The sequence below is a fragment of the Pueribacillus sp. YX66 genome (genome assembly GCF_041725775.1).
Lineage (GTDB): Bacteria > Bacillota > Bacilli > Bacillales > UBA6769 > Pueribacillus.
Genome location: NZ_JBEUEL010000006.1, coordinates 57672 through 115342, shown reverse-complemented (window position 1 = coordinate 115342; position 57671 = coordinate 57672). Strand labels below are relative to the sequence as shown.

Here is a 57671-nt window from a genome sequence, read left to right as displayed (position 1 = left end):
ACCAAGCGATGAACTTGGAAATAATGGAGATTCTTACCTTGACCTTATTACAGGTGATCTATATAAACGAGATTCGAATTCTTGGAATAAAATTGGAAATTTGAAAGGTGCAGATGGTGCACCAGGAGAACCTGGAACAAAGTGGTATACGGGCGATGGTAAACCAAATACTACGCTCGGCAACATCGGTGATTTATATTTAAATAACGAAAATGGTGACGTCTATGAGAAAACTGCTGATGGATGGAAAAAAATCGCGAATTTAGAAGGACCGACGGGACCAGCGGGACCTCCTGGAGACAGTGGTTCTAAAGGAGACAGTAATCATAATCAAAATAACGGCGATAGTGTAAATAAAAAAGGAGATCATAACAACAATGGTAAGAAAGGTGCGGGTGGAAAACTTCCTAAAACAGCAACACACCTTCCAACTTTGCTTCTTTTCGGTGCACTTCTCACAACAGTTGGTGGTATCTTATTCTTAAGACGTCGAAAAGCAATTGAATAAATCTTAAAGGTTGAAAGCACACGTCATAGCGTGTGCTTTCTTCTGTTTAAATAGATGAAGGAATTGCTATGTCATCGTTTTGTTTAAAAGCTAGCATAACTTTTCATTAGCTTGGGGAATGCTAAATGTTGAACGAGGGAGTGAATGATAATGAAAAAGAAAAAATATTACGTCGGAGTTGCTTCAGGGCAAATTACTCAACAACCAGAAACGACACAATGGGAATATGAAATAGAAGCTTCAGATGAAGAAATTACACGTCTCCGTGATTTGTTTGACAGAGCGAATCGACAAAACTTCGATGTTGCTTATGTAGCGTTACATCCAATAGAAGGCCCAAAAGAAGAACATGATTTAAAAAATTACGATCATACATTGCAGGAAATTTATCGCATGATTTATGAGTTAGGAAACGAAGAAGCGAAACAGCATATCGATCAAAATCATGTCATCCAAGAATTAGGAAAAGATTATATGTGATAGGTGGTTGAAATTATGTATCCGATTTTAATTACACTAGTCATTGGTCTCTTACTTTTTGGTTTAATTTTTTCATTATTTAAAGCAAGTCGCCAAGCACAAGTTTCAAAAAGCGAACAATCCGGAAATGCAATTGGTAAAGTATTTTGGATCTATGTATTTTGGGCTTTACTTGCATTTGGTGGAGCGTTATTGTATGGAATTTATAGATTATAACAGAATTTTTTGGATGTTTTTCACATTGACAAGCCAAAAAAATCCCTATATAATTTATTTTGAAAATTCAAAGTGACGACCTTTCGTCCAAAAACATACTGACCGGTAAGTAGAGCATCGAAATACTTACCAAAACAAAGGGGGAAAAGAACCATGGATTTACGTTTAACTGATGAGCAGCGGATGGTCCAAAAGACAATACGTCAATTCGTAGAAAAGGAACTCATGCCATTAGAAAATGAAGTGTTAAGAAATGATATTGAAGGGAAGCCAAGTCTTCCTCCAGAAAAGCTAAAAGAACTTCAATTAAAGGCGAAAGAGGCTGGTTTCTGGGGAATTAATACGCCTGCTGAATATGGCGGAGCTGACTTAGGCCAAGTAATGATGGCTCTCGTACTTATGGAAACTGCGAAAACGTTCGTACCTTTCCAATTCGGTGGAACAGCAGATAATATTCTTTATTATGCAAATGAAGAGCAAAAAGAAAAATACTTAATCCCAACAATTAACGGTGAGAAGAAATCTTGTTTTGCGATGACTGAGCCAGGCGCTGGTTCTGACACTCGCAATATTAAAATGACAGCAGTAAGAGACGGTGACGAGTGGATTCTTAACGGTGAGAAAACGTTTATTACTGGTGGTAATGAAGCAGACTTTGTTATGGTGATTGCTGTAACCGATAAAGAACTCGGTCCTAAAGGAGTGACTTGCTTCCTCGTTGACCGTGATATGGGATGGACTTCAGAGTATATTCATACGATGGGTGACTGGGGCCCTGCATCACTATTCTTTGATAATGTTCGTGTCCCACATGAGAACATTCTTGGTGAAGTAAACGGTGGATATAAACTTGGTCTTGAGTGGATCGGTAATGCCCGTTGGATTGTAGGTGCTCGTGCTGTTGGTATGGCTGAGCGTGCGCTTCAAATGGCAATTGACTATTCAAAAGAGCGGGAAACTTTTGGAAAGCCAATTGCTGATCGTCAAGCAATCCAATGGATGATTGCAGACTCGGCTGTAGAAATTGAGGCGGCAAAATGGCTTGTGTTAAACGCAGCTCACACACTTGATCGCGGAGAAGATAACCGTCATCTTGCTTCAATGGCTAAGCTTTATGGTGCAAACATGGGTAACCGTGTCATTGACCGCGTCCTTCAAATTCATGGAGGTATGGGGTACACGAAAGAATTCCCATTCGAAAAATGGTATCGTGAAGCACGCCTCTGGAGAATTTATGATGGGACTGACGAAATTCAGCGCATGATTATTTCACGTAACCTTCTAAAAGGTAACGTTAAAATAGGGGATTTTATTTAAATTTTATATTAAAGATATCAGGACGCATGCGAATGCGTCCTCTTCCAATTTTAAGAACATCTGAGGGGGCTAATATGACATATGATCAGTTAGTTCCTGTCAGCTGGGCGTGCGGCATACAGCGCAATGCGTTCATTGAGTTATCTCGAGGAAGTTGGACCGTCGAAGAACGCCAAATTCCGGGTCCGCATGAGGACATTCTGACTTGAATAAGGATGAGAAGCTGACGATGCTCGTGTTTTATCATGTTGGTGGCTGGGGCATTGGAAATCTAGATATTCTCACGATAACGTTTGTCGTACACTTCCGAATGGAGTTGGAATGCATCGTTGTTTCCGCTGATTATCGCCTTACGCTGGAACGTAGGTTCCCGTTTGCTGTTGAAGATGCTTTGGAAGCATTTGAATGGGTTACCAAAAATGTGGAAGCGCTTGGCGGAAACGATGAGAACTGTCGGTGGAGATAGTGCGGGAGGTAATCTAGCGGCTGAATTGCATAAAAACGAGCACCTCACATTGTTTTTCAACTGCTTATCTATCCTTTAACTGGAGTCGGTCCGACTACATCTTATGAAGAAAATGGCGAAGGATATTTTTTAACGAAAGATTTAATGGCATAGTTTGGAAAACATTATTTAAAAACTCCAGAGGATGCAAAGCATCTGTATCTCAGTCCGTATTTGTACAAAGAGACAAAAGGTTTACCACCAGCTTTTAATCATGACTGCAGAATACGATCCGCTTCACGACGATGGAAAAGCGTATATTGATAAGTTAACGGTAGCGTGAGTAGACGTTGAATATGTTAATTATGCTAGTAATGATTCACGGATTTATGACAATGAGACATTTCATCGATTAAGATGCAACAGATGCTTTTAAAAAAGCTTTTGACTCGTGAAAAGCTCGCTGATTGAGCGAGGTTTTCGCTAACGGTAATTAATAAATTGAACGTCAATAGGTAAGTCAACCTCACGAACAATTGCGATGACTTTTTGTAAATCATCTTTGCTTCTTCCAGTGACACGAAGCTGGTCGTCTTGGATTTGTGTTTTTACTTTTAACTTTGTGTCTTTAATCATTTTATTTAACTTTTTAGCATTTTCTTTATCAATACCTTGGACGATTTTTGCTCGTTGTCTCACTGTTCCACCTGAAGCGGGTTCGACTTTACTATATTCCAAGTTTTTAATCGGTACGTTGCGACGTATTAGTTTGCTAAGTAGAACATCTTTTAGTTGTTTTAATTTAAATTCATCATCAGAAACGATGATAATTTTATCGTCTTCAAGAGTAAGATTGCTTTTACTTCCTCTAAAATCATATCGATTTGCGATTTCTTTTTCGGCTATATGTATCGCATTCGTTACTTCTGTTAAGTCTACTTTTGATACAATGTCGAACGAACTTTCCTTTGCCATCATATGACCTCCTTTCATAGTGTATTAAGTGTAACAAACTATCGATTACATAAAAAGGCTTCGGAACTATTTCCAAGGAAATGATTGGAGCAAATTATAAAGTTATAAATAGGACACCTCCTATTAAGGAGGCATCGAATGTTTTATTTTATTCCATTTTTTCGTCTTTGTAGCTCAGCTATGATTTCAGGATACATTTTTTCTACTTTAAAGAAAAAGAGTAACGTGACTAAAGATAGACCAAACACGATAGGAAGATGGATATTAATATATTTAATCATAGTAATAGCTAATTCATTTTGTTCTGATGCTTGCCCGACATATCCTCCATAGCTTAATAGCCACCCAATAATTGCTAAGCCTAATCCTGTACCAACTTTTCCTCCGAAACTAGCTCCGCTATTTAACAATCCTTCAGTTCGGACACCTGTCTTATATTCACCATATTCAACTGTGTCGTTAAGCATTGCTACCATAAGCCCGAGACTTGGCATTGCTCCTAAACCTGCTAGTGAAGATCCAATTAGAAATGTTGGTAAATCATACATGTCTATCATTTTAATGCATTGACCAATAAGTGCAACAAACCATCCAAAGATCATGACGTTTTTCTTTCCAAATCGTTTCACAAGAGGTCCCATAAAGAACAAACCTAGAACCATAGGACCAGTTAAAGCGAGGCCGATAAATGGAAATAAGTCTTCATTTCCTAATACCCAACGTGCATAATAAAGTCCTCCGCCTTGAACGAGGGAAAGAATAATATAAAATAATACAGAAACGATTGTGATTAAAAACCAATATTGGTTTTTTGCTAAAGCAAGTAAACCTCGTTTTAACGGGATATTATTTTCTTCTCCGAGCGGGGAAGTAATTCGTTCTTTTACGGTTCGAAATGTGATAAGCAAAGGAATAACAGTGACGATGGCATAGGCATTCGCTAACGTAGTCCAACCGAAGTTCGCGGCAACTGGTTGTGTTAATGTCATGACGATGAGCGTTCCAAACATAAACCAAATCGCCGAGTTCAGATTGCTTAACGAGCGACTATGTTGTTCTTGCGTCATTAGCGCTAAAAGTGTTTTATAAGGAATGGCAACCATCGTATATAACAAGATAAAAGCTAAATATGTAACATAAGCGTACATAAGCTTACCTGAATTACTAATATCAGGAACAGTAAATAATGACAAAATGGCTAACCCAAGGGGTAGTGACATCCATAAAATCCATGGACGGGCTTTCCCGTATTTTGTTTTTGTTTTGTCCACGACCGTACCCATTCCTAAATCAGTAATACCATCAAAAAGTCTAGCAATGAGCATGAGTGTTCCAACTGCGCCTGCAGTAATCCCTGCAGAATCGGTGTAATAGTACGTTAAGAAGGAACTCGTTAAAGTAAAAGATGAATTAAGTCCTAAACTACCCACTCCGTAGCCCCATATTTCTTTTTTTGATGGTTTTTCAAGTTCATGTCTTGCTTTTTCTTGAGTGTGTTTTGGTACTTTTACTACCGACACTTTCATCTCCCCCTTCGCTTCAAAATTTGAAAAAACAACAATGTAAGGGCTTACATTTTTTAGGAGGATTAGGAATCATTTAATTTTTTAAAATTTTCTAACCCTTTTTTAAATAGTATCACAAAGATAGATGAAATGACATTTATTTTTAAAAGAATAAAAGGAATCCAACATTGAGCTTGATAGGAAGAATAAAGCTCAATGTTTGCATTTAAGATCGAGAGAATTCTTCTTCACAAATACGATTGTAAAAAATAAAACCGATATAAAGGAATTCGAATTGCATGATAGCAACCATACTATACCGCCTATCCCATTATCATAATACATCATAATGAATCAATGACTCCTAAAAAGTATTAACATTTAGGATACGATGAAATGTTTACATACTAGACCCTTTTTTCATCATTTAACCCTATATATACGGTGAAGGGAGGTGGGAAGATGGCAACTCAAGAAGTAAAAAGTTCTCAGCTTCGTCTCGTTTTAATCATCGGTTCAGATGATGATGGCAATCCTATTTTTCGCAACAAAATCTTTAACAACGTAAAGCCAATAGCAACAGCAGACAACTTATTTGCCATTGCTACGGCTTTTGCCACGCTACAAGAGCACAGCCTGTATGAAGTCGTTCGAAATGATTTGTCAACGTTAGCTGAAGAATAAGGACTTGTTTGAACATTGATCAATTAAGGAGAGGAGGAGTGTGAACATGGCGAAACAAATTGAAATGCAATTTCTGAATGAGGAAAATCGAACAGTAACGATTTCGCTTGAGGACCCCGTTGAACCTGTCAACCCTGAAGATGTTAATGCTGCGATGGATACAGTCCTTTCAGAAAATGCGTTTACGTCAAGCGGTGGAAACTTAGTAAGTAAAAAAGGGGCGCGCATCGTTGAACGTACAGTAACTGAAATTCAATTGGATTAACGTAAAGTAAAGGGGCGTAGATGCCCCTTTTTTACAAGGAGGATCGAAAGGTGGAAACTTGGCTCTCTCTTATCAGTGATGTTGGCTTTCCAGCTATCATTACATTATATTTGCTTCATCGTATCGAAAAGAAGCTTGATAAATTAAATGATAGCATTACAGAGTTGCCGCAAAAAATGAGAGAATTCGAATTGACACGGAAAAAACCTGGATAGTGGTAAGCCAGGTTTTTTCTATATGCTCATGTGACACCAAGTGATCATTATATATAAGCCGCTTCAGTTAAGAATGTTTTATAAAACGTAAGTTTTTTCTTAAAGAACTGAATATGCTTAAATAAGAGTAATATGAAGGATTGGAGGAGTACATATGAAAGCGGTCATACATAAAGGAATGAAAGGTCTTGCTGGTGTCCAAGTTGCTGATTTCGAAGAATCAACACCGTCAGTATTTGAAGTGAAGGTTCGTTTGAAAGTCGCCGGATTGAACCATCGTGACTTATTTATTCCATTTCGACATGGCGAACATGATCCACCCGTCATTCTCGGGTCAGATGGCGCAGGTGTCGTCGAGCAGATCGGGGAAGGTGTAACGAATGTACAAGTTGGTGATGAAGTCATCATTATTCCAAGTTTAGGTTGGGAAAAAAATAGTCCGGCACCACCAAAAGAATTTGAAATCGTCGGTTTTCCTGATCATGGAACATTTGCGGAGTCGATAGTTATTCCTGCCAAAAATGCCGTGAAAAAGCCAGAATCACTTAGATGGGAAGAAGCGGGCGTGTTGCCACTAGCGGCATTAACGGCGTATCGTGCGTTATTTACGAGAGGTAAACTTGAAGCTGGTCAGCATTTGCTTTTGCCAGGTATCGGAAGCGGCGTAGCTACATTTCTTTTGCTAATGGCGAAGGCAGCAGGTGCAAGTGTAACGGTGACGTCTCGAAGTGAGACCAAACGTAAGCGGGCATTAAAACTTGGTGCTGATGCTGCGATTGATTCGAATGGCGACTGGGATGACCAAATGAATGGGGAAAAAGCAGATATCGTTATTGACAGCGTCGGTCGTGCGACTTTTCATAAATCATTAAAACAAGTAAAGCTAGGCGGAACGATCGTCGTCTTCGGAGCGTCTGCTGGCGATGAAATAACTCTTGATCTTCGCTCCTTTTTTTACGGGCAATACAATCTATTAGGATCAACGATGGGAAGCAGTGAAGAATTTCTCGAAATGCTTGAATTTATTAATAAACATAAAATAAAACCAGTGATTGATAAAGTGTTTCTTCTTACGGATGCTCTTGATGCACTGCAACGTCTTGATGATGCAGATCAATTTGGCAAAATTGCTTTAAAAATTGAGTAAGTTATGAGCTCGTCTTTTTGAGGCGAGCTCTTTATAGTTATAAACATAATGAAAGCACTCGTTTTTTATTATTTTATTTTTAGAGCCATCTGGATTGATTTTAATCGATATCCTTCGAAATTTTCTTCAAACTCTTTAATCACTTTAAACCTTTTTTTATAAAATCTTTGACCAATTTGTTGTCTCGCTCAACGTTTACAACGATTTCGCGTATGCCTTTTTAACGCGTAAACCCTTCCTTTAACAGGGCAGTGCCTATCCCATTTCCTTGGTATGCATCGTCAACATAATCGCATATAATTCAGCACTTTTATCTTTTTTCACATGAGAAAAATTTGCAAATCCGACAATCGTCGATACGTTGCTAATGGCGACAAAAATAACGATTGAGTACGCCTTTTCTCAAGCATGATAGGATGATAAGCTCGATCTAGAAACTTATTTTTTACCGCAATAGGGATTATCCCTTTATATGTCGCATGCCAGCTTTTTATCACCAATGCTTGAACTTGTTTGCAATCTTGTTTAAGCATTTCACGAATCATCCAACTCATTTGCAATCGTTCCTTATACAGGTTTTTCTAAACATAATGAAAACGCAAATTTGCTTCCGAAAAATTGTTTTTCTCGAAAGCCGGCTTTACTTGCTAATTTCAAAACTGTTTCTCGCTTCTGAAATTGTGGATCGAGAATAACTTCCGTTACACATAATATGCCGCCAGGTTTCAAAGCTTGATAGATTTCGTGTAATGCAGATTGTTTATTCGGGATTTCGCCGAGGACGTTCACTAACGCTATCCGATCTGCTTCATTTGGTTTAAAGTTTGCTTCATCTATGCTCATTCGGATAAACTCAATATTTTGCAAGTTTTTTGCTGACGCTTTCTTTTTTGCACGTTCTAACATCTTGCTTTGGATATCGACTGCAATCACTTTTCCATGAGACCCCACAGCTTCTGCAAGAGGGATTGTTACTCGGCCTGGTCCACAACCGATATCCATTACCGTCATGCCTGCTTGAATGTTCAGTTGTTCAACAATGGTCGACGATCGGTTATTTTTTGTAAACGGATTTTCAATTTCGACGAACCACCGAAGCCAGAAAGGACATGGAATTGCTCGTTTTTGTGACGTCCAAATGAAAATACTTATTAAGCTAGCGATAATTACGATAATACAACCAATGATTACTTTCATTGTCTGTTCATTCTCCTTTCATCATGCTATTTTTAACGATAAACGAAACAAATTGAAAAGAAAATAACTAAGTTGAAAGCATCCGTTTTTGTTGTTGAAAATATGATAAAATTAAAATGAAAAAGGAGGGGGAACGATGTCTTATGAATTTAAGTTACCAGACATTGGTGAAGGTTTACACGAAGCAGAAATCATAAAGTGGTTTGTTTCGGTAGGCGATAAAGTGAAACAAGATGAGTTAATAGCAGAAATTCAAACCGATAAGGCTGTCGTTGAAATGACAACGCCTGTCGCTGGAAAAATTATAGCATTAGCTGGCGAAGAAGGGGACGTCGTAAAAGTTGGTGAGATGTTGATTACGCTTGAACGAGAAACAAATTTCAGTCAGAACGTACATACAAAAAAATCGGAGCAAACACAACTGAACAATGAAAAAAGAAGTCCAAAACGAGTGATCGCAGCACCTGTCGTTCGTAAACGTGCCCGTGAACTCGGCATCGACATTACAAAAATATTAGGTTCAGCAAAAGGCGGTAGAATCACGATTGAAGATCTTGAAGAATTTATTCGTGAAAAAGATAAAAAAGAAACCTTAGGTCTTTCAATTGGCAGTCATTTGGAAGCGTTTACTTCAAAAGAAGATGAACGAATTCCGTTAAAAGGTTTGCGTAAACGCATTGCTGAAAAAATGGTGCAATCAAAATATACGGCCCCTCACGTATCAGGACTTGATGAATTTGATGTGACAAAACTTGTTCTTTTACGAAAGCAGTTGCTTGAACAGCTAGATTCAAACATTAAGCTTACGTATTTACCGTTTATAATTAAAGCGGTTACAAAAGCGTTAAAAGAACATCCATATTTTAACGCAACACTTAATGAAGAGAACAATGAAATTATATTGAAAAAGAGATATAACATCGGAATTGCGATAGCTACGAAGCAAGGGTTAGTCGTGCCTGTCATTAAACATGCTGATCAAAAGTCCATTGTTGAGATTGCAGTGGAACTTGAAGAGTTATCTCGTAAAGCTCACGAACAGAAACTCACGTTATCCGATATGCAAGACGGAACTTTTACGATAACGAGTACAGGGATGAGAGGCGGCTGGTTTGCGACGCCGATTATTAATTATCCAGAAGTCGCCATCTTCGGTGTTCATGCCATAAAAAGACGTCCCGTTGTTGTTGATGACGAAATTGTTATTCGTGACATGATGGGTGTATCCATTACGTTTGACCATCGTGTCATCGATGGTGAACCGTCAGGTCGTTTTATGGAATCGATTGCAAAAGTACTTGAAAATCCAGAATTGCTAATGCTTGATGTGAAATAAAGGAGGGTTCAACGATGTATGATGAAAACGATTTAAAACATGAGTTCGTTCAATTGCTTACGGAAGATGGAACAGTAAAAGAAACTGCCGAACTCCCAAACTTAACAGATGAACAACTCGTCGATATGTATGAATGGATGGTAAAAATGCGCTTGTTTGATGAAAAAATGCTCCGAATGCAAAGACAAGGCCGTATTGGTACGTATGCGCCATTTAGCGGACAAGAAGCAGCGCAAATCGGAAGTGCCTATGCTCTTCGAAAACACGATTGGATTTTCCCAAGTTATCGAGAGATGGCAGCTTGCATGGTGCATGGCTATCCGATGAAGCAAGCGATTTTATATATGAAAGGTCATTTACAAGGAGGGCATACACCGGAAGGTTTAAACATTTTTCCAGTACAAATCATTATTGCAGGACAAACGCTTCACGCTGCTGGATGTGCCATGGCAGCAAAGCTAAAAGGCGAAGATGACATTTCGGTCTCTTACTTTGGTGATGGTGCGACATCGCAAGGGGACTTTCATGAAGCGTTGAACATTGCTGCTGTGAATAAAGCACCTGTTATTTTTTTCTGTCAAAATAACCATTGGGCGATTAGCGTTCCGCTCCATTTGCAAACGGCAAGTCAAACGATTGCTCAAAAGGCAGTCGCTTATGGAATGAAAGGTGTTCAAGTAGATGGAAATGACATACTTGCTGTCTACAATGTGATGCAAGAAGCCGTTAAGCGCGCACGTAATGGAGAAGGTCCAATGTTAATTGAAGCTGTTACGTATCGACAAGGTCCACATACAACAGCAGACGACCCGACAAAATATCGCGATGTGAAAGAAGTGAAAGATTGGGTAGAAAACAATGATCCACTTAGACGCTTTCATACGTTTTTACAGGAAAAAGGTTTAATGACGGAAGTGAAACTTGAACAATTAAGAGAACGTTTTAATGAGGAAATTGAACAAGCTGTCGAAGAAGCCGAAGCATTTAAACCATCAACGACTGACGAAGCGTTTGATTATGTCTATGATAAGCCCCATAAGCTACTCATCGAACAAAAACAGGAAGTTCAGCGTATGCTTGCTGCAAAAGGGGGAAATTAATATGGCACAATTAACGATGGTTGAAGCGATTACGGAAGCGATGCGATTAGAAATGGAGAACGACGAGCGAATTATCGTTCTCGGAGAAGACGTTGGAAAAAATGGTGGCGTGTTCCGAGCAACCGATGGGCTGCAAGCTCAATTTGGGGCGAATCGTGTGATGGATACTCCGCTTGCTGAATCGGCAATTATCGGGACTTCGATTGGAATGGCAGTCAATGGTTTGCGTCCGATTGCAGAAATTCAATTTCTCGGCTTCGTTTATGAAACGATGGATCAGATTGCTGCCCAAGCCGCTCGTTTACGTTTTCGTTCGGCTGGTAGATTTACAGCCCCGATTGTCATACGAAGCCCGTACGGTGGGGGTGTGAAAACACCTGAACTTCATTCTGATAGTTTGGAAGCCCTGTTCGTGCATACTCCCGGTTTGAAAGTCGTCATGCCTTCAAATCCTTACGATGCAAAAGGTTTGCTTATATCAGCGATCCGTGAAGAAGACCCTGTTTTATTTTTGGAACCGATGAAACTATATCGAGCATTTAAAATGGAAGTCCCTGAGGAAGTATACGAAGTTCCAATTGGAAAAGCAAATGTCGTGAAAGAAGGAGTGGATGTCACGATCGTGGCATGGGGCCCTCCGGTACTGCTCGCTAAACTAGTAGCGGAAGAAGCAGAGAAAAAAGGCATATCTGTTGAAGTGATTGATTTACGTACGGTACAACCGATCGATATCGATACGATTATTGCATCTGTTGAGAAAACAAGCCGTTTAATTGTCGCTCATGAAGCGGTAAAAAGTGCTGGTGTTGGTGGTGAGATTGCTGCACTTGTTAGTGAATATGGTTTGTTTTCGCTTGCTGCACCAATTATGCGAGTGACAGGTTATGATACCCCTTATCCAGTTCCAATGATTGAAGACGATTGGTTACCTACAGCACCAAGGTTGATCGCTGCAATTGAACACGTCATGCAATATTAAAGAGAAGGAGTGCTCCGAGGTGTTACTTGATGAACTGAAAACGCTCGTCACAGATGAAAATAGAGTGACGATGAATGAGACGATTCGGGAGCAACATAGTAAGGGCCTATCTTATTATGCACCATCAATGCCTGATGTTGTCGTTTATCCTGTATCGAGAGAAGAAGTTTGCAAGATTGTGCAGTATGCAAACGAGCGTAAAATTTCTGTCGTTCCGTTTGGCGTTGGCAGTAGTCTTGAAGGTCAAATTATTCCGACATATGGTGGAATTAGTTTAGACTTTTCAATGATGAATCGAATGATTTCTATTGAACCTGATAATTTTCTTGCTGTAGTTGAGCCGGGTGTAACGAGGAATCAACTGAATAATGAACTGAAAAAACACGGCTTGTTTTTTCCAGTTGATCCAGGGGCTGATGCGACAATTGGAGGAATGGTAGCAACAAATGCCAGCGGAACAAACGCGGTTCGGTATGGTGTGATGCGCGATTATGTACTCGGACTTGAAGTCGTGCAAGCAAATGGGAATATCATGAATACAGGTGGGAAAGTAGTAAAGTCGTCTGCAGGTTATGGATTAACAAGTTTGTTTGTTGGTTCGGAAGGAACACTAGGTGTATTTACGGAAGTGACAGTGAAGCTCGCTAGTATTCCTGAAACAAATATCGCTGGGAAAGCGATTTTTACTTCGATCGAGGCGGCAGGTCAAACAGCAGTTGATCTTTTAAAATCTGGAGTGTCCCTAGGAAAAGTTGAGCTTGTTGATGAAGAGACAATCGCAGCAATCAATGATTATAAAAATATGGATTACCCAGTTGCCCCAACATTGTTTCTTGAATTTAGCGGTAGTAAAGCAGCGGTCCAAGAATCAGTTGCCATTGCAAAAGATGTCATTGCGAGTGAACAGTGCCTATCTTTTCAGTTTGAGACGGATTCGGTTGAAAAAGCGAAACTCTGGGAAGCAAGGCACCACGCAGCATTTGCGATCATTGCACGCTATCCAAATAAAGGTCTCATGTCTGCTGATGTCTGTGTTCCGATTTCACATTTGACAGATGCGCTCGTAGAAACGAGGCGCATCATTAAGAAACATCATATGGAAGCTGCGATCTTTGGTCATGTTGGAGATGGAAATTATCATGCTGCTTTACCAGTTGATCAATCTGATCCGAAAGATATTATGCGTGTTGAAGCTGTAAATGAACAAATTATCAAATATGCTCTTTCAAAAGGCGGTACATGTACAGGAGAGCATGGCATTGGACTTGGAAAAAAACAATATTTAAAACAAGAGCATGAAAGTGCTCTCCCAATAATGAAAGCAATTAAAAACACATTTGATCCGAAGAATATTTTAAATCCGGGTAAAATATTTAAGGATTAGCTTGTAGAGTTGAAATTCTCTACAAGCTTTTTATTTGCGTTCTTTTATCGCTCGGAAGTTAATTTTTTCATCGTTCCAATACGAATGTGCGAAGGCAAGTGCTGGAAAAATATCAAATTCGTTAGCGATTTTAATTAATGTGGGAACTTTCGTATAATCGTCTAAATGGATTCGGTCATCTAACTCAGGACTGACACGTAAATAGCGTTCATGCAGTAAATGTCTAGCTACATACATTTCGGATGCGACATCTCCATCTGTTAACACGCTAAAGAGAGGTAACTTTGGATTCGTATGTCCAGGGAGAAGAGAGTACATCCATTGCATAAGGCCCCATTTATTCGTGTTTTGTTTCACTTTTAACGGATTCCAGCCAGTGCCAAAAGACATGTGTACAACATCGTTTAAGTTTGCATGTGCAGCATGTTCGCCAAGAGCAAAACTAATTGCTACCATGTCTGGATTATTCGCAACGACACCACCATCAATGTATCGTTTGTGTGAAGGAAAATATATCGGAGCAGCACTACTTGCAAGTGCAACGTCAACGACAAGCTTCTCAGCAGTTTCAGATGAAGGAAAATTATTGAAAAAGACAGGTTCCCACATTTTTGTTTCTTTTGAGTACAAGCGAAACGCTGGAATGACGACACGGTAAGGTAAATCTTTTAAACGCAGCGTCGGTGAAAAAGTTTCGCATAAAAGTTTTTTTAATTTTAAATTGTTATATTTAGGTCTAAAAAAGTACGTTGTTCTCGGTCTGCAGAAAATTTTTTTAATGTTTTCATATGAAAACAATGTAACGATTTCATCTGTTTTCATCCCGCTAGCGAGTGCTAGCGCGATAAATGAACCAACTGATGTACCGACAAATAAATTCGTGTTTTCAATCATTTTTGGACATTGCTTGGCCATTCGTGACAACAAAATGGCAGGTAAAACCCCACGAACACCGCCACCGTCAAAACTTAAAATTCGGTAATAGTTTTTCCGAAAATATTTTGGTTGTAAAGCCATTGCATAATCTCCAATCTAAAACCTTCTTACCGTAATTTATGAAAGTTTGCAGAATCTGTGCGATTTTTGCGAATGACGAATGAGTGTGAACATGATAAAATGTTAAAATTGAGCAATGTTTATTACTGTGTTTTGAAGGAGATCTAAAATGAAGAAAATCGTGTTAACTGGAGGCGGAACAGCGGGACACGTCACGCCGAACTTGGCGCTCATTCCAAAATTAAAAGAGATGAATTGGGATATCCATTATATCGGTTCAAAAGCTGGCATAGAAAAAGTTTTAATTGAGGAAGCGAACATTCCCTATTACCCAATTTCAAGTGGAAAACTTCGCCGGTATTTCGATATAAAAAATTTTCAAGATCCGTTTAAAGTGTTAAAAGGAATCGCGGATGCTTATTTAATTTTAAAAAAATTAAAGCCAGATGTTATTTTTTCGAAAGGTGGTTTCGTATCCGTTCCTGTTGTGATTGCGGGGAAGTTAAACAAAATTCCTGTGTTTATTCATGAATCAGATTACTCGCCTGGACTTGCAAACAAAATTGCAGTGAGATTTGCAACAAAAATGTTTGTGACATTTGAAGAAGCGAAAGCTTATTTACCGAAAGAAAAAGTGGTGGTAACCGGTTCACCAATTCGTGAAGAGTTGTTAAATGGCAGCCGAAAGCGAGGCTTAACGTATCTTAATTTCACTGAAACTAAGCCAGTGATTACGATTATGGGAGGTAGTCTTGGCTCCGTTAAGCTCAATACGATTATTCGTGAAAATTTAGACACATTGCTGAAAAACTATCAAATCGTACACCTTTGCGGTAAAGGAAACTTTGACGAAACACTGATGAATAAATGTGGGTACAAGCAATTTGAATACATTAGCAGGGAGCTTCCGGATATTGCTGCTGCGACTGATTTAGTTGTATCAAGAGCAGGCTCGAATTCGATTTTTGAATGGCTAGAATTAAAAAAGCCGATGTTGCTTATCCCGTTATCAAAAGCAGCAAGTCGTGGAGATCAAATTTTAAATGCAAATTCGTTTGAAAAGCAAGGGTTTGCTACGGTTCTTGAAGAAGAAGAACTGACGAATGCATCGTTTTTGCAAAGCATTGATGAACTAAATCGAAACAAACAAAAGTACATTGATACGATGAGGACAAATGCCCCGAGCAATGGACTTAAGACAATCCTTGATGAGCTAGAACGTGCAAATGATTAAGAGAGTTAAAAGCAGATGCATCGTTTTTACCCGAAAACATACACTAACGAACGATGTCGCAAATCGACAGATAACGTCTAACACCATCCGATTATATTTTGAGTGTTAGGAAGGAATTAACGTGAAAAAAATAATGACACCATTCATGTTTATGTTTTTAATCGGAGCGTTAGCTGCATGTGGTGGCGATACAGATACTCAAGGTGGGGACAACGCAGGGAAAGAAAACGAACAAGCGGCTAAAAACAAACAAGAATTTAATCAAAAAATTGTTGATAATGACAATGTGAAACAACACTGATTCATGTCGAAAGAAAAACAGATGACATTTTCGGTGACTCTGTAGAAATAACGTTTGAAGTGGAAAACAAACGTGAAGATACAATTGAAGTCCAAGCTAGAGAAGTATTAGCAGATGGCAAAATGATCGATGAAGGAATGATTACAATGAGCCAGGAAGTGGCTTCTGGAAAAAAAGCCGTCGCTACATTGACCGTTCAAAACTATGAAGAAGATGGAGAACTTCCACCGATGGAAGAAAATATTGAAATGCTTCTTCACATTTTTTCATGGGATGACATGGATTTCACGGAAGATCACGAAGTAATGATCGATTTAAAATAACTTGGCCAAAAAAAAGCTTATTCCTGCAAGTACATATCGCGGGAATAAGCTTTTTTTGTTTACAATGAAGCGCCCTGCTTCATTAGGGCATTTCTATCTTCTTCTGCAATGCAATCATACTTGACCTTACGATACATGATAGGAGGAAATAATGGCGCTGAACACTTTGTTCAATGCATTTGCTCATTCGTTGCAATGCTTCCATAACGTCAAATATGTGCAAACGTTTTTTCAAAGTCGAGTAATTGAAATGTGAGGCGCAATGCGGTAATGCGGTGCCTTCCATTGCTTCGAACAAATAACAGAGATGTGTTTTGAACGTATATATCGTATAGTGCTCCTTTTCCCGACACACTTCATCAATTCCGATAAGTCGTATTTCACAATCGATACTGACGCTAAAGACAAGGGGATATTCCGCTCATTCATACGACCATTATAATCAAGCCACTCATGTTTAAATTCTGTTTCTAATAAAAAACTTGACTCATGAAATATTAATCTCTGCTTTCTATTTCGAACTATTATGCTCATGTTTATTGTAGAGAAAATGATATTGAAAACAGCAATTGTACGGGTACAGACTTAGTTCTTTTCCAAGACATTCATTTTTTAGTTGTAATGCTGTTTCAAATGGTGTATAGTACATTACAACAGTGATGTACTAGAGGGAGGTATTTTTGATCATACATACAGATGGAACGAAACCGATTTATGTACAGATCGCAGATTGGATCGAAAACGAGATTTTAAGCGGAAAGTTTGCTGCGAATCAAAAAGTGTGCTCACAATACCAACTTGCAGAAATGTTTAATATTAATCCAGCTACTGCTGCGAAGGGTTTAAATCTGCTTGCTAACGAACAAGTTTTATATAAAAAACGAGGGCTTGGAATGTTTGTTGCAGACGGAGCTAAAAAAATGATCTTGAAAAAACGGAAAAATGAAACGCTGAAAAATATGGTGCTTGAGCTTGTGCTTGAAGCCGAACGGCTTAATGTAGACGAAGAAGAATTGCTACGAATGATACACGAAGCGAGGTATGGCAAAAAGGGGGAAGTGAAATGACGGTTGTCATTCAGTGTCATAGATTATCAAAATCATATGGAAAAATGCAGGCGTTACGCAACTTATCATTTACGATTGAAGACAAAAAAATAACAGGACTTATCGGACGAAATGGTGCTGGAAAGACAACATTGCAGAAAATTATCGCTGGCTTTTATCGAAAAACATCAGGCGAGATAACAGTTTTTGGAAAAGAACCATTTAATAGTTTATTTGTTTCAGCAAACAGCATATTCGTTAGTGATGAAATGAGTTTTCCAATCTCGTTAACTTTACAAGAAATCCTTGAGGAAGCGGGTCAATTTTATGCAAATTGGGATGGTTCCTTAGCTAAGAAACTGTTAGATTATTTTTCTTTAAATCCAAAAAATCATTATTACAACCTATCAAAAGGAATGAAAAGTACATTTAATATGATTGTAGGATTGACGTCACGATGTGAATTAACCATTTTTGACGAGCCGACGTTAGGTATGGATGCAGCGGTACGCGCTGCTGTTTACAGAGCTCTTCTAAAAGATTACCTTGTGCATCCACGTAGCATCATTATTTCGAGCCATTATTTAAATGAAATCGAACATTTACTTGAAGATGTTTTGGTGTTAAAAGATGGAGAGGCATTACTGCATCTGCCTATGTCTGAGTTGAAAGAATGGGCAATCGGGGTCCAAGGAGAGACGTCACTTGTGAAAGAGTGGATAAAAACTCGAGAATTGATTCATACAGAACAGCTCGGAACAGGTCGATTGTATGCAGTTGTGAAAAATCAAGAAGTTACTGATTCAGATGCGTATTGTGCAAGACTTGAAGGGCTTAAGGTGTTTAAAGTGTCGCCTAGCGATCTATGTATATATTTAACAAACAAACATCAAGGAGGGATTGATGATGTCTTTCGCAACGACGAATTTAACTAAACTTGTTAAACAGCAAACAGTATTTAAACTTAAAGCTTTTTCTAGCGTGTTTACGACGTTGATTCTACTGCAAATTATTGCAATTCTTTTTTCATTTAATGGGTTTGAAATGCACGGAAGTGGAACAAATAATATTTTTCTATATATTAGTTACTATTCAGCGAATGTTGTCATTATCTTTACGATGTTATGGGCATTTATTACAGCGATTCTCATTACGACAAAAGCTTATCGAAAAGATGATTTTACATTTGTAACGAATCGATTGAGTAGCAACCTTTCTAATATAGTTTTCCTTTTCGTTGCGAGTGTTTTTGGGGGGATTACTGCATTACTGTCTCGATACGTTTTGCGAGTTATTATGTTTTACCAAGTTGAAATTACACCGTTCAAAACAGAGTATTTTATTGAAACAACGTCAGAACTATTAGCCGGAGGGCTAGCGACGACACTGTATGTGTTGCTTTTTATCGCACTCGGTTATGTTACCGGTACGCTCGTCCAAGTGAACAAAATGTTTATCGCTTTGTTACCGGCGGGATATGTTGGTTTGCTTATTTTAGGGGCAAAAATGCGGAATGATGTCGGAAACGAAGTTATTGAGTTTTTTGGTGAAGAATCATCACTTGCACTTTTTACAGTTAAAATCCTTATAACGACAATACTCTTCTTCGGAAGTGCGATAGTGTTGTCTAATCGATTGGAGGTGAAATAGTGATGGGCATAATAGTTCTCATCATTTTGGTTGGGCTAGGAGCGCATTACGTATCGAAAAAATGGATGAACAAAAAACTTACGAAATTTATTATTATTGGATACGTCTTGATTCTTTTCTTTTCATTTAGCATTTATGAGCTTAGCTTAAGCAAAAAGCTGACATTGATTGAACAGAGTAGTATCGCAAATGCTGAAAAAGAAATGGAACTGTTCTTTCTAGCCCTTAATGAAGGAAGATTAGAAGAAATTGATCCGATTCATATTTTTGAAGAAATTGAAGTAAACTATTCTTTCGATCAGTTAATGATTGAGATGGCCCGTCAAGTTGACGATGGAGTTTCAATCGTTGTTGAAAGAAAAATCGATAACGATCATAAAATTGAAATGATTTATTTTCGGACAAAACCGAATGTTCAAGGGATTGATATTATGAAAGATATGAAACCAATCGATTTGAAGTGGACGAATGAGACACTCATTTTGACTCCTCCGAAGAGCATGGAGTTTAACTTCGCATTATTTAAAAAGGAATTCCCTATTTCTCAGTTTAATAGAAATGTGGATCAATTTCATGTTGAACCGACATATATGATGAGCAATGAAGTACTCTATTTACGCGTCCCTAAAGATTTAGAAATTGTGGAAGGTCACGAGATTTATATAAACTATGTTGGAGAGGAGTAACATGATGTTGGATAAGCTTTTTATTTATTAACTCTATCTAGTTTTATGCTATAAAATTTTGCTACCTGTTCTGTTGTTGTGACGGATAGGACTTCGATCACTTTTTGTTGTTCTTCTTAAACCTTGACGGATTCGATTTACTTCTTTCCATGTTGCTTCCACAAGTTGTTATGCTGTATAGGTTTTTAGAATTTAGTTATGATAAAAACAGATTAGCACTTATTTTTTGGCATATTCAATGGACAAACATGATATAATAAAATGATAATTTTGGCATATAGTTGTTAAGGGGAATGTAGACATGGAGTGGAGAAATTTATATCGAGGATTATTAATGGGGATAACCGATTTAATTCCCGGTGTCAGCGGTGGAACGGTAGCATTTTTACTCGGCATTTACGATCGATTGTTACATGCGATTAGCGGCTTTTTTAGCCGAAACTGGAAGAAACATATCGGGTTTTTGTTTCCGCTCGTGATCGGAATTGGGGCGGCACTGTTATTGTTTAGTTCTTTAATTGATTATTTGCTAGATAACCATTTTGAACCGACGCAATTCTTTTTCATGGGATTAATTATCGGAGTCATTCCATTTATTATGAAGCAAGCAGATATAAAGAGAAATTTCCGGTTAAACCATTTTATAACGATGCTTATTTTTGCTGTCTTACTGGCATCTCTCGATTTTGTTAAACCTGACACTGCTAGTGTACCGATTACAATGTTAAGTTTACCGACGGTGATGGGTCTCTTTTTTTCTGGGTGGGCGGCAAGTATGGCGATGTTGTTGCCTGGGATAAGCGGCTCATTTATTTTGTTAATTCTCGGTGTGCATACGACGGCAATTAACGCGTTATCAACGCTTAATCTACCTATTATCGCAGTCATTGGATCTGGTGTCGTTGTTGGCTTTATTGTAAGCAGCAAAGGGATTCGCTACATCCTTGATCGTTATCCTGCGATGACCTATGCGATGATTATTGGGTTAATTTTAGGCTCGATTTTTGTTGTTTTTCCAGGAATGCCTGGAGGTAATAACATTGTTATTAGTGTAGCAATGTTTATTATTGGACTGTTATTTTCCTTTTTGTTTAGTAAAATAGGCGAATAAATTATTAGAATTACGGGTGCGTTCGTTAGAACGCACTCATCAAGTTCTTTTCATACGATTTCATTTTAATCACATAGAAATCTTTATAAGGATTTTCTAGTTCTTTTTCTTATCTTAATTCCTATCATTAAAGATATCATTCCGATTCCCATCGTACCAAAAGGATAGAGTATGGGATAAAAAAGAGAAGGATAGAAAGATAGTGAGTTTGATTTATAACCTAAAGTATACGGTGAAACAGTTTCCTTCGTTACTAAATCTTTTCGATAAGCAGGGCTATGAAGAGTATCTCTTGTGAATATGTCAGTTTTCACCAAACCCTCTTTATTTATAGAAATTACCTTCCATTTAAAATCTTTGTTATCTAAATAATTCGGTCTTATCTCTAAATGAATTGGTTCTGCATAATTAACCCCTTGAATTATTATATGAACTTGAGCTTTTTCTCTAAAATCATGCTTTTCGGTTCCTGTGAGTGTGAATGTATATCTGTATCGTAAAATGAAATAATACAAGAAAGTTGGTTTTCAGCTGAAGGTTTGACCTCATTCATAAACTCACTATACTCTGAAATTTCCGTTCACATAGATTTCGGTTTCATCGTACCGCTTTGAAGATATTGAAGTTGATTAAAAGGCTCTGTGGTCATATCTACAGGATGATGTCCCTTTGCGTATAAAATGAGGTGTCTTAAATTGAGAAAAGGAATAATAGCATTGAGCATTAGTTTATTGCTTATTTTAGTGTCTGCACCACCATTATATTTAATGGCTCAAGAAGTAAAAATTTAAACGTGGATTCGTAACAGCTTTAGTTGGAAGCAATGGAGCAGGGAAAAGCACGTTGCTTAAAATATTAATGAATTTAGTGAAGCAAGACAAAGGTACAGTGACATTATTGGGGCAGCGAGTTGACGATACAGAAGATTGGAAAACAAACGTTGCTTATATGCCACAAACGTATCCAGGGTCATTGCCATTTACAGGAAAAGAGTTAAAAAATTTAATTGCACGATGGTATCCAAACTGGGATGAACGATGGTTTCAGTACATGTTAGAACAATTTCAAATTCCGTTTGAAAAGAAATTTGAAAAATTATCGCAAGGTGTCCAACAAAAGTTAAAATTTGCGCTCACACTCGCAAGAAATCCGCAGTTACTGATACTTGATGAGCCGACGTCACACGTTGATATTCCAGCTAAAAAGCTAATGATTGACCTGCTCATTGACTGGCTGGAACAAGAGGATTCTCGAACGATTTTACTTGCTACACACCAAGTCGAAGATATTCGTAAGCTTGCCGACTATATTGTCATTATGGATGATGGTAAAAGTCTAGGGAAATATGAAAAAGATGAATTGATAGAACAGTATAAACGTTATTGGATTGAAGGTAATCTACCAACAGCAACCGTGCCAGGTGAAATTGAACGAGAAAATGGTGCGCTCGTTACGAAATGTTCCGCTCAGACAGAGGAATTTTTACAAAAACGAGGCATAACGTGGTCTTCTTCTGTTTCATTGGAACTTGATGAGGTGATCTCGATCAAGCTAATGAAAGACAAAGAGGTTGTCTAATAAGTATCTAAAATTGAAAAGCCGAAAGAAACATCTTACTTTTCCCCACTTAATTCTAGAAAATCGTCAGAAAAGACGACACTCCAGCGAGAATAGCATTTGTGGAACGCAGACTAACTACGCCACATTCTGTGGCAACGTCTGCGCTAGTACATCCTGTACGTCGAAAGCCCCCACAGAGAAGCGAGGTCGGTGACAACCGTTACGTCCTGTAACGTCACCGACACTTGTACTTACTGTACGGCGGAGGCTGAGTTAATGCTCGCGGAAAGGGAGCCATTCAGGCGATTTTCGGGCTTTTAGGACAGCTCCTTTCACTTTATAAGGAGTAGACTTGTCGTCTATTCGTTGCAAATTATCACTGCTTTGAAACACCTTCGCTCTCATCTCCGACTTTACTTATGTTTTGAAATAGCCATCCGCATCTGTACCTCGAGCGTGAACATTACGTAGATTGAAATGGGAAGTATTTTCATAAAATCATTATTTTTAAGGAAAGTTGGACCGCGATTCTCAATCGTACGTAAGCTTTGGATACTCATTATCAAATGTCTTTGCCCCATCGATAATGTGAATCTTTGCATATTTTATTTTGTCTATGCGCTAGCTCAAGTTTTGTTAAATATACTCTCTCGACTGTAAAAACTTTTAGCGTTCTATTTGAATAGGCCATATAAATACTTGTTTACGTTCTGTAAAGTGAGTCCTTGGTTTATCTTGAAAAATGGAGCGCGGCAAAAAGCGAGCGAGTGAATTGTCACGAATTGATACTTTTGCTTCGTTTACTCGCCATTGCTCGTGATGAATGTCGCCTCGAAACAACCATTTTCTTTTTACGGTCCAGAAGCAATAACGCTCTAATAACCAATAATCGGGACTGCCGGGAGAAGTTATGAACAAATCTGACGCTGAAGAATAAGAACAATCAAACTTTTCGTTTTGACCTTTTAATGAAAAATGAAAGACTTCGTCTTGTTGAAGAGCGATTTTTTTATAGTAGTAAGGAAACAGCAATAACTATGGTGCGAGCGCGTTCAGCCATTTGTTTACGCTAAGACTAAAAAAATATACGCCACGGTTTCCTTTGTATGTGACGTATGTGCGAATGTTGATTTCGTTAAATGTATGGAGATAAGGGATCTTCGGCAAACCTCGAAATCTCATATTCGTCACTTTAAATAGAATGAAACTGATCCAAGCATTGTTTTCATACGTATCAACCGTAAGTGGTTTTGGAACAAATGGTTCTAGTAATAAGCGAGAAACAGGCCAATGAAGCATCAATAGATGGTTCCACTCTTGTGTCATCACCCATGGTAACATTGGCAGTGGAAATGGACGTCGGTGAACTTCTGAAAACGCTCGATGCATGATTGTCACACCTCGTTTGTTACTTTATAATTAGTAATCCCTAATGACCTTGAGATATTCAAATCAAAAATTCTTCTTTATTGGTTAGTGAACGAACAGGATGTTATTCTTTTTAGTGGATTTGGTGTATTCTAAGAGATAGAAAACGTAATTTGGGGAGGTTAGAACGTTGAAAGTATGTGTGATCGGAGCGAATGGACAAATTGGAAAGCAACTCGTACAGCTTTTACGTGAAAGTGAAAAACATGACGTCCGTGCGATGGTACGAAGCGATGAACAAGCACAAGCCCTACGGGAAAATGGGATTGATGCTGTCGTAGCGAATTTGGAAGGTACAGTTGCTGAAATCGCTGAAGCCGTAAACGGTTGTGACGCCATCGTATTTACTGCAGGTTCTGGAGGACATACAGGTGCTGATAAAACATTGCTTGTAGACTTAGATGGTGCAGTAAAATCAATGGAAGCAGCGGATATAGCAGGCGTCAATCGTTATGTTATGGTAAGCGCTCTTCAAGCGCACAACCGGGAAAATTGGAATGAGAAAATTCGCCATTATTACGTCGCTAAGCATTATGCTGACAAGGTTTTAATGGATAGTAACTTAACATATACAATTATTCGGCCTGGCGGACTTACGAACGAAAAGGGAACTGAAAAAGTAACAATCGCAGAAAACTTACCGAGAGCAACCGTTACAAGAGAAGATGTCGCTAAAACAGTGTTTGCAAGCTTAGATTTGAAAAATACATTCAACCGCTCGTTTGATTTAATTCAAGGAGAAGACGAGATTAAAGTAGCGTTGAAGCAGTTCTAACTTTTTTAAGGTTTCAAAAGGGGGTGGCACACACTTCCACTTTTTTGAGGGGGGGAAATCATGTCGTTGACAGTGTTTGAATCACTGACCGTCATGATCGCGTTGTTTGTTTGTTAAGGGGTAACACTTCTGTCTAAAAAGCCGCCCTTGTGGCAAGTAGGCTTTGGCGGCTTTATCTGTCTTTGCACTGAGTCCCCTGTCATGCACGCTCGTTTTGATGTTCCAGAATCGTCAAAATGTCTTAACTTCTGTAAAAGGGTCCAACGCTCTGTAGGAATGGCTGGCAGTTACACATCTTGTGTTTTACACGATGTGCACGTGCTTAGTAGAAGAAGTATAAGAACGTTAAATTAAACACAATTTTCTATTATTTAAACAAGTCTAGATACTCTCCGTATCCTTCTTTTTTTAAATCTTCTTTAGGGATAAACTTTAACGCAGCGGAATTGATACAATAGCGTAATCCTCCTTTGTCAGGGGGACCGTCTGGAAAGACGTGACCGAGATGCGAATCCGCGGTTTCACTTCTCACTTCAATGCGGCGCATGCCATGACTTAAATCTTCTTTTTCATAAATTTCTTCTTTTTTCAATGGCTTTGTAAAGCTTGGCCAGCCACAACCAGCATCGTACTGGTCTCGTGATGAGAAAAGTGGTTCACCCGATACGATGTCAACGTAAATTCCTTCACGTGTATTGTCCCAATATTCGTTTCGAAATGGGGGTTCCGTTGCGTCATTTTGTGTCACCTCATATTGCAGCGGTGTAAGACGTTTTTTTAATTCTTCTTTATTAAATTTTTTGTTCATTTTGTTCACTCCCTTTATTATTTTAGGTCCACAGGATGTAGGTCATGCAGACGTTGCCACACGATGTGGCGCTCTTAGTCAGCGTTCAGCGTTCTTCTAATTCAAAAGCTTGTGCAAGCAGTTCGAATGAGCGAATGCGATGTTCATATTGATGGGCATTCGTAACGACTATGACTTCATCTGTATCATACGCTTTAGCGAGTTGTTCAATTCTAGCTTTCACTGTCTTTGGACTGCCAACGATCATTCGTTTGCGGTTTTCTTCAATAAATTTACGCTCATATCGTGTATAGTTGTATGATTGTGCCATTTCAATTGTCGGTAATCCGGGCGAACGTTGGCCTGTCACAGCAAAAAGCAATGAAAGGTCTAAGCTTGATGCGATTAAATCAGCTTCTTCGTCGGTATCGGCACAAAATACAAAAATGGCGACACTTGTTTTCGGCTCGTCATATAAGATTGACGGTTGAAAATGCTTTTTGTACAGTTGCACACTCTGTTCACCGCCGTCCCCATTAATAAAATGGGCAAATGAAAAAGGAGTTCCTTTTTTTGCTGCTATTGACGCACTTCCATTCGTCGAACCGAGTAGCCATATGTTTGGAACTGTGTCGATAAGTGGTGTTGCTTTTAAGCCCGGAAAACGATGATCTTTCGGAACGGTGTCTGTAAGATATGCAGTTAAGTCATCAATTTGTTGTTCATAATCTGCACGTTGTAATTTTCCTTCTTGAAGAGCCATCGTTGCTCGCGGCATTCCGCCAGGGGCACGACCGATTCCAAGGTCGATTCGATTCGGATAGAGTGCTTCTAGCATACGGAAGTTTTCAGCAACTTTGTATGCACTGTAATGAGGAAGCATTACGCCACCAGAACCAATGCGAATCGTTTTCGTTTTCGCTGCCAAATGAGTGATTAGCACTTCAGGTGTTGACCCTGCTAACGCACGAGTATCATGATGTTCTGAAACCCAAAATCTCGTATAGCCTAATTTCTCAGCTTCTTGGGCTAGTTTAACTGTAAACTCGATTGCTTCTCTAGAATTTGACCCCGTTGGAACAGGTGATTGATCAAGGATGCTTAGCTTAATCATACTAATTTCCTCCTAGCGTGTAGAGGTGTTTCTATTTTCACTCTAACCATACTATACTTTTTTTATTTTTTTTTTGAAAGCGGATTGCTTTTACGGTTAACGAATTGAATCATTTGCTCGATACAAATGCAGACGAGTGTTCCCCGAGAATGAGACCGTTGTTCGCAAGTAGCATGATGGAACTTGGTAAATGAATCATTGCTTCAGACGGTACGAACAAACTGCTAATTCCAATCATAAGTGAAAGCGAAATAGTAAACAGCTGTAGCTCTGTTAATTGAAGTGAAGCATATTCTTTGATGCCGAGTGATGCAAGACTAGCGATCGTAATAAACATGACTGCATAGCCAACAGGTGAAGGGATGTTAGCAAAAATGGATGTGACCGCAGGAAAAAAACTAATTACAACAATGGTGACATTTGTAATGATAAACGGAAGTTTTTCGTTCGTTTTCGTTGTTAGTAAGAATCCAGCAGTTGCTAATAAAGGAACTGGCGCAACACCTGCAAAAATACCACTAATACTTTGGTTTACACCGGCAATGATACTCGGGCGATTATCATTTATTTTTTCATTTTTATAACTCGTTCAACGACATTTACGCTTGCGATCTATTCGTTATGAGAAGCAGTGTTAATATAACTGCGGTAACAACAGCCCCAGATGTAAATTCAGGCATACCAAAAGCAAATGGTTCAAGGAATGAAATACTGTTCTCTTGTTTTTTAAAAGGTTTCGTTAATCCTAAGCCAGAAAAGATTAGCCAGTCGATAAGTAAGCTTAACAAAATCAAATAACTGCGATTAAAGGTATTGTGTGCACGTGAAAAGAATTAAGATTGTTAGTTCCACTTTATTCGACAAGTATCGAACTCCAAGCATGCCTTCCACAAAAGAGCTGCCTAACTGGGCGACGAGTAAAATAAGAATTGTTCCTGTGACGAGTGGTGTGAAAAATTTTTAACCGATTGAACGAGCCGAAATAATCCGATCACGAGAAAGAATAACCCACACAATAACATTGTTGCCTCAAGCTAACGAAGTGCGTTTTCAGCTGTTAACGCACTAGAAGTGACTATTTCTAGGCGTAGACAACGAACGTCCCCCACCATAAACTAGCAGGACCTTCTACAATCGATAAGCGGTGTCTGAAGATCACTTGTACTAAAGCGGCACAGCTCATAATAAAAATGTCGCGATGTTAGTAGGTGACATACCAAATGCATCGCCGATACCAATGGGTGCGACAATTGACCGATTAACATGAAGGCGATCCGTTGCAAGGAAGATAGAGCCTAATCGGATCCCCTTCTTAGCAATTTTTACTAGTTTAACATATTCATTGGTTGATTTTTATATTTACAAATTATAACAATGATTACCGGAATTGTGGTATAATTTTGACAAAAGTGAAAGGTGGAGGAAAATGAGTAAACAATATACTGTTTTAGAAGGAGCGGAACCTTTTTATTTTGAAGGCAATCAAATTGGCGTTCTCGTCATACATGGATTTACCGGGACAACGCAAAGTATGCGTTATCTAGGCGATCAATATGCAAAAGCGGGCTTTACGGTTTGTGGTCCGAGATTGAAAGGACATGGCACCCATTATGAAGAGATGGAACAGACTACGTATGAAGATTGGGTTGCTTCTGTTGAGGAAGGTTTCAACTGGCTTAAGGAACGTTGCGACCAGATCGTTGTGACTGGTTTGTCTATGGGCGGTACATTGACGCTATATATGGCTCAGAAATATCCTGAGATTAAAGCGATCATCCCGATAAACGCAACAATCAATATCGATCAGTATGAGCAAATCTTGAGTTTAACAGAGCCGCGATTTATCGACGGGATTGGTTCTGATATTAAAGCAGACAACGTAAAAGAGCTGGCGTATGAAAAAACACCCGTTCGATCATTGCATGAATTGTTTAAATTAAAAAAAGTAACGATGAACAAGTTGGAGCAAATTCATTGCCCCGCTTTAATATGTGTTTCACGTGTTGATCATGTCGTTCCCCCGAAAGATTCTGATTACATATTCCAGCATCTTTCATCAAATGAAAAGAAAAAACTTGTATTAGAAAATAGTTATCACGTAGCAACACTTGACAATGATAAAGACTTGATTTTCAAAGAAAGTTTTACTTTTCTTAAGAAACAACTCATTATACAATGAATGTAAGATTCCGAGCTTTAGACATAGACAAAGAAGGTGCTTCATGTGGAGATCAGCTTGGCGCTTTTGCCAATTGTCGTTATTTTTCTATTACTCTTTGTACTCAAACAATCATCCGTTACAGCAGGAATCATTTCTTTCTTCGTTGCAGCAGTTATTGCCATGTTTACACCTTACTTTTCGTTAAATTTAACGTCACTATTCGATGCAACAGCAGAAGGATTTTTACTTACCGTTATCGTTGCATACGTTCTTTTATTCGGAATTTGGTTATTCCACTTAATGAATGAAGCTGGTCTTATTCAAACCATTGCGGTGCATATTTCGGAATCAACGAGTGATCCAGCAAGACAAGCCCTTATTCTCGTCATCGCGTTTTCACCGCTCGTTGAATCAGTTACTGGTTTTGGAATTGCCGTCATTGTGATTGCCCCGATTTTAATTGCGCTTGGATTCCCACTTTTCAAAGCAGCAGTGTTGTCACTCGTTAGTTTAACTGCTGTGCCGTGGGGTGCGCTTTCAACGGGAAGTGTCATTGGAGCAAATCTAACGGGAATCTCTATCCATTCTCTTGGTGCAGGAACGGCTCTTATGAGTATTCCAGTCTTTTTTTATTTTACTATGATTACCGTTTTTATCGTTGGCGGCTGGAAAGAACTGCGTAAAAAATGGTTTGAAATCATAGCAGTTTCTGTTGCTCTTATAGGTGCGATTTGGTTTTTTAGTCAATTTGTTAGTGTTGAATTAGCCGGTGTGTTTGCGTCACTCGCGGCACTTTCAGTTGAAATGCTTTTCGTTCGCTTCGCTGAAAAAAAACAGAAAAAAAACGATGTTGTAGCTGTATCAGAGACGAATGTAAAAGACAGTTTATTCAAAGCATTAAGTCCTTATTTGCTTTTAACAACGATGCTGTTTTTGTCTCGATTAATTCCGATGGTGAGAGAATGGTTGAATACGCACGGGATCATTGAACTAAAAAAGTATGCGTTTGAACTTCCAATCTTATATTCACCAGGATTTTTCTTATTGTTAACATGTTTGTTTGCCATTGTATTGTTTAAACTTAATGTATCTTTAATCCGAAAATCATTTATAGCAACGATTAAACAGTGGGTACCTGTTAACGTGTCGATGTTCGGGTTTGTTGCGATGGCGCAAGTGATGGCTTATTCGGGAATGACAAATTTGCTTGCTGAAACGGGTGCTAACAAGTTCGGGAGTGCTTTCGTTATTTTGTCCCCAATGATCGGAGCCGTTGGGGGATTTTTAACCGGTAGTAACACCGGTTCAAATGCGATGTTTATTAAACTTCAAGTACAAACAGCCAATTTGTTGAATCTGTCACCGGAGCTTGTTGCATACAGTCAAAATGCGAGTGCGGGTCATGTGACGATGGCATCTCCGTCAAGAGTACTTCTTGCTGCTCAAGTGAGTAATATTCGCCACGAAGAAATAAGTTTACTTAAAATGATGGTGAAAATAGCCGGTTTCGCATTATTATTAATCATCGTTGAAATGCTAGTAATAAGCCTATTTTCACAAATTAGTCACAAATGACTTGTTTTTATTGTGAAATATTTGTTAATATAAAACTTAAGTTTTAAAAGTGAATGAAAACGATGACGGATCATAGTATTTGTTCCCTCTTCATCTCTTAGGAAGACAAAACATGATGTTCATGTTTTCCAGCATAGCGATTTGGGGATAGTGGGAGCCCAAAGAAAGGAACAAAGAAACGGCAATCCCGAGTGTCTATTTGTAACAAAGTGGATGCGTATGGTACTCATGCATCAATTAGGGTGGAACCGCGGGTTAACCTCTCGTCCCTAGGCAGCGGGCCTAGTGGCGGGAGGTTTTATTTATTTTCTGTACGTTTACTTTTATCGTCTGTAGGGCAAGATCTGATGAACCATCATAATAGAGCAACGGAATGTCCGAAGTGTGGTAGTTACGAAGTAGGTGAATGAAAACATACAGGGTATAGTGCAGCCAGTTGGACGTTTGTTGATCAGATATCGAATATACTATCCGCACTGATTGTGGATACATTATTGAAGGTTTCGTTACGAAACCATACCGATTTAAAAGAAAATCATGAGGAGGTTTTTTACAGACATGGCAAAATCAATGGATCAAATTGTAGCACATGCGAAGCATAGAGGTTTTATTTTTCCAGGCTCAGAAATTTATGGTGGGTTAGCGAATACGTGGGATTACGGTCCACTTGGTGTTGAATTGAAAAACAACGTGAAAAAAGTATGGTGGCAAAAGTTTGTTCAAGAGTCTCCGTATAATGTCGGGTTAGATGCCGCAATTTTAATGAATCCGAAAACATGGGAAGCATCAGGTCATCTGAGTAATTTTAACGATCCGATGATCGACTGTAGAGAATGTAAAGCTCGTCATCGTGCTGACAAATTAATTGAAGAAACACTAGAAGAAAAAGGGATGGAAATCGTCGTTGATGGACTCCCTTTTGAAAAAATGAAAGCACTTATTGCTGAACATCAAATTGCTTGTCCAACATGTGGAGCTAAAGATTTCACTGACATTCGTCAATTTAACTTAATGTTTAAAACGCACCAAGGAGTAACGGAGTCAAGTTCGAATGAAATTTATATGCGTCCAGAGACAGCACAAGGTATTTTCGTTAACTTTAAAAACGTACAACGTTCCATGCGCAAAAAACTTCCGTTTGGAATTGCTCAAATCGGTAAAAGCTTCCGTAACGAAATTACACCAGGTAACTTCACTTTTAGAACGCGTGAATTTGAACAGATGGAACTTGAGTTTTTCTGTAAGCCAGGAGAAGAGAAAGAGTGGTTCAAATATTGGAAAGAGTTTTGCCACAAATGGTTGCTAGATCTTGGCTTAACGAAAGAAAAAATTCGGATGCGCGACCATACGGAGGATGAGCTTTCTCACTATAGTGATGAAACGACTGATTTTGAATATGAGTTTCCGTTCGGGTGGGGTGAATTATGGGGAGTCGCTTCACGTACGGATTATGACTTGAAGCAACATATGGAGTTTTCTGGTGAAGATTTTCATTATATTGACCAAGAAACGAATGAACGCTACATTCCGTACTGTATTGAACCATCGCTTGGTGCCGACCGTGTTGTCCTTGCATTTTTAACAGATGCATACAATGAAGAAAAGCTCGAAGATGGAACGTCAAGAACCGTCATGCATTTTCATCCAGCAATCGCACCGTATAAAGCTGCAATTTTTCCATTATCGAAAAAAATATCTGACGGTGCAAAAAAAGTGTTCGCGGAACTTTCTAAGTATTTCTTAGTTGACTATGACGAAAGCGGTTCAATCGGAAAACGGTATCGCCGCCACGATGAAATTGGAACGCCATATTGTATTACGTACGATTTTGATTCTGAGGAAGATAAGCAAGTCACTGTACGCGACCGTGATACGATGGAACAAACACGTATGCCGATCGCAGAACTACGTCGTTTTTTAGAAGAAAAAATACAGTTATAATATGACAAGTCAGCTTTCAAATTGAGAGCTGGCTTTTTCTTATTGGAATTGTTAACATTGATTACGATTATCGATATCGAATAACGATATTTATGGAAATAAGGTGATTTTATAAATGGAAGACAAATTGTTGCGCAAGTTATTTCTAGGTTTTATTCATATTCATATTTTGCATCATGCGAAAGAAACGCCAGTTTTTGGTGCATGGATGTTAGAAGAGTTAAGGAGTCATGGTTATAGCATTAGTCCAGGAACTTTATATCCGATTCTTCATTCGATGGAAGAAGAGGGTTTGCTTGAAAAAGAGGCTCGGAATGTCGATGGGAAAATTAGAAAGTATTATACGATTACAGATAAAGGCGATAGAGTCCTTACCGAAGCTAGGAATAAAGCATATGAACTCTTTAAAGAAATTAAAAACTAGAGAACGGTGGAGATGATGAGTGGAGAGAGGAATTCGTACATATGTTGAGATTTTTTGGATTGCAACACGTCTCGGATTGACTTCCTTTGGAGGTCCAGTTGCACATTTAGGTTACTTTCATGAAGAATATGTCCGCAGAAAGAAATGGCTTAATGAAAAAAGCTATGCTGACCTTGTTGTCTTATGTCAATTTTTGCCCGGACCGGCGAGTAGTCAGGTCGGCATTGGTGTAGGTGTATTAAGGGGCGGTGTACTTGGAGGGATTCTTGCATTTATTGGGTTTACGTTTCCATCAGTCGTTGCACTCATTTTGTTTGCTTCGATTCTTGAAGGATTCGGCATTGGAGAAATGGGATGGATTCACGGTTTGAAAATCGTTGCTGTTGTCGTTGTTGCTCATGCCATTCTTGGCATGGCAGAAAAATTAACACCGGATCGTGGGCGGAAACTTATTGCGTTAGTAGCCTTGGTTCTCGTACTCATTTGGCAGACAACCTTTACACAAGTCGGTGTGATCTTACTAGCTGGAGTCATCGGCTATTTCCTTTACAAAGAAAAATCTGATTCGGTCAGTGATACGATGGACTTTCCGATATCCCGGAAATTTGCTGCATTCTGCTTAACACTGTTTTTTGGCTTACTTATTTTTCTACCGTTCGTGAGAGAAGTCACTTCGATTCAATGGATTGCGATGTTTGACAGCTTTTACCGTTCCGGTTCACTCGTTTTTGGAGGAGGTCATGTCGTTCTTCCTCTGCTGGAGCGTGAATTTGTTCCGCTCGGCTGGCTTACTGAAGAAGAGTTTCTCGCAGGTTACGGTGCCGCTCAGGCTGTACCTGGTCCATTATTTACATTTGCAGCGTACATCGGTGTAGTTATTTCGGGCTGGAAAGGTGGGTTACTTGCAACAATAGCGATATTCTTACCGGCGATGCTTCTCATTTTCGGTACACTGCCATTTTGGAATGCATTACGAAACAATCCGAAGATTAAAGGGGCGCTCATAGGAATTAATGCTTCCGTCGTTGGGATTTTAATCGCTGCATTTTACCAGCCGATTTGGACAAGCGCAATCTTTGGTCCGATTGACTTCGTGATTGCTGCTATTTTATTCAGTATGCTTGTTTTTTGGAAGTTGCCACCATGGTCTGTTGTATTAAGTGGAGTTGTTCTCGGTACATTGTTTATTTAATAGATGTTTTATTGTAAATCTTAAAGAGCCTTTTTCTCCAATGTCTAGTTATAGAAATAAAAGATTTCCAGTTTACTCTAGCCGGAATGAAGCCAAATTATGATGACTGCAGCGGTGTGATCGGTAAAAAAAGTCAATGCTCGGATCATTTTTCTCCGATAAGACTCTCTTAGCTTGATTTTTATACATGAACGATAAAGATATGATAGCATCGGAAGAAAGGGGAACGTCATTAAATTTGCCCCTAAACTATTTTATTCACTTCCTAGATTTGCCATTCTCCAATTGCGCTCAAACTCCTTTATTTTTTGCTTAATTTCATCACGCACACGTTGGAAAACTGCCCATTTTTCTCCTGCTGTTCCTTTGGCTTTCGCGGGATCATCAAAGTCCCAGTGCCATTTCATTACATGCGGAGGCGTAACCGGACAATTGTCGTTTGCGTCGCCACATAACGTAATGACGTAGTCTGCTTTATTTAGTAGTTTTTCATCGATAATGTCAGACGTTTGCTTTGAGATATCTACGCCGACTTCATTCATAGCCTTGACAGCTAGCGGGTTTAATCCATGAGCTTCAATTCCAGCTGAATAGACGTCAAATACGTCATTTAAATATTTTTTTCCGAAGCCTTCCGCCATTTGGCTTCGGCACGAATTTCCTGTACATAGAAAGTAAATGATTTTCTTCTCCATTTCGTTTCTCTCCATTACGATCCAATAATTAATAGCCAAAGATAAAGTCCGACTAGTGTGATGAAAAGTGTTGGAATCGTAAGGATGATTCCAATTTTAAAATAGTATCCCCACGTAATATGAACATCTTTTTCTTTTAGGACATGTAGCCAAAGTAACGTTGCAAGCGAGCCGATTGGTGTAATCTTTGGTCCTAAATCTGAGCCGATGACGTTCGCATAAATGAGAGTTTCTCGCAATGTTCCTGTTGTATTCGTATCAGCAATTGCAAGCGCGTCAATCATAACGGTTGGCATATTGTTCATGATTGAGGATAGAACTGCGGCGACAAACCCCATTCCAATCGTTGCTAAAAACATACTTTTATCAGCCATTACTTGGATTAAATCAGTTAAAAGTCCAGTTAAGCCAACGTTTCTTAGTCCGTATACGACGACGTACATCCCGATTGAGAAGAACACAATTGCCCACGGAGCACCATTAATTACTGATGGGATATGTACAGCAGTGCTTCGGTTTGCAAAAAACATGAAGACGATAGCAATGGCTCCAGCTATAAATGAAACCGGGAGTGAGAAAAACTCACTAACAAAATAGCCGATTAACAATATCGAAAGTATACCCCATGATAAACGAAACATTGTATGATCCTTGATCGCTTCGCTAGGAGCTTTCAATTGTACTGCATCAAAGTGTTTTGGAATTTGCTTTCGAAAAAATAAGTATAGAACGAGTAAACTCGCTGACACGCTAAATAAGTTAGGAACGAACATACGTGTCACATATTCAATAAAACCGATCTGAAAATAATCGGCTGAAACAATATTCACTAAGTTACTTACGATAAGCGGAAGTGAAGCCGTATCTGCGATAAATCCTGATGCCATGACGAACGGAAAAATCATTTTCTCTTGAAACTTGAGAGATCGAACCATTGCGAGTACGATCGGGGTTAAAATGAGTGCTGCTCCGTCGTTTGCAAATAAAGCAGATACGATAGCACCTAAAACGATAATGAGTAAAAACATACGTAAACCGCTACCGTTTGCAATGCGAGCCATATGTAATGCTGCCCATTCAAAAAATCCGATTTCATCAAGAATAAGAGAGATGATAATTAGCGCTACGAACGTTAGTGTTGCATTCCAGACAATCGCTGTAACATCGATGACATCTTGAAAGGAGACGACACCAACAGCGAGTGCGAGTATCGCTCCAATGCAAGCAGACCAGCCAATAGATAAACCTTTTGGCTGCCAAATGACGAACGTTAATGTAAGCATAAAAATAAGAATGGCGAAAAGTGTGCTCATCGTTTCCTCCAATGATTTAATTGCATTTTGTTCGTATTGCGTTTAAGTGAATAGGTGGAAGTGTACTTATAGTATGAAGTACGACAGGATAATAGCGATGAGCATGGTTCAGAGAGTAATAGAGGCACTTCTACGTTTATCGTCTTTCACGAGTCCGGCTTCACGTAGCTTTCTTAAATGCTGACTCACTTGGGGCTGACTAATGGTAAGAAGCTCAACGATTTCACATACACATAGCGTGTCGAGACTTAAATATGCCATAATTCTAAAACGATTTTCATCACTAAGTGCTTTCAAGATCTGTTCGATTTCATTGAAACCTATTCACAACACCTTTTATATAAGAAGTTAAATATATAATCATAAATAATACTTTGGTTGTGGATAGTTATCTATTTATATATAGTAATTTTTTTATATATTAATAGAGTGCCATTTGAAAGTAAATAAAACACACTCAAAATTTAAATTTTGGATGTGTTTACCTTCTGTCTATTTCACGATTAAAACAGGACAATCGGCACGCTTAGCGACTTTATGACTGACGCTTCCGAGCACCATTTCTTGTAATGTATTGAGTCCACGGCTTCCGATAACAAGCATATCAAAATTGTTTTTGTTCGCATAGGATACGATCGTCGGTCCAGGAATCCCGTGTAATATTTTAACAGTGTACTCTACTCCTTGCTTTTGTAAAATATCTTCTGCTGGCTTTAATCTTTTCTTGCGTTCTAAATTTAATTTTTCTAAGCTTTCGCTATAAAGAACTTCGCTTTTCGTTTTTGAATAGTCAGCGACACTTAAAATTTCTACTGAACAGTTTTCAGCAAGAAAAGCGATAGTGGCTGCCTGTTTTGTTGCTCGCAATGAGTTTTCTGAACCATCAACCGCAACTAATATTTTTTTATACATCATTCATTCACCGCCTATTTATGAGTTAGATACGATACCGCTAATGTATAAACTAATTTTTCACCTGAAGCGTTTAAATTTGTCATCGTCACTTGGTTGTTTTGTTCTTTCAATTTTAACACAACTTTATCAATGGCACCTACAGCAGATTCGTCCCATATGTGTGAATCCGCAAAATCTATCTTTTTGTTTTTAGACGTGTAATCAAATGCCTCTACAAATTCACTAACTGATGCAAAAAACAATTGTCCGTGTACGACGATAATGTATTTTACTATTTTTTTCTTCTTTTGTGACTTTAATTTTTGATATTTTCGCAACAAAAAAGATCGTGTGGAAAATGACACTTGCTAGTACACTTTTTGATAAGTCATTCGTAAGAACGACAATGACGACGGTAGCGATCATGACAGTCGCATCAGACTTTGTAGCTGTGATGACATATTTGAAGGATGACTAGTCGAATGTTTCGATCGGGTAGAAAATAAAAGTGTTCCATCAATTGTATTTAAAACTTGGAATCCATTTTGCTAGGCTGTTTTGATGTGAGCAGGTTCCTATCATCTACTATTACACTTTCCGTTCATTCTACTTTTGTTGCATTCAGGCAACACTGTTTCTCTAGACCCACACCGTTTCGTTCTGTAAGATAAAGAAGAGTATTTTATTGCTATTGCGATGCACTTTGGTATAAGTAAAAAGATTCTGTTTTCGACGTATGTCGTAAATGTTTTCGAGGTGATTGGATTGTCTTCGCCACGTCCAGCAAAAATTGCAGCGCTATCTATACTGAGCAACAGTTTTGTTTTTTTAATGAAATTAATTGTTGGTGTGATTTCGGGTTCAGTCGCAGTTATATCAGAAGCAATTCATACGTCTCTTGATTTGATGGCGTCAATTATCGCTTTTTTTTCAGTTAGAATTTCGTCAAAACCCCCAGACCGAGAGCATCCCTATGGTCACGGTAAATTTGAAAATGTAGCGGGTACGATAGAAACGTTGCTTATTTTCGTGGCAGGAATTTGGATTATTTATGAATCTGTACAAAAAATATTTGAACCTGCTCCAATTAAAATGCCAATGATTGCTGTGGCTGCGATGCTTTTGGGCGCTACAATTAACTTCGTTGTTGGGAGGAAGGTTCAACATGTTGGTGAGGAATATCGCTCTGTTGCGATGAGTTCGAATGCATTGCACTTATTGACAGATGTCTATGCATCTATCGGTGTTGCCGTCAGCCTTGTCATCGTAAGTTTGACGAATTTTTACATTCTTGATCCATTAATCGGGATTGGAATTGCGCTTTACATTATGAAGGAAGCGTATGATCTTGGTAAAAAATCATTTTTGCCTCTATTAGATACACGGTTATCGAAGGAAGAAGAAGAACGTGTTCATCAAATCATTTCAGCTTATAAAGATGAATATATTGAGTATCATGATTTTCGTTCACGGCGTTCAGGATCAGAAGAGTATATTGATTTTCACCTTGTTGTTCCTTCTCATATGAATGTTGAAACTGCTCATGATTTGTGCGATCGAATTGAAAAAGATATAAAGAAAGTACTACATTCTCCCAAAATATTTATTCATATTGAGCCTGAACATGAACGCTTGCTTTATCATCCGTCAAAAAAAAGTGAAAGGGGAAAAAAGGAATGAACGAAGTCCACGTGTCATTTCAAAGTGATGTTGAATTACGCGGAAGTCTCGTTTTTCCTGAGCAAAAGGTCTCGACCGATACATTCCCAGCGGTTTTACTTTTGCATGGGTCTGGTCCGGTCGACCGAGACGAAAATGCAAAAATGGGGAAAATTAATGCGTTTAAACTATTATCGGATGCTATCGTTCCTCACGGATTTGCAGTGTTGCGTTACGATAAGCGAGGGGTTGGAGAAAGCAAAGGGAACTATCATGAAGCTGGATTATCAGATTTAGTCGCTGATGCGGATGCGGCGTTAACATTTTTAAAAGCACATCCGAACATTGATAAAGAGAGAGTTTTTCTGCTTGGGCATAGTGAAGGCTGCACACTTGCTGTTTTATTACAAAAACAGCAAGCTGTAAAAGGATTGATTTTATTAGCAGGTGCTGCTGAATCGCTAAAGACAACCGTTATGCGACAAGGGGAATTTTTTGCTCGCGACTTTAAAGAAATGACAGGATTGAAAGGCGCCCTCTTTCGCTTTTTAAAAGTTCCGAATAAAATTGCGAAACAACAAAGGAATTTAATTGAACGCATTGAACAATCAACTGAGCCTGTTATTCGTGTAAAAGGTCAGAAAGTGAATGCGAAGTGGATGAAAGAACACTTTGCCTATAATGTCCGAGACGATTTAAAGCACATTACGTGTCCTATTTTAGCCATTACAGGGTCTAAAGATGTTCAAGTGTTGCCTGAGCATGCGAAAGTGTTTGCTGATGGTGTAAGCGGCGAAGCTGAACACCTTATTATAGAAAATATGAATCATCTCCTTCGGCATCAAGAGGAAGACGCGAATATACTTTCATTGAAACAAGTGTATAAACGATCATTTAGAAAACCGTTAGAGCCAAAAATAATCAAGGCTATTCTTGATTGGTTGAAAAAGTATACATAGAAAGCAGGTCAGAAGATGGATGCGAATGAAAAAGAATTAAGAAAAATTCGGATTGCCCTCATCGTTTTTATCGTTATTTTCGCACTGAGTAGTGGAAGCCGCGAAATCAATCTTGAAAACAACAATGCTGACGTAACGATGTTTCAGCACGAGATGGTTTCTCTTGAAGATGGGTATTTCGGAATTTTAACGAATGACGTCTCATGGGAAGATACGGGTAGATTACGTATCTATTATTACGATTCGGATGCGAATGAAGTAACTTTGAAAAAAGTAATTTCGCTTGAAGACCTCCTTTACGAATAAGTCGAATCAACTTTTGCCTAGAAATGAATAGGATACTGCTAGTGATAAGTACGTATAATCATGCTACAATTTAAGTGTTTCTTTATGTTAGTTTAACTTTTTGCAGGGGGTACACGATGAATAATAAAACGATCCTACGTCTGTTATATGGGGGAAAATCAGCAGAACACGACGTTTCAATGCAAACCGCCCGTTCTGTTATTAACGCACTAGACTTTGAGAAATTTGATGTTTATCCAGTGTACATTTCCAAGGAGGGAAAATGGTTTCCGGGTCCGAAACTGACGGAAGAAATTACGGATGTAAATGAACTTGTGTTTGTTCGCAGTGATAATGAAGATAGTCTCATTCCTCCGCAACTGTTAGCGTCGATCTCAAATGATGAAGTTGTTTTTCCGCTACTACACGGTCCGAACGGGGAAGATGGAACGGTGCAAGGATTACTAGAATTATTAAATGTTGCTTATGTTGGAAATGGTGTTGCGGCTTCAGCGGTTGGCATGGATAAAGTGTTTATGAAGCAAGTGTTTGCCGAACATCGTCTTAAGCAACCAAACTATGTTTTTTTTATGAAAAAGGATTGGGAAGAAACGTCAGGCGACATTATCACTAGGATTGCTGAATCATTAGGCTTCCCTTGTTTTGTTAAGCCTGCGAATCTTGGTTCAAGCGTTGGTATTAGTAAATGTACTTCTAAAGAGCAATTAGTGGAAGCAATCGAACTCGCATTTGAATATGACCGGAAAGTAATCGTAGAAGAAGGTATTGTTGGTCGTGAAATCGAAATCGCTGTACTTGGCAACGATGAACCAAAATGTTCGGCTGCTGGAGAGATTGTTCCGAAAACAGACTTTTACGATTATGAAGCAAAATATGAAGATAATAGCACAGAATTATTAATTCCAGCTCAAGTTTCTAACGGTGTATATGAACGTTTGAAAGAAATGTCGATAAAAGCGTTTCAAGCGATTGACGGTTCAGGTCTTGTCAGAGCAGATTTTTTCGTAACAGAAAACGATGACATTTACATTAATGAAATTAATACGATGCCTGGTTTTACACCTTTTAGTATGTATCCGTTACTTTGGAAAGAATCAGGTCTTGACTATTCACAATTGATTGAAAAGCTTGTCCAACTGGCTATCGAACGTTACGAAGAAAAGCAAAAGGTAAAACATACAATGACTTAAAACACTGCCCATTTCTCGGGGCAGTGTTTTAAATATTAATTAGTAGACATAAGCTACTCCTACAATGATGAGTAGGATAAACAATACGACGATTAAAGCAAAGCCAGCGCCGTATCCGCCTCCACCAGCGTAACCCATAATCTCACCTCCAGCTTGTGGCATTACTACATCATATGAAAAGTAAGGCTTGGCGGAAAGGCGCTCGTATATTTTTTTAAATCTTTTTGAGCGTAGTTAAAAGTTCATAGAAAAATGCAATAATATGTCTAAAGTTTTAATTTTCAAAAAAAAGGGAATGGCAAAATTATATGTTATGATATTTTAAAGCGCTTACATTTTAATTAGGGGGGATTATTTTTGAAATTGGAAGAAGTGATGCAGCGTTATGTTGAACGTAAAATGGAGCCTACGAATGCCAATGATTTACTTGATTTTATTCAGCAACTATATGTTTACGGAATGATCCCAATTCAAGAATATCGTGCACTATTTAAACAAGTGCATGACCTCGGCGCGACAAAACCTGAATATTACTTTGATGAGCAAGTGACTGGGTGAAGAAAAAAGGGTACGAAGCCTGCTTTTTCTGCAGGCTTCGTATATTTTTGGTGAGGATTTGTCAATCTCTTGAACAATAAAAAATATTTTTTTACTCATATAGTGAATGATCCGATTCTTTTTTATATAATAAGAAAAAAGAAAAGTTGAGGTGGTGTTATAATGAAACGGCGTGGGAGTCAAATCGATGGCTCGTTCATTTATCGAACCGTTGTTAATAGTGCATCTGGAAATGATGACTTTCAAATCGAAGTTTTCCGTTCAAGAGAAGAGATGGAAAATAACGCTTCACCTTACAAAGTATTGTCAAGCTTAGATGAACTTCTTGATTTTATAGAGTGATACACCTGAGTCTGAAAACAGATTCAGGTGTTTTTTAATGTGTTGACCGCTAGCTTTATGCGATGTAACCCTTCTTCAAGCGTTTTTCGCGGACAAGCAATATTTATCCTTACAAAGCCTTCCCCCGTTTTTCCAAATATGTACCCTTGGTTTAAGGCAACTTTCGCTTCAGTTAGTAAAAATGATTCAAGTTCTTTCACACTTAAGCCTAGCTTGCGGAAATCGAGCCAAATGAGATACGTCCCTTCAGGGGGAATAACGTTGACTTCAGGAATCTGTTCTTCAAAAAAAGAAATTAAAAACTGAACATTGTCCTCGAGATATTCCATAAGATTTTCAAGCCATTGCTCACCATCATTGTATGCTGCTTCAAAGGCGGCAATTGCAAATGAATTTAACATATCACTATTTTCAATTTTTAAGGAACGCTTATATTGTTCACGAATATCTTTGTTCGGAATAATAAGTGCAGACGATTGCAACCCAGCGAGATTGAATGTTTTACTTGGTGCCACACAAGTAATCGATAGATCTTGAAATTCTTTTGATAGCGAAGCAAAAGGAATATGTTGATGCCCTTTGTATATTAAATCACAATGGATTTCATCTGAAATGAGCAAGACGTTATATTTTTTACAAAGTTCGCCAACTTTTATGAGTTCCTTTTTTGTCCATACGCGACCTGCAGGGTTGTGTGGGCTGCAAAAAAGCATAAGTTTACATTCATATTCACGCAGCTTTTGTTCTAAATCGTCAAAGTTAATTTCATACTTTTTATCGTTTAATATGAGTGGATTGTCAATTAAGTTTCGTCCATTTTGTTGAACGACATGAAAGAAAGGATGGTAAACGGGCGATTGAATGATGACGTGATCTCCAGGCTCCGTAAATGCTTGAACGAGCAAACTTAGTGCGGGAACGATTCCGGGTGATACGAGAATCGAGTCTTTTTTAATTTTCCAATCATGTCTACGCTCAAACCATGAAATTAATGATTCATAAAAAGAATCTGGACGTACGGTATAGCCGAAAATACCGTGTTCAGCTACCTTTTTCAACGCTTCAATCACTGCGTTAGGTGCTCGAAAATCCATATCCGCGACCCATAAAGGCAGAACATTGGCTTTGCCGAATCGTTCTTCAAGTGCATCCCATTTTAAAGAATTCGTCTTGTACCGATTAATCACTTTATCGAATTGGTGTGGTGTCATCATGTTGCCTCCTCTTGTAATCAATATCGTCTTTAAGTGTAGTCTGTGCACGATTACCCGTCAAAAAAAACAGAATAGATGAAAAAGGGCGTACACGCTTTTGATTCAAATCATACCATAATACTAACAGGGACTGTTCAAAAAGGAGGATAACGGACATAAAATACGCGCCACTCAATGATATTTTTACTCGTTTTGCTTTCACTTCAACACTGGAAAATGATTTGGAGCCTTAATACTCGCTAAGCGTGTTTAGATGACCCGAACTTGCCTAGGAGGTGCTTAAGTACACCGTCTATAAGTTTCGTTCAGGTTTACTGTATACTCGATGAACCTTCGTTTGAATTGTGTAGGAACGGCGGACTTACGCATCTTTTAATCACATCGAACTGATTTACATCCTAGTGAATTTTCAAGCTTTTTTGAACAACCTCTAAAAAAGGAGCATTATAGAGAAAGGAGGAGTAAACTTGTATTTGCTACCATATTTTCTTGCTCTGCTTTCAGGAGTTGCTTTGTTCCTCATTGCACCTGAAATTCCATTTTTAACATCACTACTCACTCCGTTTGGTTTAGTAATCATCGTGTTATTCGCTGTCGTTATTATTATACACGCTCTTCTGTTGCTTTTCGGAAGACCAAATTCGAATTTGCGATAGCGTCCAAAACTCGGTCAATATGGCCGAGTTTTATTATTTTCCAATCAAATCTCTGTGACAATTCGGAATTTCAAGTATAATAGTGGCAACGTAATTTTTTCGATAGATATATAGTAGTTGGGGGAGGAAAACAGATGAAAATTTATTTAATTCGTCATGGAGAATCTGAACATAATGTTGATCGTTTTTTAATGGCACATACGCATGATTCAAAATTTGCGCTAACCGAAAAAGGACAAAAACAAGCTGAATTAACCGGGGAATTTATGCAAGGTATATTAAATGAAAAATCGATATTTTACGTTTCACCTTATTTACGAACGATTCAAACAGCGAACGCCATTTATGCAAAAGTACCTGAATCGGTTCCATTTTATGAAAGCCCGCTTTTAAGGGAGTGGGAGCTCGGAAATTTATATGATTTCAACGATCGTCCGCCTGAACTAAAACGTGAGTTTAAAGCTGCAGGAGCATTTTATTTCCGCTATCACCATGGTGAATCGATGGCAGATGTCTATTTGCGTGCGTCGTTATTTTATAACACTGTCGTTCAAAGACTTGAAGCGAAACAAGCTCATGATCATCTCGTCGTTGTTTCACATGCTGCTTTTATTGAAATGGTAAAAGGTTTTCTATTAAATTGGACAGTAGAGAGAATGACAGATTTCAAACCAGTTGAGAATGGCTCAGTGACACTGATTGGTGAAATTGATGGTCAATTTCACGCAGAAAAAATTTTTGTACCAGAAGTAGATAAAGTGACAAAGTAAGCAGGCTATCTAGTTGAATGAAATTACGCTAGTTGAAGCTATTCACTTGTTTTGCTCTGTTAACCTTTTAGTGGTTATTACCGTAAGTAAATACATCAGTTGATTGGATCGGAGGAAATACGCGAAGACTCCTGCGGGAAAGCGAAGTGTATTTCTGAAGCGGTACTTACTACACAGTTTACTGATATTGTGTCTTGAATAACAATCTATTAGGAATAGTTTTGAAAAAGGAGGAAGACATTTGTTAGCAAGATTGTTGAAGGAAGCAAAGTATACTGTTGTGTTTACGGGAGCTGGAATGTCGACGGAGAGCGGACTTCCTGATTTTCGTTCAGCACGTACAGGTTTGTGGAATAAGGTTGATCCGACAAGACTTGCGAGTATAGATGCACTGGAAAATAACCGTGAAGAATTTATTCAGTTTTATCATAAACGGTTGCAAGCGATTCATGATTATAAACCACATGCTGGACATGAAATATTAGGCAAATGGGAAAAGGCGGGACTCGTGCATGCGATTATTACGCAAAATGTTGACGGTTTTCACCAGCAAGCAGGGAGTAAGAATGTAACGGAATTGCATGGAACGTTGCGTACAGTTCATTGTCATACGTGTGGAACACGCTATTTGAATCAAGAATTTATTGACGGCACTTTTCATTGTGAATGTGGAGGTTTTTTACGCCCATCAGTCGTTCTATTCGGTGAAATGCTTCCTTATGATGCGATTGAAACTGCTGAGACAGAGACGGCAAAAGCCGATCTTTTTATTGTACTCGGTTCATCACTTTCTGTCTCACCAGCGAACTATTTTCCTGTTGAAGCGAAGCAAAACGGAGCAAAGCTTGTTATCGTAAATATGGAGGCAACTGATTACGACGACTTAGCTGATCTCGTCATTAACGAACGAAAAATTGGCGATCTGTTAAAGGAGATTGACGAGAAAGTATAATCGTTTAACCGTTCAAAGTACTCTATTTCAAGACTTTAAGAAAATCGAGGAAGTTTAAGTGGGAACTAATGGAAACTAATTTCTAATACGTCTTGCTTTTTGATTTTCTCCTTTCACGTTTTTTTCACTTGAAATTTGTGTGAAAAAGATTCCGACTAAAATAAACAGTGAGCCAATGATTGTGCTTAGCGTAATCACTTCATTTAAAAAGATCGAACCGAACACTAAACCAAAAATCGGTACGAGCAGAACGGACATAGCGGCTGTTGCTGTATCGACCTCATCTAATAAAAAGAACCAAATGGTAAAACTGATCGCAGAAGCTAAAATGCCTGTATATAAAACGGAAATGATGCTCGTTGCATTGAGAACAATCGGGACATCGTTTTCCATCACAATCGCAACGATCGTAAGTCCAATTGCACCGAACAACGATTGATACGCATTCACTTGTAACCGATCAGCCTGACTAAATTTCCGTTGATAAAAAATGTTCGCAACAGCCCAACTAACCGCAGCAACGATGATGAAAAGCTGACCAGTCAATGCCGAACTGCTCAAACTTTGCACGTCAAAACCGAAAATAAATAGGAGCCCGATTCCACCAAATATCATGGAGATTACTTTCGTCCTTGTCAACGGCTCGTCGAGAAATTTGGCTGCGAGCAATCCGCTCCAAATCGGCATCGTATATAAGAGAATCGAAGATTTACCAGCATCGACGAATTTCATCCCGTACGTGACGAAAAGAAAAACCGCTGTCGTTTGCAGCAAGCCTAAAATCATTAAATCACGAATCGCTATGTTTCGGATTGAAAGCCTTTTTAAAAAGAATAAAACGATCAATAAAAATAGGGACGCAGATAAAAAGCGGAGCGATGCAAACGTAAATGGCCCCATATAATCGAGGACAACCTTCATAAATACCCATGCGACGCCCCAAATAAGCGTTAATAGCAGTGTTAATAAGCGTACGATTCCTCTGCGGGGGGCTTTTTCTCGTTTTGTTTCGGTAAGTTTCTTTTCGTTATTCAATGATGTTACCCCTTATTTTTGTTAATATTATAACCGTGGAACGCTACCATTCTACCATACGTTACAATTTGGATCGTAAACGTTGCTCATGAAAAAGGTGTGGAGACGGAATGCCAACTAGACATGATTATGTTCAACTCGGAATCATCGCTGCGTTTTTTATGATCGGAATGATGGGTACTCGCCCTCTCGTTCCGTTGTTTACGAATGAGCTTGGCGCAAGCTCTATTCAGATCGGAATCGTCGTTTCGATGTTTCCATTTTTATCGTTACTATTTGCGGTACGCATTGGGAAGATCGTGGACAGGGTGGGAAGTAAGACTCCAATTATGTTAAGCGCGGTTATCGGCTCACTCGCGCTCATGATTCCATTCTTTTCAACGCATTTATTCGGAATTATTTTGTCACAGCTTGCCGCTGGAATTGCGAATACAGTGTTTGTCGTTTCCGCACAAAGTTATGCAGGTCATTCTTCCACCCCATCAGAAAGAGAGCAAAATATACTTAAGTTTAGCATTGGAGCAGCCATTGGTAGCTTTGTCGGACCATTAGCCGGTGGTTTGCTTGCGGACATGCTTTCGATATCCAACGCGTTTTTCATTTTAAGCCTCGTCGGGCTCTTGTCACTCGTGTTTGTAGCGTCTTTAACACCGTATGAAATGGAAGACAAGCAAAAGCAACAGCCGTTAGGCTCCGTTTTTGCAACGTTTTATCTTTTGAAAATAAGAAATGTCAGAAGGGCGTTTTTAATTAGTTCGTTAGTTTTGTTAGGCAAAGATATGTTTGCGGCGTATTTTCCGCTTCTCGGCTTGCAGTTTGGATTAAGCAGCACAAGCATTGGTGTCATCGTATCAATTAACGCCCTTGCAGGAATTTTTATTCGTTTGTTTATGCCACAACTCATAGAAATGCTCGGAAGAGCAAATGTGATTTTATTATCAATCGTTAGTTCGGGATTGTTTTTTGTGCTTATGCCACTGTCTCACAATGCCGTATGGTTAGGCGTATTATCATTTTTACTCGGTGTTGGGCTTGGGATCGGTCAGCCATTAACGATTTCAACAACTCTGCAATCATTACCGAGAGACAGAGTAGCCGAAGGATTAGGTTTTCGCTTAACGTCGAATCGTCTCACGCAAACCGTCGCTCCGTTTGCTTTCGGAATCGTCGCTCAGTCGTTTGGAATGATTAGCGTGTTTTTAGTTACAGGCGCTTTGATTTTGCTCGGTTCAACAAAATCGAAAATTGACGAAAGTGCATTGTGTTAAAAAGTAAATAATTGACTTGTACAGGATGTACTGACTTCTGCGTTGTGCACAGGAAGTGCACGAATTTAGCAGAAGAACATTTAAAAGTATGGATATTCTTATTAAATCCAATCACGATAATCTCGTTGAAATCGAACTATTAAAAAGCGCAAAATAAAAAGGAGACCAGATAGATAGTCCCCCCTTCATATTCATGTTTCAACGTGTGATTTAATTTCTTTTAAAAATCGCTCACCATATTTTTCAAACTTCGTTTCACCGACACCTTGTACTAATAACATCGTCCGTTTATCTTGTGGGCATCGTGCACACATTTCTTTTAGTGTTGCATCAGAAAAAACGATATAAGGTGGAATTTGTTCATGTTCCGAAATCCGTTTACGAAGGGCTCGTAACTTTTGAAAGAGTTCGTCATCTTCTTTGAAAACAGTCGATTCGTATTTCGCTTTTTTATAGACTGACTTTTCTCCAATTAGTACATATTTCGCTTTATTTTTCAATTTTACGACGGGATACTTACTATCGGTTAGTCCAAGATAATTTTCTGCAATTAAGAAGTTAATCAATTCGGTAATTTCTTTTTCCGTTTTTGCTGAAAGGAGTCCATATGTTGATAGCTGTGAAAGTTTCAGATCTTGGATACGTTTATTTTTTGAGCCTTTTAGCACTTGGGCCACGATTGTTACTCCAAAGCGTTCTTTCATCCGCTTAATACAAGAAAAAATCATTTGTGCCTCACGTGTAATATCCTCAAGTTTTCGATCATCTTTACAGTTTCCACACGTTCCGCAATCTGCGGCAGTCACATCCCCAAAATAATGTAAAATATACCGCTGTAAACATTGTTCGGTATGGCAATAATCAATCATCGCTTGTAGTTTTTCATATTCTTTCGCTTTTCTACTTTCATCTACAGTCGATTCTTCAATGAAAAATTTTTGTAACTGAATGTCGCGAGGTGTGTACAATAAAACACATTCGCTGTTTTCACCGTCTCTACCTGCACGTCCAGCCTCTTGATAATACGCTTCAATGTTTTTTGGGATATTCATATGAATAACGTAGCGAACATTCGATTTATCAATTCCCATACCAAAAGCGTTCGTCGCTACAATAATTCCCACTTCATCATAGAGAAATCGTTCTTGGGCACGTTGGCGTTCTAGTTCGGAAAGACCAGCATGATATCGTTCTACTTTCATACCATGTTTTAGAAGCAACGCATGTAGTTGGTCGGTTTCTTTTCGTGTTGCTGTATACACGATGCCTGATGCGTTGTGATGTTGCTTCACATAATCTAGTAAAAACGTATGGCTGCTCTCCCCTTTAATGACTTGAAATGATAGGTTATTTCTAGCAAACCCTGTGATCACGGTATGTTCTTTCGAAATGTTTAACAATTGACGGATGTCGGCAGCAACTTCTTTCGTTGCAGTTGCTGTAAGGGCCATAAAAATGGGTTGGAACGGCAATTGTTTTAATACCGTCACAACGTTACGGTAACTTGGGCGAAAGTCATGCCCCCATTGTGAAATACAATGTGCTTCATCGAAGGCAACAAGTTCAATCGTTAATGAACGGATAAGTGCAACGAACCGATCGAACTCAAACCGTTCAGGTGCGACATAAATTAATTTATATTTTCCTTGTTTTATTTGTTGAATACGTTCATACACTTCTTCAGAAGATAATGAGCTGTTTATGTAAGTAGCGGAAATGCCAACTGCTTGTAGACTATCAACTTGATCTTTCATGAGTGAAATTAACGGTGAGATGACAAGCGTAACGCCAGAAAATAACATCGCCGGTATTTGGTAGCATATCGACTTTCCACCACCTGTTGGCATTATGGCGAGTGTATTATTTTTCTGTACGACATGCTGGATCGTTTGCTTTTGTCCTTGTCGGAACGAAGAAAAACCAAAATGTGTTTTAAGGATCGTTTCTGCTTGTTGTAACATGGAATCAATCACTTTCTAACATTCTTTCTACTAGAATAGCAGATATGAATCGGATTTGGAAAATATGTGAAAATTCAATCGCGAACGATTGTAAATTCATTTATAATTAGAATAAGCACAGTTTTTTGAATATTTATTTTAAAAAGTTTTGAAAGGAAGATGCGACGATGTCACAACGAGTGCAAGAAGGAATGCTTTTATGGGAACCTTCAGATCAGTTTAAGGAACAGTCAAACTTAGTTCGCTATATGAAATGGCTAGAGATACATAAACAAAAGTCCTTTGACACATACGAAACACTGTGGGAATGGTCTGTCACTGAAGTAGAAGAATTTTGGGAGTCATTATGGGACTTTTTTGAGATTCAAGCATCTGAACCGTATACTCGTGTTTTATCGACTCATCAAATGCCTGGGGCTAAATGGTTCGAGGGAGCAAAGTTAAATTATACGGAACATATTTTTAGAAATATGCGACCAAATGAACGAGCAATCCTTTCAAAATCGGAGCTTCGGCCTTTAGAGGAAATGACATGGCAACAATTGTATGATGAAGTGGCGTTATTTGCGGACCGATTAAAAGCATCGGGGATTCAAAGTGGGGATCGTGTTGTCGCATATATTCCTAACATTACGGAAGCTATCGTCGCTTTTCTTGCATGTGCTAGCATTGGTGCAACGTGGTCAAGTTGTTCACCTGACTTTGGTAGCCCAACGGTTATCGATCGCTTTAAACAAATTGAACCGAAAATTTTGATCGCAGTTGACGGCTATCGCTACGGGGGGCATGATTTTGATCGGATTGAAACGGTTAAGCAAATTCAAGCTGCGATTCCAACGCTTAAAAAAACGATAGTTTTACCGTATTTAAAGACTGATCCAAATATCGCTTCTTTAACATCTGCGCAATTTTGGGATGATTTCATCGGTGAACGTCAGCCTGTTGATCTGGAGTATGAACAAGTCCCATTTGATCATCCGTTATGGGTGCTCTATTCTTCAGGAACGACAGGACTTCCGAAAGCAATCGTACAAGGGCATGGTGGCATTTTACTTGAACATTTGAAAAAAGCAGTGTTGCAAAGTGATCTAAAAGAAGATGACCGATTTTTCTGGTTTACGACGACAGGGTGGATGATGTGGAATGTTGTCGTCGGTTCCCTTTTAGCTCGCTCAGCGATTATTTTGTATGATGGTAATCCAAGTTATCCAAAAAAAGATACGATGTGGGAATTTGCAGAAGAAACAGGCATGACCGTCTTTGGTACGAGTGCAAGTTATTTATTAATGTGTATGAATAACAAATTGAAACCGAGAGAACAATTCGATTTATCGAGGCTAAAAAGTGTTATGTCTACAGGTTCACCGTTACCTCCTGAAGGGTTTCAATGGGTATATGAAAATGTTGGTGATGACATTTGGCTTGCATCTGCTAGTGGTGGTACCGATTTATGTACAGCGTTCGTAACTGGCTCTCCGATTTTACCTGTGCGCGCAGGTTTAATACAGTGTCGAGCACTAGGAGCAAAAGTTCAAGCTTATGACGAACGTGGCAATGAAGTAATGAATGAAGTGGGTGAACTCGTCGTACCCGAACCAATGCCCTCGATGCCTCTTTACTTTTGGAACGATCACGATGGTTCACGTTATTTCGAAAGTTACTTTGATACGTATCCAGGTGTTTGGAGACATGGGGATTGGATAAAAATTAGACCGGACGGAAGTTGTCAAATATACGGACGCTCCGATTCTACTATTAATCGAGGCGGTATCCGGATGGGAACGAGTGAAATCTATCGCGCGGTTGAAAGTGTAGAAGGAGTGAATGATAGCTTAGTCATAGATGTGAGCAATGAAAAAGGGAAAGCATACATGCCATTATTCGTCGTGTTAGACGACGGAATTAAGTTAGACGACACTTTAAAATCTGAACTAACGAAACGCATTCGGGAAAACTGTTCACCGCGCCACGTTCCAAACGATATTTTTCAAATCGAAGAAGTACCAAGAACATTGAATGGGAAAAAACTCGAAGTCCCGATTAAAAAATTGCTCATCGGTGTTCCGGTAGAAAAAGCCGTTAACAAAGGAGCAATGAGTAATCCTAATACGATTGACTTTTTCATTGATTTTTCTAAAAATTTTTCAATGGAATAATAAAAATGTACGGTAGTTTGCTTGCTACCGTGCTTTTTTATTTTTTTCTGAATACATTAATAGTGTGAGTTCTAAAAAGAGAGGACATCGAAAGGCAAAAAGGGAAGTGGAGTTCTGAGTGATGCAACATAAAATATTGACGTGAATAACGTAAAAGTTAGTTAACACTTATCACACTGACTCACATCTTGTGAGCCTTACATATTTGAACGATCTTTAGAAAGAACTCAAGAAGAGGAAAGAAAAAATAGGGGGAAGAAAGTAATGAAACAAGGATTTCACATCATTGCTTTGCTAATGATTATGTTTATTAACGGTCAATCACCATTCCCTTTAACGGAAACAAATCGTGTACATGCTGAACAAGAAAATGTTGAAACAGATAACTTAAGCGATTCAGTTTTTAACGAGGAATTGTTACACCTCGCTTCTAAAGGTGAGTTAATTCATGCTCAGTATCCAATCGGGACGAATATTAATGACATTATCGCAAATATCGGAAGTCCTGATGAGCAAGGAGTGTGGGGTGGAGCGAATTTTTACGTTTATGGTGATGTTATGTACTTCGTTCCATTCGATCAAGAAGTTGTTACAAGCATTGAAGTGTACTTATCAAGAGACGAGTCACTCCAATTACGTCATGTTGAAGCACAAATTGGAAAATCAACGACTGGAATTGAAAAAAGTGAGCTTGATCATCAGTCATTTTTATTATACGAATGTGATCCGTTCATTCTTTATATTGAAGCTAATAATGAACATGACTTTGTAAAAACGTTATTTTTAAAACAACGGGAGTGAACTAACCTTCGCTTTTCTTTCTGCGATTTTCGAGTTAGTTTTCGTTCGCTTTGACATCTAGATCATCCATCGCATCGCAAAGTCAATCGTATTCTGTTTCTGTTAAAATCGAAATACAGCATATTGTTCGATATTTGTTGAATAAGATTGTTTGTTTGGAAATTCAATACGACTGAACTTCTTTTGCAAAATTATTTGTGCATTTACTAATGCTAATGAATCTACTTCTTTAAATATTTTGCTGGAGTACAAACTTTTGAGTATTTCTTTGTTGTTTCACTCAGACATGAATTACATCATGTGAACGACCTGTTTGTTTACCGCGAACTGACTTACTCACTAGGCTTCGTTCTTCGAGTTTCTTGAGGATAGGATTGTTAAAAATGATATTCATTTATCGACAAAAAAGTTATAATAGTATCATACACAGTTCAATTAACGAAGAACAAAGCCAGTTAGGGTGGGTACAACTTGAGATTAGTGTCGATACTAAACTGTCAAGCGGGAATGGTGACGGCTAAGCCGATTTATAGTGAACAAGGCATGGTATTAATTGCGAGGGGTACGAGCTTAACCGAACGCGCGATTTATGCTTTGAAAAGACGTGGCATTTCTTTTGTTTATATTGAAGACGAACGACTTGAAGATATAGAAATTGATGAACATATTCCGATGGAATTGCGGATCGAGACAACGAACGCTATTTCTGAAATTTATCATCAATTTTATTCAGATGAGAAAAAGAAAGAACGAATTTTTGAAGGAATTAATATTGATAAATTGCAAAATGCTTTGAAAAATCTGTTGTCTGAAATAAAATCTATGAACAACGTTATGAATTTATTGACCGATATTTTCACTCACGATTCGTATACGTTTTCGCATTCAACTAACGTGACGTTGTATACATTGGCGATGACGGTTCATCTTGGGTTTAATGAAAATCAGCTGAATGAAATTGGGATCGGAAGTATGTTGCACGACGTTGGTAAGTGTGAGATTCCAACAGACATTTTAAATAAAAAAGGTACACTTGAAGATGACGAATTTGAAATGATTAAAATGCATACAGAATATGGCTTCGAAATTTTGCGTAAAGATCCGGCGATTTCATTATTATCTGCTCACTGTGCGTTGCAACATCATGAAAAGTTAGATGGAAGCGGCTATCCGAGAGGGTTAAAAGGAGACGAAATCCATCCTTATGGTAAAATTTTAGCTGTTGCAGATGTGTTTGACGCCTTAACGTCAAATCGTCCATATCGGAAAGCAATGCTCCCCCATGAAGCAATGGAAATTTTGTATGCAAGGACATACACGCATTTTGAATCGAAATATGTGCAAGCATTTCAAAAATCTGTTGCGACATATCCCGTTGGCTTAACGGTGAAATTAAATACAGGTGAAACAGCGGTTGTTATTCATTATGAAATGGGGTCTCCGAGTCGTCCGTCAGTACGAGTTCTTACTGATTCGAACGGAAGGTCAATCGAGAGACCGTATGAAATTGAACTAGTAAAACATCCTTCAATTTTAATTACTGATTGTGATGCGATCCTTACTTAAAAAGCGAGTTGAAGTAACGTTTCTTCCCCTCGCTTTTTATATTTTTCACACGAGCGATTTAAGGGACGCTAAAAAATCAGATAATTTTTTTCATGTTTATCGACTTTTCACAAGTAATTCGATTGCTTCTTCGACAAATTTGTCTGAACCACTATCTTTTCCTTTCGCTTGTTCTTCTAAAATGCATTGCTGTAAGTTCATAGCAACAATTTGTGCAATGGCTTTGTCAAGCGCGTTGCGTACGGCCGATAATTGACTAACGACATCTTTGCAATGTTTGCTTTCATCCATCATTCGTAAAATTCCGCGAACTTGTCCTTCTGCTCGTTTTAAACGGTTTTTAATTTCGTTTGAATATTCCATTTTTCTTTATCGCTCCTACATGCTTTATTTACTCAAGAAGATCAAACCATATTTTACTCGATGTTTCAAAAAAATCATAGCATAGCTTTGAATAGCAGTGAAGAGAATCTTAGATTCATGATGTTTGAACACTTATTGACAAATATTTTTTTGTCATATATTATACATATACGGGTATGCGTACCTGAACAAAAATATGGAGGGAAAACTATTGAGCATTCAAGTTGATCAAGTGGTTGATGCTAAAGGACTCGCTTGTCCTATGCCAATCGTAAGAACAAAAAAAGCTGTCAATGAACTGAAGCCTGGTCAAGTGCTTGAAGTTCAAGCGACAGATAAAGGCTCACTTGCTGATATTCAAGCTTGGGCAAAAAGTAGTGGCCATCAATATCTTGGAACGAAAGAAGATGGCGAGGTACTTAAACATTATTTGCGTAAAGCAAGTGAATCAGAGGAAAAAGAAGAATTGAAATTTCCTCATGTCATTCAAAATGATGAGCTTCTAAAAAAGCTCGAAGCGAATGAAGAAATAACAATTATTGATGTTCGTGAACCAGCTGAATATAATTTCGGCCACATCCCTGGGTCACTATCGATCCCATTAGGGGAGTTAGGCGAAAGAGCAAATGAACTCGACCCAGAAAATGAAATATTAATCGTCTGTCGTTCGGGAAATCGAAGTGATTTAGCTTGTAAACAACTAACTGATAAAGGTTTTAAACATGTAACAAATGTTGTCCAAGGTATGATTGAATGGACGGGTCCACTTGAAACAACAAAATAAAATTGGAGGAATACAAAATGGCAGATAAAGTAGCAATTATTGCAAGTAATGGTGGATTATTCGATGCGTATAAAGTGTTTAACATTGCAACTGCGGCAGCAGCAAGTGATAAAGAAGTCGGGATCTTTTTTACATTCGAAGGCTTAAATTTAATTCATAAAGAGGCACATAAGCAATTGCCGATACCTGAAGGAAAAGAACATTTCAAAGAAGGCTTTGAAAAAGAAAATGTACCACCGATTCCAGAAATGTTAGAAATAGCGAAGGACCTTGGAGTAAAAATTATTGCTTGCCAAATGACAATGGATGTCATGGGTCTAGACAAGGATGCATTTGTTGACGGAATCGAAGTTGCAGGAGCAGCAACCTTTGTTGAATATGCTTCTGACGCAACGATGACACTGACATTTTAATTTGTAAAAATGAAAAAATATGAAGGAGAGATTCAATCATGGAAGCTGTTAAAGTTGTAGATGCCACGGGACTAGCATGTCCAATGCCAATTGTTAGAACGAAAAAAGCGATGAATGAGTTGAAAACAGGTGAAGTGTTAGAAGTTCATGCAACAGACAAAGGCTCAAAAAATGACTTGATGGCCTGGGCTAAATCTGGTGGACATGAAATCCTTAAAGATACTGAAGAAAACGGCGTATTTAAGTTTTGGATTAAAAAAGGATAAATCGATAGAGATGGGAGAAATGATGCCCTTTTCTGACAGATATGGAAGGGGAACTGACTCCCCTTCTCTTACTTTTACGTGATTGTGGATAGGAGTTTTATTTAGATAGAAAGAGGGGAGTACAAAATGTTAAAAAAACTTATTCCTGCTTTTGATTGGATCCCCAATTACAATAAGTCTGATTTAAGCGGTGACTTATCGGCAGGGATCATTGTAGCGATTATGCTTATTCCACAAGGAATGGCATATGCCATGTTAGCAGGACTCCCTCCAGTTATTGGGCTTTATGCGGCTACGATTCCTTTAATTGTTTATGCGCTGTTTGGAACGTCGCGTCAGCTTGCTGTAGGTCCTGTAGCCATGGTTTCATTACTAGTTTTTGCTGGAGTATCAACGCTTGCAGAACCTGGTACGGATGAGTATATCTCATTAGTGCTTTTGCTTATGTTTATGATTGGGTTTATACAGTTTCTCATGGGAGTTTTGCGACTCGGTTTTTTAGTGAACTTTTTATCGCATGCGGTCATTAGTGGGTTTACTTCAGCAGCTGCGATTATGATCGGGCTAAGTCAATTAAAGCATTTACTCGGCATTCAAATTGAATCTGATCATGTATTTCTCATATTATGGGAGTCGATTACGAAGCTGTCAGAAATAAATTGGGTTGCATTTGCGATTGGAGGCGGAAGCATCCTCGTGCTGATCGGAATTAAAAAATTTGTTCCGAAAGTGCCGGGACCGCTCGTCGTCGTTGTGTTAAGCATTTTAGTCGTTTATTTTTTGCAATTGCAAAAGTTTGGGATAAACATCGTCGGTGAAGTGCCAAAAGGGTTGCCGTCATTGTCAATCCCTGCTTTTAGCATCGATTCGATGATTGCCCTTCTTCCAATTGCGCTCACGATCTCATTCGTGGGTTTTATGGAATCAATCGCGATGGCAAAGGCGATTGCTTCGAAAGAAAAATATAAAGTTGTTCCTAATAAAGAGTTAGTTGGATTAGGATTAGCGAATGTCGTCGGATCATTTTTTTCTGCTTATCCAGTTACAGGCGGATTTTCTCGATCAGCTGTAAACTATCAATCTGGGGCAAGAACACCGCTCGCTTCAATGATTACTGCTGTGCTCATTTTATTAACACTTATGTTTTTTACTAGTTTATTTTATTATCTTCCGCAAGCTGTACTTGCAGCAATCATTATGTTTGCGGTGTACAGTTTAATTGATATAAAGGAAGCGAAACGGTTATTTAATATTCGAAAACTCGATGGCTGGACATGGGTTGTTACGTTTGTCGCCACATTGACGATTGGAATTGAGCAAGGGATTTTAATTGGACTCGCTTTTTCATTACTCGTTTTTATTGGTAGAAGCGCGTATCCTCATGTCGCTGAGCTAGGCTATTTACCGAAAGAAAATATTTTTCGAAACATTAAACGTTTTCCAGATGCAAAGACAGACTCGGAAGTTCTCATTTTTAGAGTCGATGCCTCACT

63 protein-coding genes and 3 pseudogenes (2 of these 66 cut by a window edge) are annotated in these 57671 nt (G+C 38.6%); 45 read left to right on the top strand and 21 right to left on the bottom strand.

Annotated elements, in window-relative coordinates:
• The 5 genes from ABU914_RS04660 to ABU914_RS04640 form a co-directional block, all read left to right on the top strand.
• Positions 1–508, top strand: partial view of an immunoglobulin-like domain-containing protein gene (locus ABU914_RS04660; protein WP_379668586.1) — the final stretch only. Its footprint begins 890 nt before the window's first position; 508 of the gene's 1398 nt are visible here — the last part of the coding sequence; the start codon falls outside the window, past its left edge; its stop codon occupies positions 506–508.
• A gap of 150 nt (positions 509–658) precedes the next feature.
• On the top strand, positions 659–988 hold the full coding sequence (locus tag ABU914_RS04655) for a hydrolase (protein WP_379668585.1): 330 nt from the start codon (positions 659–661) through the stop codon (positions 986–988).
• Positions 989–1003: 15 nt separating this feature from the next.
• Positions 1004–1204: a hypothetical protein gene (locus ABU914_RS04650; RefSeq protein ID WP_379668584.1), complete on the top strand. Its 201-nt coding sequence runs from the start codon at positions 1004–1006 to the stop codon at positions 1202–1204.
• 153 nt (positions 1205–1357) lie between these two features.
• Positions 1358–2521, top strand: coding sequence for an acyl-CoA dehydrogenase family protein (locus ABU914_RS04645; protein WP_379668583.1), 1164 nt, complete (start codon positions 1358–1360; stop codon positions 2519–2521).
• 205 nt (positions 2522–2726) lie between these two features.
• Positions 2727–2987, top strand: a complete 261-nt coding sequence (locus tag ABU914_RS04640; protein WP_379668582.1) for an alpha/beta hydrolase fold domain-containing protein — start codon at positions 2727–2729, stop codon at positions 2985–2987.
• 462 nt (positions 2988–3449) lie between these two features.
• On the opposite strand, the gene ABU914_RS04635 is transcribed toward ABU914_RS04640, so the two are convergent.
• Together ABU914_RS04635 and ABU914_RS04630 are read right to left on the bottom strand one after the other, a co-directional pair.
• On the bottom strand, positions 3450–3941 hold the full coding sequence (locus ABU914_RS04635; protein ID WP_379668581.1) for a YajQ family cyclic di-GMP-binding protein: 492 nt from the start codon (positions 3939–3941) through the stop codon (positions 3450–3452).
• A gap of 143 nt (positions 3942–4084) precedes the next feature.
• Positions 4085–5467, bottom strand: coding sequence for an MFS transporter (locus tag ABU914_RS04630; RefSeq protein ID WP_379668580.1), 1383 nt, complete (start codon positions 5465–5467; stop codon positions 4085–4087).
• 441 nt (positions 5468–5908) lie between these two features.
• On the opposite strand from ABU914_RS04630, the gene ABU914_RS04625 reads away from it, so the two are divergent.
• The 4 genes from ABU914_RS04625 to ABU914_RS04610 all read left to right on the top strand — a co-directional run bounded on the left by ABU914_RS04625 (position 5909) and on the right by ABU914_RS04610 (position 7757).
• Positions 5909–6130: a DUF1659 domain-containing protein gene (locus ABU914_RS04625; RefSeq protein ID WP_379668579.1), complete on the top strand. Its 222-nt coding sequence runs from the start codon at positions 5909–5911 to the stop codon at positions 6128–6130.
• Between the two features lie 46 nt (positions 6131–6176).
• Positions 6177–6395: a DUF2922 domain-containing protein gene (locus ABU914_RS04620; protein ID WP_379668578.1), complete on the top strand. Its 219-nt coding sequence runs from the start codon at positions 6177–6179 to the stop codon at positions 6393–6395.
• Positions 6396–6445: 50 nt separating this feature from the next.
• Positions 6446–6610, top strand: coding sequence for a YvrJ family protein (locus ABU914_RS04615; RefSeq protein ID WP_379668577.1), 165 nt, complete (start codon positions 6446–6448; stop codon positions 6608–6610).
• Positions 6611–6764: 154 nt separating this feature from the next.
• Positions 6765–7757 carry a zinc-binding dehydrogenase gene (locus tag ABU914_RS04610; RefSeq protein ID WP_379668576.1) on the top strand — a complete coding sequence of 331 codons (993 nt, stop codon included), beginning with the start codon at positions 6765–6767 and terminating at the stop codon, positions 7755–7757.
• A gap of 320 nt (positions 7758–8077) precedes the next feature.
• On the opposite strand, the gene ABU914_RS04605 is transcribed toward ABU914_RS04610, so the two are convergent.
• Positions 8078–8311: a hypothetical protein gene (locus ABU914_RS04605; protein WP_379668575.1), complete on the bottom strand. Its 234-nt coding sequence runs from the start codon at positions 8309–8311 to the stop codon at positions 8078–8080.
• A 13-nt stretch (positions 8312–8324) separates the two neighbouring features.
• Positions 8325–8954, bottom strand: coding sequence for a class I SAM-dependent methyltransferase (locus ABU914_RS04600; RefSeq protein ID WP_379668574.1), 630 nt, complete (start codon positions 8952–8954; stop codon positions 8325–8327).
• Positions 8955–9090: 136 nt separating this feature from the next.
• Between ABU914_RS04600 and ABU914_RS04595 the strand changes: the two genes are divergently transcribed.
• From ABU914_RS04595 to ABU914_RS04580, 4 genes are all read left to right on the top strand, one after another.
• On the top strand, positions 9091–10290 hold the full coding sequence (locus ABU914_RS04595) for a dihydrolipoamide acetyltransferase family protein (RefSeq protein WP_379668573.1): 1200 nt from the start codon (positions 9091–9093) through the stop codon (positions 10288–10290).
• Positions 10291–10304: 14 nt separating this feature from the next.
• Positions 10305–11390, top strand: a complete 1086-nt coding sequence (pdhA, locus tag ABU914_RS04590) for a pyruvate dehydrogenase (acetyl-transferring) E1 component subunit alpha (RefSeq protein WP_379668572.1) — start codon at positions 10305–10307, stop codon at positions 11388–11390.
• 1 nt (position 11391) lies between these two features.
• Positions 11392–12369, top strand: coding sequence for an alpha-ketoacid dehydrogenase subunit beta (locus ABU914_RS04585; protein ID WP_379668571.1), 978 nt, complete (start codon positions 11392–11394; stop codon positions 12367–12369).
• Between the two features lie 70 nt (positions 12370–12439).
• Positions 12440–13753 (top strand): FAD-binding oxidoreductase, encoded by a 1314-nt coding sequence (locus tag ABU914_RS04580; RefSeq protein ID WP_379668606.1) that lies wholly within the window; start codon positions 12440–12442, stop codon positions 13751–13753.
• 30 nt (positions 13754–13783) lie between these two features.
• Here the strand turns inward: ABU914_RS04580 and ABU914_RS04575 are convergent, their stop codons facing one another.
• Positions 13784–14770, bottom strand: coding sequence for a patatin-like phospholipase family protein (locus tag ABU914_RS04575; RefSeq protein ID WP_379668570.1), 987 nt, complete (start codon positions 14768–14770; stop codon positions 13784–13786).
• Between the two features lie 148 nt (positions 14771–14918).
• Between ABU914_RS04575 and ABU914_RS04570 the strand changes: the two genes are divergently transcribed.
• The 9 genes and pseudogenes from ABU914_RS04570 to ABU914_RS04530 all read left to right on the top strand — a co-directional run.
• A complete protein-coding gene (locus ABU914_RS04570; protein WP_379668569.1) occupies positions 14919–15983 on the top strand; it encodes an undecaprenyldiphospho-muramoylpentapeptide beta-N-acetylglucosaminyltransferase in 1065 nt (354 codons plus the stop codon).
• Between the two features lie 121 nt (positions 15984–16104).
• Entirely contained in the window at positions 16105–16284 is a 180-nt protein-coding gene (locus ABU914_RS04565) for a lipoprotein (RefSeq protein ID WP_379668568.1), read from the top strand.
• A gap of 59 nt (positions 16285–16343) precedes the next feature.
• Complete coding sequence (locus tag ABU914_RS04560; protein WP_379668567.1) at positions 16344–16607, top strand: hypothetical protein; 264 nt, start codon at positions 16344–16346, stop codon at positions 16605–16607.
• Positions 16608–17287: 680 nt separating this feature from the next.
• The gene (locus tag ABU914_RS04555; RefSeq protein ID WP_379668566.1) at positions 17288–17674 is read left to right on the top strand and encodes a GntR family transcriptional regulator; all 387 of its coding nucleotides are present in this window, start codon (positions 17288–17290) and stop codon (positions 17672–17674) included.
• On the top strand, positions 17671–18588 hold the full coding sequence (locus ABU914_RS04550) for an ATP-binding cassette domain-containing protein (RefSeq protein WP_379668565.1): 918 nt from the start codon (positions 17671–17673) through the stop codon (positions 18586–18588). Before ABU914_RS04555 ends, ABU914_RS04550 begins: the two co-directional genes overlap by 4 nt.
• On the top strand, positions 18560–19303 hold the full coding sequence (locus tag ABU914_RS04545) for a hypothetical protein (protein ID WP_379668564.1): 744 nt from the start codon (positions 18560–18562) through the stop codon (positions 19301–19303). The genes ABU914_RS04550 and ABU914_RS04545 overlap by 29 nt, the downstream gene beginning before the upstream one ends.
• Positions 19303–19989: a hypothetical protein gene (locus ABU914_RS04540; RefSeq protein ID WP_379668563.1), complete on the top strand. Its 687-nt coding sequence runs from the start codon at positions 19303–19305 to the stop codon at positions 19987–19989. Before ABU914_RS04545 ends, ABU914_RS04540 begins: the two co-directional genes overlap by 1 nt.
• A gap of 301 nt (positions 19990–20290) precedes the next feature.
• Positions 20291–21100 carry a DUF368 domain-containing protein gene (locus ABU914_RS04535; RefSeq protein WP_379668562.1) on the top strand — a complete coding sequence of 270 codons (810 nt, stop codon included), beginning with the start codon at positions 20291–20293 and terminating at the stop codon, positions 21098–21100.
• Positions 21101–21898: 798 nt separating this feature from the next.
• Positions 21899–22678: pseudogene (locus tag ABU914_RS04530) on the top strand (ATP-binding cassette domain-containing protein); the annotation flags it as partial.
• Between the two features lie 648 nt (positions 22679–23326).
• Here ABU914_RS04530 and ABU914_RS04525 read toward each other — a convergent pair.
• A pseudogene (locus ABU914_RS04525) lies at positions 23327–23986 on the bottom strand (YqjF family protein).
• A gap of 232 nt (positions 23987–24218) precedes the next feature.
• On the opposite strand from ABU914_RS04525, the gene ABU914_RS04520 reads away from it, so the two are divergent.
• Positions 24219–24863 (top strand): SDR family oxidoreductase, encoded by a 645-nt coding sequence (locus ABU914_RS04520; protein ID WP_379668561.1) that lies wholly within the window; start codon positions 24219–24221, stop codon positions 24861–24863.
• Between the two features lie 367 nt (positions 24864–25230).
• Here ABU914_RS04520 and msrB read toward each other — a convergent pair whose 3' ends face one another.
• From msrB to ABU914_RS04495, 5 genes and pseudogenes are all read right to left on the bottom strand, one after another.
• Positions 25231–25671 carry a peptide-methionine (R)-S-oxide reductase MsrB gene (gene msrB / locus ABU914_RS04515; RefSeq protein ID WP_379668560.1) on the bottom strand — a complete coding sequence of 147 codons (441 nt, stop codon included), beginning with the start codon at positions 25669–25671 and terminating at the stop codon, positions 25231–25233.
• An 85-nt stretch (positions 25672–25756) separates the two neighbouring features.
• A complete protein-coding gene (locus ABU914_RS04510; protein ID WP_379668559.1) occupies positions 25757–26764 on the bottom strand; it encodes an LLM class flavin-dependent oxidoreductase in 1008 nt (335 codons plus the stop codon).
• Positions 26765–26873: 109 nt separating this feature from the next.
• The gene (locus tag ABU914_RS04505; RefSeq protein ID WP_379668605.1) at positions 26874–27278 is read right to left on the bottom strand and encodes a purine/pyrimidine permease; all 405 of its coding nucleotides are present in this window, start codon (positions 27276–27278) and stop codon (positions 26874–26876) included.
• A gap of 85 nt (positions 27279–27363) precedes the next feature.
• A pseudogene (locus tag ABU914_RS04500) lies at positions 27364–27582 on the bottom strand (purine/pyrimidine permease); the annotation flags it as partial.
• 263 nt (positions 27583–27845) lie between these two features.
• Entirely contained in the window at positions 27846–27950 is a 105-nt protein-coding gene (locus tag ABU914_RS04495) for a hypothetical protein (RefSeq protein ID WP_379668604.1), read from the bottom strand.
• A gap of 240 nt (positions 27951–28190) precedes the next feature.
• Here ABU914_RS04495 and ABU914_RS04490 point away from each other — a divergent pair, with 240 nt between their 5' ends.
• From ABU914_RS04490 to ABU914_RS04470, 5 genes are all read left to right on the top strand, one after another.
• Positions 28191–28943 carry an alpha/beta hydrolase gene (locus ABU914_RS04490; RefSeq protein ID WP_379668558.1) on the top strand — a complete coding sequence of 251 codons (753 nt, stop codon included), beginning with the start codon at positions 28191–28193 and terminating at the stop codon, positions 28941–28943.
• Positions 28944–28988: 45 nt separating this feature from the next.
• Positions 28989–30500, top strand: a complete 1512-nt coding sequence (locus ABU914_RS04485; protein ID WP_379668557.1) for an L-lactate permease — start codon at positions 28989–28991, stop codon at positions 30498–30500.
• 558 nt (positions 30501–31058) lie between these two features.
• Positions 31059–32441, top strand: coding sequence for a glycine--tRNA ligase (locus ABU914_RS04480; RefSeq protein WP_379668556.1), 1383 nt, complete (start codon positions 31059–31061; stop codon positions 32439–32441).
• 115 nt (positions 32442–32556) lie between these two features.
• The gene (locus tag ABU914_RS04475) at positions 32557–32865 is read left to right on the top strand and encodes a PadR family transcriptional regulator (RefSeq protein ID WP_379668555.1); all 309 of its coding nucleotides are present in this window, start codon (positions 32557–32559) and stop codon (positions 32863–32865) included.
• 19 nt (positions 32866–32884) lie between these two features.
• On the top strand, positions 32885–34057 hold the full coding sequence (locus ABU914_RS04470) for a chromate transporter (protein WP_379668554.1): 1173 nt from the start codon (positions 32885–32887) through the stop codon (positions 34055–34057).
• A gap of 254 nt (positions 34058–34311) precedes the next feature.
• Here ABU914_RS04470 and arsC read toward each other — a convergent pair whose 3' ends face one another.
• From arsC to ABU914_RS04445, 5 genes are all read right to left on the bottom strand, one after another.
• The gene (gene arsC / locus ABU914_RS04465; protein WP_379668553.1) at positions 34312–34752 is read right to left on the bottom strand and encodes an arsenate reductase (thioredoxin); all 441 of its coding nucleotides are present in this window, start codon (positions 34750–34752) and stop codon (positions 34312–34314) included.
• A gap of 14 nt (positions 34753–34766) precedes the next feature.
• Positions 34767–36077 carry an arsenic transporter gene (locus ABU914_RS04460; protein WP_379668552.1) on the bottom strand — a complete coding sequence of 437 codons (1311 nt, stop codon included), beginning with the start codon at positions 36075–36077 and terminating at the stop codon, positions 34767–34769.
• Positions 36078–36173: 96 nt separating this feature from the next.
• The gene (locus tag ABU914_RS04455; protein ID WP_379668551.1) at positions 36174–36362 is read right to left on the bottom strand and encodes an ArsR/SmtB family transcription factor; all 189 of its coding nucleotides are present in this window, start codon (positions 36360–36362) and stop codon (positions 36174–36176) included.
• Between the two features lie 195 nt (positions 36363–36557).
• Positions 36558–36977: a universal stress protein gene (locus tag ABU914_RS04450; RefSeq protein WP_379668603.1), complete on the bottom strand. Its 420-nt coding sequence runs from the start codon at positions 36975–36977 to the stop codon at positions 36558–36560.
• Positions 36978–36991: 14 nt separating this feature from the next.
• Positions 36992–37324, bottom strand: coding sequence for an STAS domain-containing protein (locus ABU914_RS04445; protein ID WP_379668550.1), 333 nt, complete (start codon positions 37322–37324; stop codon positions 36992–36994).
• Positions 37325–37724: 400 nt separating this feature from the next.
• Between ABU914_RS04445 and ABU914_RS04440 the strand changes: the two genes are divergently transcribed.
• The 4 genes from ABU914_RS04440 (at position 37725) to ABU914_RS04425 (ending at position 41073) form a co-directional block, all read left to right on the top strand.
• Positions 37725–38639, top strand: a complete 915-nt coding sequence (locus ABU914_RS04440) for a cation diffusion facilitator family transporter (protein WP_379668549.1) — start codon at positions 37725–37727, stop codon at positions 38637–38639.
• On the top strand, positions 38636–39577 hold the full coding sequence (locus tag ABU914_RS04435; protein ID WP_379668548.1) for an alpha/beta hydrolase: 942 nt from the start codon (positions 38636–38638) through the stop codon (positions 39575–39577). The genes ABU914_RS04440 and ABU914_RS04435 overlap by 4 nt, the downstream gene beginning before the upstream one ends.
• Positions 39578–39592: 15 nt before the next feature.
• Positions 39593–39883, top strand: a complete 291-nt coding sequence (locus ABU914_RS04430; protein WP_379668547.1) for a hypothetical protein — start codon at positions 39593–39595, stop codon at positions 39881–39883.
• Between the two features lie 116 nt (positions 39884–39999).
• Positions 40000–41073 (top strand): D-alanine--D-alanine ligase, encoded by a 1074-nt coding sequence (locus tag ABU914_RS04425; RefSeq protein ID WP_379668546.1) that lies wholly within the window; start codon positions 40000–40002, stop codon positions 41071–41073.
• A gap of 39 nt (positions 41074–41112) precedes the next feature.
• Here ABU914_RS04425 and ABU914_RS04420 read toward each other — a convergent pair whose 3' ends face one another.
• Positions 41113–41211 carry a YjcZ family sporulation protein gene (locus tag ABU914_RS04420; RefSeq protein ID WP_379668545.1) on the bottom strand — a complete coding sequence of 33 codons (99 nt, stop codon included), beginning with the start codon at positions 41209–41211 and terminating at the stop codon, positions 41113–41115.
• A 219-nt stretch (positions 41212–41430) separates the two neighbouring features.
• Between ABU914_RS04420 and yppF the strand changes: the two genes are divergently transcribed.
• On the top strand, positions 41431–41631 hold the full coding sequence (gene yppF / locus ABU914_RS04415) for a YppF family protein (protein ID WP_379668544.1): 201 nt from the start codon (positions 41431–41433) through the stop codon (positions 41629–41631).
• A 162-nt stretch (positions 41632–41793) separates the two neighbouring features.
• Positions 41794–41973, top strand: a complete 180-nt coding sequence (locus ABU914_RS04410; protein WP_379668543.1) for a hypothetical protein — start codon at positions 41794–41796, stop codon at positions 41971–41973.
• Between the two features lie 23 nt (positions 41974–41996).
• Here the strand turns inward: ABU914_RS04410 and ABU914_RS04405 are convergent, their stop codons facing one another.
• Positions 41997–43187, bottom strand: a complete 1191-nt coding sequence (locus ABU914_RS04405) for a MalY/PatB family protein (protein WP_379668542.1) — start codon at positions 43185–43187, stop codon at positions 41997–41999.
• A 467-nt stretch (positions 43188–43654) separates the two neighbouring features.
• Between ABU914_RS04405 and ABU914_RS04400 the strand changes: the two genes are divergently transcribed.
• From ABU914_RS04400 to ABU914_RS04390, 3 genes are all read left to right on the top strand, one after another.
• Complete coding sequence (locus tag ABU914_RS04400; protein WP_379668541.1) at positions 43655–43843, top strand: hypothetical protein; 189 nt, start codon at positions 43655–43657, stop codon at positions 43841–43843.
• Between the two features lie 134 nt (positions 43844–43977).
• Positions 43978–44613, top strand: a complete 636-nt coding sequence (locus ABU914_RS04395; RefSeq protein WP_379668540.1) for a histidine phosphatase family protein — start codon at positions 43978–43980, stop codon at positions 44611–44613.
• 241 nt (positions 44614–44854) lie between these two features.
• The gene (locus tag ABU914_RS04390) at positions 44855–45565 is read left to right on the top strand and encodes an NAD-dependent deacylase (protein ID WP_379668539.1); all 711 of its coding nucleotides are present in this window, start codon (positions 44855–44857) and stop codon (positions 45563–45565) included.
• A 75-nt stretch (positions 45566–45640) separates the two neighbouring features.
• Here ABU914_RS04390 and ABU914_RS04385 read toward each other — a convergent pair whose 3' ends face one another.
• Positions 45641–46600: a DMT family transporter gene (locus tag ABU914_RS04385; protein ID WP_379668538.1), complete on the bottom strand. Its 960-nt coding sequence runs from the start codon at positions 46598–46600 to the stop codon at positions 45641–45643.
• Between the two features lie 110 nt (positions 46601–46710).
• On the opposite strand from ABU914_RS04385, the gene ABU914_RS04380 reads away from it, so the two are divergent.
• Positions 46711–47868: an MFS transporter gene (locus ABU914_RS04380; RefSeq protein WP_379668537.1), complete on the top strand. Its 1158-nt coding sequence runs from the start codon at positions 46711–46713 to the stop codon at positions 47866–47868.
• Positions 47869–48059: 191 nt separating this feature from the next.
• Here the strand turns inward: ABU914_RS04380 and recQ are convergent, their stop codons facing one another.
• Positions 48060–49841, bottom strand: coding sequence for a DNA helicase RecQ (gene recQ / locus ABU914_RS04375; RefSeq protein ID WP_379668536.1), 1782 nt, complete (start codon positions 49839–49841; stop codon positions 48060–48062).
• A gap of 155 nt (positions 49842–49996) precedes the next feature.
• On the opposite strand from recQ, the gene ABU914_RS04370 reads away from it, so the two are divergent.
• From ABU914_RS04370 to ABU914_RS04360, 3 genes are all read left to right on the top strand, one after another.
• Positions 49997–51985: an acetoacetate--CoA ligase gene (locus tag ABU914_RS04370; RefSeq protein WP_379668535.1), complete on the top strand. Its 1989-nt coding sequence runs from the start codon at positions 49997–49999 to the stop codon at positions 51983–51985.
• A gap of 264 nt (positions 51986–52249) precedes the next feature.
• Entirely contained in the window at positions 52250–52786 is a 537-nt protein-coding gene (locus ABU914_RS04365) for a DUF4309 domain-containing protein (protein ID WP_379668534.1), read from the top strand.
• Between the two features lie 480 nt (positions 52787–53266).
• The gene (locus ABU914_RS04360) at positions 53267–54352 is read left to right on the top strand and encodes an HD-GYP domain-containing protein (RefSeq protein WP_379668602.1); all 1086 of its coding nucleotides are present in this window, start codon (positions 53267–53269) and stop codon (positions 54350–54352) included.
• A 96-nt stretch (positions 54353–54448) separates the two neighbouring features.
• Here ABU914_RS04360 and ABU914_RS04355 read toward each other — a convergent pair whose 3' ends face one another.
• A complete protein-coding gene (locus tag ABU914_RS04355; RefSeq protein ID WP_379668533.1) occupies positions 54449–54715 on the bottom strand; it encodes a metal-sensitive transcriptional regulator in 267 nt (88 codons plus the stop codon).
• 211 nt (positions 54716–54926) lie between these two features.
• Here ABU914_RS04355 and ABU914_RS04350 point away from each other — a divergent pair, with 211 nt between their 5' ends.
• The 4 genes from ABU914_RS04350 to ABU914_RS04335 form a co-directional block, all read left to right on the top strand.
• On the top strand, positions 54927–55499 hold the full coding sequence (locus ABU914_RS04350) for a sulfurtransferase TusA family protein (protein ID WP_379668532.1): 573 nt from the start codon (positions 54927–54929) through the stop codon (positions 55497–55499).
• 17 nt (positions 55500–55516) lie between these two features.
• On the top strand, positions 55517–55912 hold the full coding sequence (locus ABU914_RS04345) for a DsrE/DsrF/DrsH-like family protein (protein WP_379668531.1): 396 nt from the start codon (positions 55517–55519) through the stop codon (positions 55910–55912).
• Between the two features lie 38 nt (positions 55913–55950).
• Entirely contained in the window at positions 55951–56178 is a 228-nt protein-coding gene (locus ABU914_RS04340) for a sulfurtransferase TusA family protein (RefSeq protein ID WP_379668530.1), read from the top strand.
• A 126-nt stretch (positions 56179–56304) separates the two neighbouring features.
• Positions 56305–57671: the 5' portion of a SulP family inorganic anion transporter gene (locus ABU914_RS04335; RefSeq protein ID WP_379668529.1), read on the top strand. It continues 295 nt past the right edge of the window; the window shows 1367 of its 1662 coding nt (coding positions 1–1367); it begins with the start codon at positions 56305–56307; the stop codon falls past the right edge of the window.

Bases quoted from the DNA above. Each gene is read 5' to 3' on its own strand.
- ABU914_RS04355 (WP_379668533.1), bottom strand. From the start codon at position 54,715: ATGGAATATTCAAACGAAATTAAAAACCGTTTAAAACGAGCAGAAGGA.
- ABU914_RS04620 (WP_379668578.1), top strand. From the start codon at position 6,177: ATGGCGAAACAAATTGAAATGCAATTTCTGAATGAGGAAAATCGAACA.
- ABU914_RS04550 (WP_379668565.1), top strand. From the start codon at position 17,671: ATGACGGTTGTCATTCAGTGTCATAGATTATCAAAATCATATGGAAAA.
- ABU914_RS04380 (WP_379668537.1), top strand. From the start codon at position 46,711: ATGCCAACTAGACATGATTATGTTCAACTCGGAATCATCGCTGCGTTT.
- ABU914_RS04410 (WP_379668543.1), top strand. From the start codon at position 41,794: ATGAAACGGCGTGGGAGTCAAATCGATGGCTCGTTCATTTATCGAACC.
- ABU914_RS04490 (WP_379668558.1), top strand. From the start codon at position 28,191: ATGAGTAAACAATATACTGTTTTAGAAGGAGCGGAACCTTTTTATTTT.
- pdhA (WP_379668572.1), top strand. From the start codon at position 10,305: ATGTATGATGAAAACGATTTAAAACATGAGTTCGTTCAATTGCTTACG.
- ABU914_RS04585 (WP_379668571.1), top strand. From the start codon at position 11,392: ATGGCACAATTAACGATGGTTGAAGCGATTACGGAAGCGATGCGATTA.
- ABU914_RS04340 (WP_379668530.1), top strand. From the start codon at position 55,951: ATGGAAGCTGTTAAAGTTGTAGATGCCACGGGACTAGCATGTCCAATG.
- ABU914_RS04605 (WP_379668575.1), bottom strand. From the start codon at position 8,311: ATGAGTTGGATGATTCGTGAAATGCTTAAACAAGATTGCAAACAAGTT.
- ABU914_RS04370 (WP_379668535.1), top strand. From the start codon at position 49,997: ATGTCACAACGAGTGCAAGAAGGAATGCTTTTATGGGAACCTTCAGAT.
- ABU914_RS04425 (WP_379668546.1), top strand. From the start codon at position 40,000: ATGAATAATAAAACGATCCTACGTCTGTTATATGGGGGAAAATCAGCA.
- ABU914_RS04480 (WP_379668556.1), top strand. From the start codon at position 31,059: ATGGCAAAATCAATGGATCAAATTGTAGCACATGCGAAGCATAGAGGT.
- arsC (WP_379668553.1), bottom strand. From the start codon at position 34,752: ATGGAGAAGAAAATCATTTACTTTCTATGTACAGGAAATTCGTGCCGA.
- ABU914_RS04435 (WP_379668548.1), top strand. From the start codon at position 38,636: ATGAACGAAGTCCACGTGTCATTTCAAAGTGATGTTGAATTACGCGGA.
- ABU914_RS04475 (WP_379668555.1), top strand. From the start codon at position 32,557: ATGGAAGACAAATTGTTGCGCAAGTTATTTCTAGGTTTTATTCATATT.
- ABU914_RS04545 (WP_379668564.1), top strand. From the start codon at position 18,560: ATGTCTTTCGCAACGACGAATTTAACTAAACTTGTTAAACAGCAAACA.
- ABU914_RS04625 (WP_379668579.1), top strand. From the start codon at position 5,909: ATGGCAACTCAAGAAGTAAAAAGTTCTCAGCTTCGTCTCGTTTTAATC.
- ABU914_RS04635 (WP_379668581.1), bottom strand. From the start codon at position 3,941: ATGGCAAAGGAAAGTTCGTTCGACATTGTATCAAAAGTAGACTTAACA.
- ABU914_RS04580 (WP_379668606.1), top strand. From the start codon at position 12,440: ATGAATGAGACGATTCGGGAGCAACATAGTAAGGGCCTATCTTATTAT.
- ABU914_RS04535 (WP_379668562.1), top strand. From the start codon at position 20,291: ATGGAGTGGAGAAATTTATATCGAGGATTATTAATGGGGATAACCGAT.
- ABU914_RS04600 (WP_379668574.1), bottom strand. From the start codon at position 8,954: ATGAAAGTAATCATTGGTTGTATTATCGTAATTATCGCTAGCTTAATA.
- ABU914_RS04630 (WP_379668580.1), bottom strand. From the start codon at position 5,467: ATGAAAGTGTCGGTAGTAAAAGTACCAAAACACACTCAAGAAAAAGCA.
- msrB (WP_379668560.1), bottom strand. From the start codon at position 25,671: ATGAACAAAAAATTTAATAAAGAAGAATTAAAAAAACGTCTTACACCG.
- ABU914_RS04395 (WP_379668540.1), top strand. From the start codon at position 43,978: ATGAAAATTTATTTAATTCGTCATGGAGAATCTGAACATAATGTTGAT.
- ABU914_RS04655 (WP_379668585.1), top strand. From the start codon at position 659: ATGAAAAAGAAAAAATATTACGTCGGAGTTGCTTCAGGGCAAATTACT.
- ABU914_RS04450 (WP_379668603.1), bottom strand. From the start codon at position 36,977: ATGTATAAAAAAATATTAGTTGCGGTTGATGGTTCAGAAAACTCATTG.
- ABU914_RS04430 (WP_379668547.1), top strand. From the start codon at position 39,593: ATGGATGCGAATGAAAAAGAATTAAGAAAAATTCGGATTGCCCTCATC.
- ABU914_RS04595 (WP_379668573.1), top strand. From the start codon at position 9,091: ATGTCTTATGAATTTAAGTTACCAGACATTGGTGAAGGTTTACACGAA.
- ABU914_RS04405 (WP_379668542.1), bottom strand. From the start codon at position 43,187: ATGATGACACCACACCAATTCGATAAAGTGATTAATCGGTACAAGACG.
- ABU914_RS04650 (WP_379668584.1), top strand. From the start codon at position 1,004: ATGTATCCGATTTTAATTACACTAGTCATTGGTCTCTTACTTTTTGGT.
- ABU914_RS04610 (WP_379668576.1), top strand. From the start codon at position 6,765: ATGAAAGCGGTCATACATAAAGGAATGAAAGGTCTTGCTGGTGTCCAA.
- ABU914_RS04575 (WP_379668570.1), bottom strand. From the start codon at position 14,770: ATGGCTTTACAACCAAAATATTTTCGGAAAAACTATTACCGAATTTTA.
- ABU914_RS04510 (WP_379668559.1), bottom strand. From the start codon at position 26,764: ATGATTAAGCTAAGCATCCTTGATCAATCACCTGTTCCAACGGGGTCA.
- ABU914_RS04570 (WP_379668569.1), top strand. From the start codon at position 14,919: ATGAAGAAAATCGTGTTAACTGGAGGCGGAACAGCGGGACACGTCACG.
- ABU914_RS04645 (WP_379668583.1), top strand. From the start codon at position 1,358: ATGGATTTACGTTTAACTGATGAGCAGCGGATGGTCCAAAAGACAATA.
- ABU914_RS04365 (WP_379668534.1), top strand. From the start codon at position 52,250: ATGAAACAAGGATTTCACATCATTGCTTTGCTAATGATTATGTTTATT.
- ABU914_RS04345 (WP_379668531.1), top strand. From the start codon at position 55,517: ATGGCAGATAAAGTAGCAATTATTGCAAGTAATGGTGGATTATTCGAT.
- ABU914_RS04420 (WP_379668545.1), bottom strand. From the start codon at position 41,211: ATGGGTTACGCTGGTGGAGGCGGATACGGCGCTGGCTTTGCTTTAATC.